Genomic DNA, 57,671 nt, shown 5'->3' with positions numbered 1-57,671 from the left:
TCATTGGCAGTAAGTATTCCTTTGCGGCCTTCCTGCCAGTTTAATTGTACCTGGAAATAATATTGGTGTTTATCTGTTTTTGCTATCATGATAATTTATTTATGAAATATAAAAATGGGCATCTTGATATCACGAATGATATCTTTTGCAAAACTCTTTTTAAATAACTGAGAGAACAGGCTCCTGGAAAAAGCCCCCATAACAATGTAACTGTTGGGCTGACAAGCCAGCCATTCCACAAATGATTTTTTATCTTCTGTTTTTACATTTTGTAATTGCAGGTTGGGATAATGACGAGCCAGTAATTCGGTTACCATACCATATTCGGGCAATGTAACCGGGTTGTCATCACTCACAGAAAGCAAAATTGTTTCGGTATCTGTTAATTCAGTAAAAAGATAAGCGAACTGTTTAATGGCAAACATGGAAGATTCGCTGCCATCGTAACTAAGCAAAATTTGTGAAGGTGCTGTAAAGTTTTCCGGCACCAGCAATACAGGGCACTCTGTTCTTTTCAATAATTCCTCCAGGTAATAATTGGGTTGTGCCTGTTCTATATTTTTATAAAACAATTCACTGCTAACCAAAAGCAGATCTGCAAAACGGGTTTCGTCCACTAATGAAGCAAGAGCAGTAATGTCGCTGTCTTTATGCACCCTGTAATGCATACCATCCGTTACACAGGCGTTTTCAAATAATTGTATATTACGATTCACAATTTCATCGTCATCATTTTTCATCAACCACTCCGGCATAATAGCCACACCTTCAACAGCACTGGTATAGGACATCAATTTTGAATAATCAACCGGCGTTAAAAAAACTCCGGCCAGTAAAATCTCTTTTTGTTCGTTGATATATTTGGCGAATTCGAATGCACCTTTGGGAAAATGATCACCATCCAGTGCAATGATTATCTTTTTCATGATTGACAGGTTTTATACTTAAACAAAGTAATCTGCATTACCAACCATTACATATGACTAGCAGCAGTATATAAAATGATTGATATCACCTTATTAAAAATTGTCAAAAAATAATGCCACTAAGAAATTACTTAGTGGCATAAAAAAGAAGGCTACTGATATCTGAACAACCAGTTATCAGTAAGTTATTGTTTTGCTTTTTCGTAAGCTGCCTGCACCGCTTCTAATTTTGCAATAAAAATGCTGCGGCCATGTGTACCAACCACCAGTTCGTTATCTCTTTGCTGAACTGTAATATCATGAACGGGCACACGGGGTAAATTTCCTATCGTCATAAATGATTTACCCATATCAAAAGAAACATACAGACCATTATCGCTGCCTACATAAATTATATTTTCTTTTTTAGGATCTTCCTTAATTACATTCAAAGGCTCAGCTGGTAAGTCGTTGCCTAATTGTATCCAGGTGGTTCCGTAATCTTCACTCACAAATAAATAGGCAATAAAATTATCATTGCGGTAACCATTTAATGTAGCATACACTCTCGACTCCTTATAAGCAGAAGGAGTAACACGGCTTACATACAAACCCTGCGGAACATTTTTTACCTGTACATTTATTTTTGACCAGTTATAACCACCATCTTTAGTTACCTGTATATTACCATCATCACTGCCAACATAGATCAATCCAAATTTTAAGGGAGATTCTACAATGGTGGTTAAGGTACCAAAAGGAACTTTACCTTCATGTTTGCCATTAGTTAAATCGCCACTTAATGTTTCTAATTTTTCTCCTTTATTTAAACTGCGGTGAAATTTATTACTGCCATAATAAAAAACATCCTGACTATGCTTACTCAACCATATGGGTGTTTGCCAGTTGTAACGCAATTTTGCTTCGCCCAATTCATGCATAGGATGAATGCCTGCACCTCTTCCTCCATCTGTATTTCTTCTGCTATAAAAACCAAATTGCGAACCTGCATAAACAGTTTTGTTATCTCTTGTATCTACCTGCACCTGCATACCATCGCCACCGCCAATCGCCTTCCAGCTGTAAGCATCAGGTCCATCTTCTTTTTCAGTTTCATCATCGTCATCATCACTTGAAAACCCGTTGTTTAATTTGCTGCTGCCAAACCAGGTACCATTATCCTGCAAGCCACCATACACGTTATAAGGTTTAGCATCATCTGTAGCAATACCATAAAACTGCCCTACAGGAATAGTGGCTACTTTAAACCAATGCTTACCATAATCGTAAGTGATATTGCAACCTCCATCATTGCCTGCTATCCAATGGCCGTCACGTACAGGATTCATCCAGCAGGCATGCCAATCGGCATGGGTATTATTTTTATCGGTAGATTTAAAAGTTTTGCCGGCATCGTTGCTGTAGATACAGTCAAAACCTAATACCACTACTTTATTTTCATCGGTAGCAGATACACTTAGTTTGGCAAAATAATAACCATAAGTACTGAATGTTGTCAGTGCTTTTGTATTTGTTTTTTTCCAGGTAATACCGGCATCATCACTGCGGTATACTTCACAACCAATAATACCTGCATTTTGAAAACCATCATCGGCCACCAGCCATTCGTACACTGCTGTTGGTTTTACTTTATCATTCTTCACCAGTTCTTTTACTGATGCAGAACGGTATTTTGCATCAAAACCACTGCGTATTAAAAAGCTGTCTAACTTTTTATCATTTAATGTGGCAAAATTTTCTTTGGTGATATTTTTAAAATCATCAAGATTATACTTTGTACTATCAATTTTTTTCTTTGCAGTATCAGGCTTTAAGTTATTATTATCGATGACTGCATACACAATGTTTGGATTTTTTTGAAATACCGCTACGCCTATTCTTCCTAATTTATCTCCGGTAGCAAATCCACTGCCGGGTAATGTAATGGGTTTCCAGGTATCACCACCATCAGTACTTTTATAAATGGCAGATGTTTTACCACTTTCTTTCCAGTCGTAAGCCCTTCTTTCACGGTACCAGGTAGTGGCATATAATTCCATCGGGTTTTGATTATTGATATCCATTTCCACTGCGCCGGTATTATCATCTACATACAAAGTTTGTTTCCATGTTTTACCGCCATCGGTAGTTTTATACACACCACGTTCTTTATTGGCAGAATATAAATGCCCCAATGCCGCCACCCATGCAATATTATCATTGGTGGGATGCAACACTATTTTACCAATATGCTGACTTTCGGGCAAGCCAAGATACTGCCAGGTTTTTCCATTGTCGTTGCTTTTATACACTCCGATACCGCTGTAAGAGGAGCGGCTGCTGTTTACCTCACCGGTGCCTACCCAAATAGTCCCTGTTTTCCAGTTTACTGCTACATCACCAATAGTAAAAGCATCTTCTTTATCAAAAATGGGCGTAAAGCTTAAACCATTGGTATGGGTGTACCACAATCCGCCGCTGGCATAAGCCACGTAAAATTCCGTAGGGTCGTTTGGATTAGCTTCTATGTCTACCACACGGCCATTCATTTGCACAGGACCAATATTACGAAAAGCAATATTTTTCAACACCGACTTATCTTCCAGCAATTTTCTTTTTTGCAGGCCGTTTATTCTTTCAGCAGCGGGAGTTGGCTTAATTTGTGCATATACAGAATTAACACTTACAAGAAAAAGTAAAATTGTAAATTTGTTTAGCAGCAATCTGATACTAAGTGCCTGTTTGCCGGAAAGGTTTTGTAACATAAATAAAAATTAAATTGTATAAAAAATGAGAGTATTAAAAATACGGGAATTGTATTTATTGATCATCATTCAGTTTTTGTTTTTGATGAATGGCGTTGCACAATATAAAACTTATAAGATAAGTGAGAAAGGCGACACCATTAATGCGATTGATAAAAATGGTTTAAAACAGGGCAAATGGGTAGTGCATGTGGATGAAATACGCGGCGAGCCTGGCTATGAAGAAGAAGGCCTTTTTAAAAATGATAAGAAAGAAGGGGTTTGGCGCCTGTACAATTTAACCAGCGACTTAATTGGTGTAGAAAATTATAAACTGGGTGGTAAACATGGCATACAACAATACTACACTTACCTGGGTGATCTGTACCGTGAAGAAAGCTGGAAAGGATATGACCCTAATTCACCTTATGACACCATTCCAATTTATGGCACCGGCAGTGATGAAATTGTAGATTACAAAATTGTAAAAGCCGAACAATACAGCGTAAAACACGGCGAATGGAAATATTATGAACCCGGCAGTGGCCGATTGATAAAACTTGAAAAATACGACCGTGGGCTATTAGAAAAGCCTAATGCTGTTGCTACCACTGCTGCACCTGCCGCCGCTAAACCAAAGAAGGTAGAAAAGACCCCCGAAATGCTGGAATGGGAAAAGAAAAATAAAGGGAAGAAGAATGTGATACGGGATGGAAAAACGGGAATGTAGGACCAGGTTACATACATGATGATTTATGATAAAGAGTTTTAAAATTATTTTACCCTTCCTTTTAGTTATACCTTTTGCTGTATCAGGACAAAAAGGGTATACCTATTTGATTGATACTTCAAAGATATTATCTAACGAAAATTTAGATCCCTTTATCCAAAAATTAAGCACCGACTCCTTTACAAATTTTACCGATAAAAAAGCTATTCCAAAGTTTATAAAAAAACAACTCGATGCAATTGCTCATGACTTTTCAATTGCTAATCCCAATGAAAATTACAGATGCTGTTGTATGTCATCTCAAAAGCTTCCGGCAAGAAAACTACAATTCCTTTCCGTTAGTAATAATGTTTTGGCAATGACTTATTTAACAGGAGGATGGGGTGTATCTTCCCATCTTTTATTAATCCGGTTTGAGCAAAATAAAATCGTTGACTTATGGACAGGGTATTACTCGAATGAAGTAAATGGTGTAGCTGATATTGTTAAGTACTTAAATGAAAGAAGAAATAAAAAGGAGGCGTTTAATACCAATATAATAATCCTGTAATTATTCTTATTTCTCAAAAAATTCCTTAAAAAAGTACAACTGAAACCTTATCGCATTTTCCCAATACGCCCAATTGTGTTCGCCAGGCCTTTCAATATAATCGTGTTGGATTTTTAATGCCGTCATTTTTTTATGCAGCAGGCGGTTGCCGTTGATAAAAAAATCATCCACACCACAGTCAACAATAATTTTTAAAGGCGTGTTAGCATAGTTTTCAACCAGGTTAACTACTGAATAGTCGTGCCAGTTTTTTGCATTAATGGTAGTATCGCCAATGCGTTTTATTATTTCAAAACGATTCCTGCTTTCACTCAGGTCTACTCCCCCACTCATAGATCCTGCAGCACCAAAAATATCCGCATGGCGCAAGCCTAAAAATAATCCGCCATGTCCGCCCATGCTTAAGCCTGTGATAGCACGATGATTTTTATCGGGTATAGTGCGGTAATTTTTATCAATAAAATGCACCACTTCTGTCGCCACATAAGTCTCATATTTATAAGTACTGTCTACCGGGCTATCAAAATACCAGCTGCTGTAACCGCCATCCGGGCAAACAATAATTATTGCATTTTTATCTGCCAGTTCTTTTAAGCCCGGTACTTTAATGATCCAATCGCTGTACCTGCCACTGTAGCCATGCAATAAATACACTACAGGAAAATGATTTTTCTTCTTCTTATAACTATCCGGCTTTATTACCACACAGTTGATTGCTTGGTGCATGGCATCGCTATAAATGGCAACCGTATCAACAGTTGCAGCAATGCCTGCTACGGAAATAAATATAACAACAAGCAAAAGCGTAATTTTTTTCATCACAACAATTTATATAGCAAGATACAATTATCGTAAAACAAAAAAGCTGACCGTTGTTAATGGTCAGCTTTTTTGTTAATTACAATACTATTATTTAATTTCTTTTTGCATCGGGTTGCCGGCGCCACCTGCTGCGCCTCTTGGTCCGCCGCCACGGCCAGCACCTTTAAACAACTGGAACTTGCTTGGTGTTTCCACAGCAGGCCATGTGTTGTTAGCTTCATTAATATCGGCAGTTTCTCTCAATGGATCTAATTTAATAGACGCCACTTCTTTATCTTTCATAAATGCTTTCACTACTTTATTTTCATTCTTGCGCCATATCTGTACCGGTATCCTTTCAATTTCTTTAGTACCATCTTTATAGGTCCATTCAATAATGATCGGCATTACCAAACCTCCTTTATTGCTGAATGTTAATTCATAGATATTCTTCTTACCTGCAATTGCAAAACGTTCTGCTTCAGTAAAAGTATCTATCACTGCCGGTGGCGTGGTAATAGTAAATGGTGTGGTATCTACTTTAGCCAGCCCCCTGTCGTATCTCCAGTAAAAATCTCTTAAAGATTCGTCAGCGTCAGTTGCAAAAACAATGTTCTTATCTTCCCTGTTTCTTTTTTTAGAAATATCATCAAAGGTATTTAAGAGAGGTTTTGCAACAGGTTGTGTATTGTTATTGTTACCGCCTCCAAAACGTGGCGCTGCAGATTCTGTGCTTAAGGTTGCCCATTTTACAGTATCCAGGGAAATATCACATGGTTCAGTACCATAAAACCAGCCTCTCCAGTACCAATCTAAGTCTTCACCGCTGGCATCCTCCATTGTTCTGAACAAATCAGCTGGTGTAGGATGTTTAAATGCCCAACGCCTTGCATACTCTTTAAAAGCATAGTCAAACAGGTCTCTGCCCATAATGGTTTCTCTTAAAATATTTAAACCAGTAGCTGGTTTGCTATACGCATTAGGCCCAAACTGTACGATGTTTTCGCTATTGGTCATAATTGGTTCCAGCTGATCTTTTGGCAACCTCATATAATCAGTGATCTTGTATGCAGGTCCTTTACTCACAGGATATTTATTATCCCATAATTCCTCACTTAAATATTCCACAAAAGAATTCAATCCTTCATCCATCCATGTCCATTGTCTTTCATCACTGTTGATGATCATCGGGAAAAAGTTATGGCCTACTTCATGTATCACTACACCCAGCATACCATTTTTTGTGCCTTCGCTGTAAGTACCATCTTTTTCGCAACGGCCAAAGTTGAAACAAATCATCGGGTATTCCATTCCGTTAGCGGCCTCTAAACTTTGCGCTACAGGGTATGGATAAGGAATAGTAAATTTTGAGTAGGTTTTAATAGTATGTGCTACCGCTTTGGTGCTATACTTTCTGTATAAGTTATAGGCTTCTTTTCCATAAGCACTCATACACATTACTTTTTTGCCTTCTACTACAGCAGGCATTGCATCCCATACAAATTTGCGTGAAGAGCCCCATGCAAAATCACGAACCATATCTGCTTTGAATATCCATGTTTTTTTAGCTGTAGATTTTGTTTTTTCTTTTGCAGTAGCTTCTGCAAGATTTACAATTTCTGTTACATCAGTGGCAGTTTGTGCAGCAGTCCATCTTTTTAATTCTGCAGCAGAAAGTACAGCAGGATAATTCTGGCATTGCCCTGTTCCCATGATCACATGATCAGCAGGTACCGTCATCGCTACTTTAAAATTACCAAAGGTTAAAGCAAATTCGCCACTGCCTGTAAACTGGTGGTTCTGCCATCCCTGGAAATCGCTGTATACACAAAGACGTGGGTACCACTGTGTCATGGTATACAGGTCATTGCCATCTTCAGCAAAATATTCAAAACCACCACGGCCACCGTATTTGGTACGCTCAATAATATTGTAATTCCAATCTATTTTAAAAATAAATTGCTGACCGGGTTTTAATGGTTGTGGCAATTCCACCCTCATCATGGTTTTATTAACGGTGTATTTTAATAATTTGCCGGTAGCATCAGCCACACGGGTAATATTATCGCCATACTCCCTGTCTTTGTCCACTTTACCTGTAAATGCCTGGATACTGGCTTCATTAATTCTTGTAGGCATAATACTGCTGTTATCGTAACCGGAATTATTTACAGAACTATGAGAATTCTCATCTAACTGCAACCATAAATAAGTTAATACATCAGGAGAATTGTTGAAATACGTCAACGTTTCTTTACCTGTTAAACGGCGGTTGGGTTCATCCAGTTCGCAGGTAATATCGTAATCGCAACGTTGCTGCCAGTACTTTGGCCCTGGTGCACCGCTTGCAGTGCGGTATTCGTTGGGTGTGGGAAGAATGGTTCCCAATTGTTCAAAGCGGTTACCGTGGTTACTGCCAGGATTATTTTTGATATCCTGTGCACTAACAGAAAACGCAACTGAAAATAAAATCACTAGGAAGGTTACTTGTTTCATGCTTTAGTTTATTGTTTGTGTTTAATACCCCTATCCCAAAAAGGAGAACTGCGGGGAGATTATGTTTTACTGTATTTAGTTTAGTTTCAATTTATTTAATCTGATGCTTGCATCCACTTCAAAATATCCATCTTTCCACAACCATATTTAAAGCTATACAAAAAGCGATGGCCGATAATCCCCAAACCCACCAGCTTCTTCTTAGTTTCAATGTATTCACTACCAGAAAGCTCAACATCAGAATACATAACACTACTACTACCTGTCCCAGTTCTAGGCCAAAGTTAAAAGCAAACAAACTCCAGCCCATGCTTTGGTCTTTTGCCATCATGTAACGAATGTAGTTGGCAAACCCAAGGCCATGTATCAATCCAAAGAACAAGGCAAGAAAATAATTCAACCGCAAAGATTTGGGTGTAAAATCCTTTTGCAAAAAATTAAACACGGCCGTGGCAACAATGGTACAGGGAATTAGAAATTCCACCCAATTATCATTTACAGTAACAATTTTATAAACGCTTAAAGCCAATGTAAGCGAATGCCCGATGGTAAAAGCCGTTACCAGCACCAGCACCTGTTTCCAGTTACTCAGCAAATAAATAGCACTTAATGCCAGCACAAACAGTATATGATCCAATGCATCCCAACTGATAATATGCTCCCAGCCTAATTTTAAATAAAATGTAAAATCCTGCATTAACGGCCTGTGGCTTGAATGTTTGTGTTAGTTTTGCTGTTCAAATATCTTTAAACTAGTTTTTAATACCTAATATCTTTGCTAAATGGTATCAATTTTATTTAAATGGTCTCTTTTTTTAAGCCTTGTAAATATACCCGTATTTTCAAATATAATGCCCGGTAAAGCTGCAAGCCACCCCATTTTTATGAGTGTTACCGAAATTGAACACAATGCAAAAGATAAAACACTGGAAATAAGCTGTAAGATCTTTACAGACGATTTTGAAAAAACATTACGACAGGTATATAAAACTACAGTTGACCTGATTAATCCTAAAGATAAAGCTGCCATGAGTAAACTGGTGAGTGATTATGTGCAAAAGCATTTAACGCTTACTGTAGATGGCAAAAAAGTGGCCTTACAATTTATTGGCTACGAACAACAGGAAGAAGGCATACTAAGCTATTACCAGGTTAATAATATCACTGCCGTAAAAAAAATTGATATCACCAACAGCATCCTGTACGAATACAAAAAAGAGCAGATTGAAATTATGCATGTAACGGTTGGCGGCAACAGGAAGAGTACAAAACTTATTAATCCCGATGATAAAGCTAGTTTTGAGTTTTGAGTTTATTCATCCATTTCTTCTTTGATCTCTTCAGATATTTTTACCAGTAACTTATCAATTCTTTGTCCATCCATATCAATAATTTCAAAATCAAAACCACGCCAGTCAAATTTTTCACCGGTACCGGGAATATGCTCTAACTCATGTAACACAAAACCAGCCAGCGTATCAAAATCATGCTCAGCTTCATTCATCCATTCTGTTTTTTCAAAACGGCTTAAAAAATCATAAAACGGAATCTGTGCATCTACTAAAAAAGTACCATCAGCCCTTTCAATAATTTCATATTCATCCTGCCCCGTTTGCGGCACATCTCCCACTATCGCTTCCAAAATATCATTCAGCGTTATCATACCTTCCAAAGTGCCGTATTCATTTACAATAAAGCAACCATGAATTTTTGTTTCTTTAAATTTTTCCAGCAACTGGTAAGCCGTATTATTCTCGGGTACAAATAAGGCAGGTTTGGCAATGTCTTTCAGCAATACATCCGGCGAGGCTTTCAGCAGATCTTTTACGCTGATGATACCTTTGATATTATCCACCGTTTCTTCGCAAACGGGATAACTGGAATAAATAACCGTATACATTTTATCTTTTACCTGTTGCACCGTTTCGCTGCCATCAAACCAGGCAATATCTGTACGGTGCGTCATCAGCGATGTAATATTCCTGTCGCCCAAATGAAATACTCTTTCAATAATTTCTTTCTCTTCTTCTTCAATAGTACCATGCTCACTACCTTCTGTGATCATCGCTTTTATCTCTTCTTCTGTTACTGCATTATCATTAGATGTTTTTACATTGATCACCTTAAAGAATAAATACGATATTTTTGAAAGCAACCACACAATCGGAAGAGTGATGGTAGACAAAAAATTCATTGGCGCTGCAACAAGGCGTGCAATTTTTTCTGCCTGCAGCATGCCTAATCTTTTAGGTATCAGTTCTCCAAAAATGATAGATAAAAAAGTTACAACTACAACTATAAGTACTGTTGAAATGGTTTCGGCATAAGGCTTAAAAAAATCTACTCCTGCAATATAAGGCTCCACATAAGGCCCTAATTTTCTTTCGGCGTAAACACCCGATAAAATGGCAATCAGTGTTATAAAAATTTGTGCTGTAGCTAAAAATTTCTCCGGGTTCTCAGAAAGTGCCAGTGCCACTTTTGCTTTCGTATCTCCTTTATTAGCAAGCCCTTCCAGCCTTGCCTTTCTTGCACTTACCAAAGCTATCTCACTCATCACCAAAAGACCATTGAGGATAATCAATAAAATTAAAATAATTAATGGACCCATAATTTTATAGTAAACCGTAGTTTCTGTTAAACGATTTTCCGGACAAATATCCGATAAGTATTCCAATAAGTGCTCCGCAGGTTACATCCAGTGGGTAATGCACCCCCACATATACCTGTGCAAAGGAGATAAAAAATGCCCATAAAAGAAACAACATAGGCCATTTGCCGAACTGGTTTTTCAGTGTCACATATAAAAACATACCCATAGCAAAATGGTTGGTGGCATGGGAAGAGGTAAAGCTGCTGCTCTGGGGGCGGTATCCCACCAAAACCCTTACCCAGCCTGCAATAGATGGTTCATTACAAGGCCTTAACCTGGCAATATGCTCTTTAATAATTGAGCTGCTTACAAAATTTGCTGTTGCAACAGTAACAGCAAAAAACAATACCCACCACCAGCCGTTTTTTTTGTAATTTATCGTTACCAGCAGCAGTAAAAAAAGATAGAGAGGATACCACATTTCGGCATTTCTAAGCCACGGCATCAGCCAGTCGAAAAAACCATTTTGCCAGTTATAGTTGATATGTTTAAACAAATCCAGGTCGTATGATAACAATTGCTTCATTAAATCTAAGGTGAGTGTTAAATTATAATCACCCAAAAATAATTAAACTAATTTAGCAGCCTGATAAAATAACCCGAATGCTTTTTTTGCAAAGAATACCTAAATTATTACGATGGATATTTTCCGTCGTGATCATCTTGCTGGTTACTATGACCATTTTCCGCTTTATTTTCTACTGGAGATACAATCCTCCCGGTAAAGCGTTTTCCGGCTCTGCATTTTTAATGGGCCTGCGTTTTGATGCAAGAATTGCCTGCATTGTTGGATTGGCTATGATGTTGCTCACTTTCATTCCGGTTTTAAATCCATTTAAAAATAATGGGGCAACAAAATTCTGGAACTTTTTATTGCCATTGGCATTTGCCATTGTAGTGTTATTTTATTTTATAGATTTTTATCATTTTGATTATTTACACCAAAGGTTAAATGCAAGCGTACTTAATTATTTACAGGATGCCGGCATTTCTTTTAGCATGATGTGGCAAACTTATCCGCTGGTGAAAGCTGCTATAGTGCTCATTATTCTTTTAGTTGCGGCAAGATTTCTTTTTGGCAGGTTATTAGCAAGCTATTTGCACCAGGATAGTTTTTATAAGCGGAGAGGTGTATTATTACACGTTATCAGTTTTATTGTGTTAGCACAAATTATCGTGGGTAAAATTGTAGTAAGGCCCGGGCAATTTCCTTTACGGTGGAGTGATGCCTTTAATCTATCGGATGATTTTAAATCCAACCTTGCGCTAAATCCCTTTCAGAGTTTTTTCAGCACTTTAAGTTTCAGGAATTCATCTTTTGATATAAAAAAAGTAAAAGCAGATTATGATTTAATGGCAACTTACCTGGAAGTGCAAAAACCGGATAGTTCACAATTAAATTTTGAAAGAAACTATAGTACAGCTGATTCAGCCGCTAATAGGCCGAATGTAGTTTTAGTGATCTGCGAAAGTTTCAGTGCTTATAAAAGCAGCATGTATGGCAATCCTTTAAACACCACGCAGTTCTTTAATGAGATAAGTAAGAATGGTGTTTTCTTCGATCGTTGCTTTACTCCTGCATACGGTACTGCACGTGGCGTGTGGGCTACCATTACGGGTATACCCGATGTGGAAAGTCCCAGTACGGCCAGCCGCAACCCTAATGCAGTAAACCAGCATACCATCATCAATGATTTTAAAGGTTATAACAATTATTATTTTTTAGGCGGCAGTGCTACCTGGGCTAATATCCGTGGATTGCTTACCAACAATATCAGCGGCGTTCATCTGTATGAACAAGGCGATTATAAAGCCAGCGATATTGATGTATGGGGCATCAGCGATAAAAATCTTTTTTTAGAAGCCAACAAAGTATTGAAAGAACAAACCAAACCTTTCTTTGCAGTTATTCAAACGGCAGATAACCACCGGCCTTACACCATACCTAAAGAAGATGAAGGTGCTTTTAAAAAATTGTCTTTTTCAACTGACTCGTTAAAACGTTTTGGGTTTGAAAGCAATGAAGAGATGAATGCCTTTCGCTATACCGATTTTGGCTACCAGCAATTTATTGAAGCAGCTAAAAAAGAAAAATATTTTGATAATACCATTTTTGTTTTTGTGGGAGATCATGGTATAAGAGGGAGTGCCGGAGATATGTTTCCAAAAAGCTGGACCGAACAAGGCCTTACCTGTGAACATGTGCCCTTACTTTTTTATGCGCCTAAATTATTACAGCCAAAAAGAGTGCATGATGTATGCAGCCAGGTAGATATTTTACCTACGGTGGCTTCATTGGCAAAAACGCCTTACCGCAATAATACTTTTGGAAGAGACCTGTTTGATTCTATTCCTGCATTTCAAGGCTGGAAAGTAGTTCCAAAACAAAAATTTGCGTTCATTATCGATCATGATGTAAAAACGATCGGGCTTATTTCTAACCAATATTACTTTCTTAAAAATATTAAAACCGGCAAGGAAGACTTTGTTTCGATGCTGAATAATAACCCTGTTGAAAAAAATCCGCAGACAGACAGCACCAGGAATTATTTATCCAGGTTAACAGATGCATATTACGAAACAGCTAAATACTTAATGTTGAATAATAAAAAAAAGTAAGAGTTACGGGTTAGAAGAGTTACGTGTTAATTATTGTTAGCGAAATAGACTTCGCAAACAATAATTAACAAAAACAACCCGTAACCCGTAAATTTAACAAGTCTGCAATATAAACCGCCTACCCTTTGTAATTATAAGTCCGTATTTCTCCCTATTGATTATTATATTCGCACTCGTTTAAATCCTTAGGTTAATACACAAGATGAGAAAATGGAAAGTTTCTAAAACCATTCAATGGATAATAAAGTTGTTTATTATCTACCTGTGTATGTTTACCGCATTCCGTATTGCTACAGCCGTTCTTTTTAAACCCAAAACCATTGGCATTGTAGAATTGATACCGTCTTTCTGGCTGGGCCTTAAATACGATCTGCGTTGGATCGCTATTGTATTATCTCCTATTATTGTGTTGTCGATATTTAAAAGGTTTTCGCCTTTTCATTCGGCCCGTACAAAAAAATTGTGGACGATCTACCTTGCCATCATCACCCTGGTGATCATGTTTTTTTATGGTGCCGATTTTGGCAACTTCAGTTACAACCATACCCGGATTGGCGCCAGCGCTTTAAATTTTAAAGATGATCCCTACGAAATGTTCCGCATGGTTTGGCAATCTTATCCTATTGTATGGATACTGATCGGGCTGGGCATTGCGGTATTCTTTACTGCAAAACTATTCCGTAGTACACACGGAGCAGTGGATGCCAATAATTACTGGCACAAATTTGAATACAAACGCCGCTGGTATTTATTAGCGCTGCTGATGATGTTTTGGTTTGTATATGGCTTTCTGCAATTAAAACCACTAACACGGCAGGACGCTTATAAACTGAATGATAATTTTAAAAGCTACCTGGCATTAAACCCGTTCCAGAATTTTATTACTTCCTTAAAACAGCGCAAGCCCGATTTTAATACCAGCGGTGCTGCAAAATATTATAAAGATATTGCTGCGTATCTGCAATTAGATTCATTGACAGAGTCAAAATTCAACTACGAAAGAACAATGCTGCCCAATAGCCATGGGCTGGAAAGCAAGCCCAACGTGGTATTGGTGCTTTGCGAAAGTTTCAGCATGTACAAGAGCAGTATGAGTGGTAACAAACTTAACAGCACGCCTTACTTTAACGAGTTGTGTAAGAATGGTATTTTTTTCGACCGTTGCTTTACGCCTACTTTTGGTACTGCAAGAGGAATTTTTGCTACCATCACCGGCATTCCCGATGTACAGCTGGCTAAATTCTCCACACAAAATCCTGAAGCTGTAAATCAACAAACCATCATCAACAATTTTGAAGGCTACAATAAATTTTATTTTATCGGGGGCAGAAGCCAGTTCAATAATTTCAGGGGATTAATGAATAATGTAGATGGCATTGATATTTATGAAAAGGGAAAATATAAATCGCCGGAAATAAATGTTTGGGGCATCAGTGATAAAGATCTGTTTGCCGAAGCAGGTGATGTGTTGAAACAACAGAACAAACCTTTCTTTGCAGTTATTCAGACAGCGCATAACCACCGGCCTTTTATGCTGCCACCTGATGAAAAAGAATTCACCTGCGAAAAAGTAGACAAAGAAACTTTAGCAAAAAATGGCTTTGAGTCGCAGGAAGAATACCAGGCCTTTTGTTATACCGATTTTTGTTTTAAGAAATTTATTGAGTCTGCCAGGCAACAGCCATATTTTAGTAATACCATTTTTGTTTTTGTTGGCGACCATGGTGTGGAAGGAGAATCCGGTGCGGTATACCCAAAAGCATGGAATTCTCATCGCCTCAGTGATGAACATGTACCATTGTTGTATTACGCACCTTCATTGTTGCAACCGCAAACTTATCATTACACCGTTTCGCAAATCGATTTGTTGCCTACTCTTGCCGGCATGATACATCAGCCTTATACCAACACTACTTTAGGAAGAGATGTGATCAATCAACCGGATATTTTTCACGCTGCATTTATCATTCATCATGATGAAGGCAATATTGGCATCATCACTGATGATTATTATTTTGTAAAGAACATCAATATCACCCAGCAGGAATTAGTGCCCGTTAAAGATGGCCTTCCGCCGCTAACCGCACATCAATCCGATTCAATTAAAAATAAATTATCGCAGCTAACCTCTGCAATTTTTGAAACCAGTAAATGGATGTTGGTGAATAACCGAAAGAAGTGATGGCGTGAGTGGTGAGGCGTGAGTGGCATTATAATTTTACCTTTCTGCTTTTCATTGTAAAGACATGTAAGCAATAAAATACTTTTGAAATAATCAGCACTTTGCCAACTGAATGCGGCTTAAAAAGTCAGAGTCTGCCTCACGACTGACGACTCACCATTCACGTTCTCACGCTTTCTTCGCAATCATGATCAATCTCGGTGTTTTTCTAACATCATAATTAGCAAAATTATAATCCCCAAAAACTTCCTGAATCTGCAATCCCTGGTAAGCAAACATTTCTGTAAAATCTCCCAAAGAAAATTTAGCCACTTTTTCTGTGTAGATCATCGGCTCATGATGCATGGCTTCATCTTCAATAATAATTTTTTTATAAAAATGGGTTTCATCATACCATTTTGTGATCAGGAAATTCACGCCGTCAATTTCTTTTTCTGACTGGTGTACCAGGTGATCTTCGGCATAATGCACATTTAAATAATCCATTACAAAAGTACCGCCCGGTTTTATGGCCTGTGCAATAGTTCGTATGGCATTATCATGCTCCCGGCGGGTTTTAAAATAGCCAAAACTGGTAAAAAAATTAAATGCATAATTAAAATAATTGATCCAGAAAGGCAGGCGCATATCGTGGCGGTAAAAATGCAGGTTATCAGCTTCGTGTTGCAGCGCCTCATTAATACTATCTTCACTCAGGTCGATACCTGTAACATCAAAACCCTTGCCCGCCAGCTGAATGGAATGGCGGCCTTTGCCACAAGCCACATCCAGCATAGTATTTCCACATTCCGGCTTAAGGTAATCAATCAGTTTATCAACAAATGCAGCCGCCTCATTTTCATCTCTTTTAAAATAAAGCTGATGATAATAAGGCGAATTGAACCAGTCTTTAAACCAGGGCTGTTGCATAGCTGCAAAGTTACGGGTTAAAAGGGTTACGGGTTAATAAGTTACAGGTTAAAAAAGTTACGGGTTAATTATCGTTAGCGAAAGTTACCTGGCAAAACAATCAATAACAAAAATAACCCGTAACCTGTAACTTTAAACCCCGTAATCCGTAACTTTTCAACGCATAACTTTTCTTATCTTTGCCCTCCCTAAAACACGAAGCGTATGGCACTGATAAAAAGCATATCCGGAATAAGAGGCACTATTGGCGGAAAAACGAATGATAACCTTACTCCGCTTGACATAGTTAAATTTTCTGCAGCCTATGGCACCTGGCTGATGCAGCAAAGCAGCAATAATAAAATAGTTATCGGAAGAGATGGAAGGATAAGCGGCGAAATGGTAAGCAGCTTAGTTGTAAACACTTTATTGGGATTAGGATTACATGTGATTGATCTTGGATTAAGCACCACCCCTACTGTTGAAATGGCGGTAAAATTTGAAGAAGCCGCCGGAGGTATTATACTAACGGCCAGCCATAACCCAAAAGAATGGAATGCTTTAAAATTATTAAATAACAAAGGCGAATTCATCAGCGGTGATGAAGGAAAACTAATTTTAGATTTAGCTGCCAGCGAAGATTTTAATTTTGCTGCAGTGGATAAATTAGGCACTTATACAAAAGATGAAAGCTTATTACAAAAACATATTGATGCTGTGGTGAATTATGAATTGGTGGATGTTGCAGCTATTAAAAAAAGTAAATTTAAAATTGTTATAGATGCAGTAAATAGTACGGGCGCTATTGCAGTACCTGCATTATTAAAAGCCTTGGGTGTAAAAGACATTGTGGTAATTAACGAAGAAGTGAATGGTAAATTTGCACATAACCCTGAGCCTTTACCAGAACATCTTACACAATTGAGCAATGAAGTAGTTAAAGAAAATGCGTCTTTAGGTATTGCTGTTGATCCAGATGTGGACCGCCTTTGTTTTGTGTGTGAAGATGGCAGCATGTTTGGCGAAGAGTATACTTTAGTAGCCGTTGCTGATTATGTGTTGAGTAAAAGAAAAGGCAATACGGTTAGCAATATGTCTTCTACAAGAGCATTGAAAGATGTGACCATAAAACATGGCGGCGAATATTTCCCCAGTGCAGTAGGCGAAGTGAATGTGGTAAATAAAATGAAAGCTGTAAATGCAGTGATTGGTGGTGAAGGTAATGGTGGTATCATTGTTCCTGATCTGCATTACGGAAGGGATGCATTGATTGGCATAGCATTATTTCTTACGCATTTAGCCAACAGCAAAAAAAGCATCAAACAATTACGCAATACCTATCCTGATTATTTTATGAGCAAGAATAAAATTGCCTTAGAAAATGGTACTGATGTAAAAGAAATTTTTGAAAAGATAAAAGCAAAATATAAAAACCAGCCGATCAATACTGAAGATGGTTTAAAGATCGAGTTTGATACTGACTGGGTACATTTGCGTACCAGCAATACCGAACCCATTGTTCGTATTTATGCTGAAAGTAATTTTGAAACTACTGCCGATAATATTGCAAAAAGATTAATGCAGGATATAGGGCAGATGATGTAATCAGGAGTTGCAAGTGGCAAGCTACAAGCCATAAGGTTAAATCACTTGCAGCTATTCCCCTTGTAGCTTGGAGCCTTATTATGAACAGAATCTACTTCGACAACGCAGCCACCACCGCACTGGATCCACAAGTACTGGAAACCATGATGCCTTATTTAACTGAAAAATTTGGTAACCCCTCTTCTATTTATTCTTATGGAAGAGAAACAAGGATGGCCATTGAAGCCGCCAGGAAATCGGTGGCTAAAATTCTAAATGCACACCCCGCAGAAATATTTTTTACCAGCGGCGGTACCGAAAGCAGCAACACGGCTATTACCGCTGCCGTCAGAGATTTAGGTTGCAAACATATCATCACTTCTCCTATCGAACATCATGCAGTATCGCATTCTGTTGAACATGCAGATAATTTAGACATTGCCAAGGTAAGCTATGTAAAACTATTACCCAACGGACATGTAGACATTGAAGACCTGGAAAAATTGTTAGCCGGCAGCAACGAAAAAACATTGGTTACATTAATGCACGCCAACAATGAAATTGGTAATATTTTAGATATTCATGCAGTAGGTAATCTCTGTAAATTATACAACGCCATTTTTCATAGTGACACGGTACAAACTGTTGGCCACTTTCCTTTCGATCTTAGAAATACCCCGGTGCATTTTATTACCGGCGCAGCACATAAATTTCACGGGCCAAAAGGTGTGGGCATTTTATATATCAACGAAAATGTAAAAATAAAACCCTTTGTACATGGCGGCTCACAAGAGCGTAACATGCGTGCAGGCACAGAAAATTTGTATGGCATTGTTGGCTTTGCCAAAGCTTTGGAAATGGCTACCGCAGGTTATGAAGAAGACAGCGCCTTCATTGGTACGTTGAAGTATTATATGATGGATGAATTGAAAAAGAATATTCCCGGTGTTTCCTTCAACGGCGATACTTTGGGCCGCAGTTTATACACCGTCCTCAGTGTAAGTTTTCCTAAAACAGAAAAATCAGAAATGATTTTGTTCAACATGGATATTAATAATATTTGTGCCAGTGGCGGCAGCGCCTGCACCAGTGGTGCCGACCAGGGCAGCCATGTTATACGTGCCATCAACAATAATCCCAACCAGGTAACCGTGCGTTTTAGTTTTAGTAAGCACAATACTAAGGCAGAAGTGGATGCCGTAGTGGAGAAGTTGAAATCTCTGGTGTAGGAATTTGCCTTTGGCAAATTCATTTTCGCCGACGGCGAAAATAGAACATACCGAAGCCTTTGTCCTACCGCCAATTCAACACATTGTTTCGAATGTAGAGAGCAATATTTTCATATTCTACTTCATTACGAATTACCCGGTCATGAAATCTGCTTTGCCAGTTAAAAGCAGGAAAATTATTTTCGTTACACCACTTTTTTACATGTCCCTTAAAATGATTAATAAATGAGCTTACTGAGCCTTTTACCAAAGGAGATAAACCTGTAATACTGCTGTATGCTTTATTTTCTAAATTAATTATTTCAACAATAAGGTGGATATGATCGGGAAGCACCGACCACTCAGTTATGGAAGTAATAGTTGTATTAGCATTGATATAGGATGGATTATTTTGATAAGGATTGTCCAGATCTTCGTCTACATAAAATTTAAGAATATTACTTTTTACATACTCGCCAATTACAGTTAATGTAATTTCCTGATTAGCAATTTTTCCAAAAAAATGTTCTCTGTCTTTAGTGACAATTGTTATAAAATAATATCCGTTCTGAGAATAATCGTAATTGTATAAACGATACTGTTTATTTTTTTTGTACATAGAAAAGTTCCCTTTTTGATTCTTTTCTATGATAATTATGCAGGGAAAATGGTTGCATGTAGGAACATGCCTTTGGCGTGTTCTATTTTCGCCGATGGCGAAAATCAAAAAATTTGCCTTCGGCAAATTGAATTCGCCACAGGCGAATTCCTACGAGTATCCTAAACTCCCCACCAACTCCTTCGGCAACACCGGTAACTGCCTTCTGTCAATTAAAAAACTATTCAGTTGCGCCAGCTCTTTAAAAATATAATGTTTATCCATGGCGCCTTTTAAATAACCGGCGCCGGTACTGCCGCCGGTACCAATACGTGTACCGATCATACGGCGTACCATATTAATGTGGCGGTTGCGCCAGTTGCCTAACTGGTTATCAATTTCCAGTAAGGTATCTAATAATTGAAAAGGTAATTCCAGCATGGGATAACCACGATACAGCATAATAAATAATGCAGCACGGCAGGCTTTGGGTGTAAGGTTTCTTTCTGCATTAGCTGATGTATCAGTAAAGACTGTAGTAAAAAATTCCGCATTATTTTTTTCTGCTTCGGCTAAACTGTTTACATACACCTGCTGATAATTATTCCAGAATTCAGTGGTGATAAAAGGCATTCTTTCTAACCAGGCATTGATCAATTCTAAAACTGATCTGCCATTCTCTGCGTCTTTAATAACAGCAATATCTTTTTCTTTTAACTGAGAGGTATAATAATTCTGTCCATGGCGCTGATCAAATTTTAATCCCAGTTTTGCTTCCAGTATTTTAAACTGGTAACTCTGAAACCCGGATGCAGGCCGCAGCATATCACGAAAATCTAAAAAATCCATTGGCGTCATCGTTTCCATAATATCAATCTGCTGCACCAATACTTTTAATATAGTAGTTACTCTTTTTAAACGATGTACTACAGTTTGCATTTCAGGTGAGTTATCATTTAAAGTTGGTTTATCCATTATGGCAATAACCGAATTCACTTCAAACAAAATTTGTTTGAACCACAATTCATAAGCCTGGTGAATGATGATAAAAAGCATTTCATCATGCGCAGGAATTTTTCCTTCCTTAAAACTTTCAGGATCTTGTGCGCCGGTAATTTTTTCTAATTGCAAGTAGTCGCCGTAATACACTGCTTTATTTTCCATAACCATTGTTTTTGGTGCAGCAAACTTACATAAATGTATTGCTGCAAAAAATGTTTTTTAAGAATTACGTTTTGTTAATGACTGGTGAACAGAAAATTCCTTTAACGTTTTCTTATCTAAAGAAAAATTTTCTGGCATGCTATTCTAATAACAATGTACAAGCAGCCACTTAAAACACTGCCCCCAACAACATGAAAAAATTTTTTACTCTTGCTGTACTTAGTTTAATAATTATTACCAGCTCCAAAGCACAAATCAGTTACGGCGTGCAAGCCGGTGTAAACATTGCCAACTGGCAAGGTGATGCACTCAACAGTTTAAACAGTGTGGTTGATCTTAGCAACGGTTTTATTGGTACCAAAAGCAGAACGGGCTTTCACATTGGTGGTTATCTCAGCATTCCTATAAGCGAACAAGTATCATTTGAACCAGGTTTACAATATTCTCAAAAAGGTTACGCCATGAAAGGTGATTTAAAAATTGATGCACTGAAATTTTTAGGTGTAAACGCCAGTGCAAAAGTAGAAGCGAATTATATTGATATCCCTTTAATTGTAAAAGCGGAAGTTGCCAAAGGCCTGAGTATTTATGCCGGCCCACAAATATCTTACTTAGCCAAAAGCAGCCTGCATGTTAACACCAGTGTGTTAGGCATATCCTTACTCAATAAAAGATTAGATCTTACTGACAATTTCAATCGTATGGATATAGGCATTGCAGGCGGTGTGGGGTATCAGTTTGACAATGGCTTCAATGTAAAAGCCGGTTACGATTACGGTTTATCAAAATTAGACAAGAACGATAATTTTAAAGCTTATAACAGAGTGGTAAAACTTTCGGTTGGATTTAGTTTTTAGTGGCTATACTTTCGGTTAGGGCGGCACCTGTAAAAAGGGGCCGCTTTTTTGTAAGCTGTCTTTTAACTTTTGAGGAATGCTGAAGATTGGGCTATTTCTGAAGGCAATCCAACTGAGAAGAAAAATGTTCAATGCTCAAATTTCAATGCTCAATATTCAATATAAAATACCAATGCATTTTCATTGAAAATTGAAAGTTGTCCCGCCATTGCGGGAGAATATTGAACATTATTTCAAGCTCCTTCTTACATTCAGATACTATCTTCAGGTTAAAGCCTTTAGCACCTCATTTCCGGCAGCATTCATTTTCCGGCCCCTTAAACCGTTTCTCAGTGCATAGTTTCTGTTTAAGCCATGATTTTCCTTAAATTTGCATCCCGATTAACCAATCAACCAAATTCATGGGAAGAATATTTGAAGTAAGAAAAGGAGCCATGTTTGCCCGCTGGGATAAAATGGCAAAAGACTTTACCCGTATTGGGAAAGAAATTAATATTGCTGTGAAAGCTGGCGGTCCGGATCCGGATAGTAATCCTGCATTGCGCAGGTGCTACCTGAATGCCAAAGCCTGTAATATGCCAAAAGACAGAGTAGAGGCTGCTATAAAAAGGGCAATGGGTAAAGATACCAGTAGTTATGATGAAGTTGTTTATGAAGGATATGCGCCGCATGGTGTGGCTTTATTAGTAGAAACGGCTACAGATAACCCTACAAGAACGGTGGCAAATGTTAGAATGCATTTTACTAAAAGCGGTGGTGCATTAGGAACAAGTGGCAGTGTGGCTTTTACTTTTAACCGGATGGGAGAATTTAAAGTAAAAAATGCGGGGCTGAATGTTGAAGATCTGGAATTGGAATTGATCGATTATGGTTTAGAAGAAATAGGAGAAGATAGCGCCGGGAATATTATTATCCGCACCGCTTTTGCAGAGTTTGGACATATGGCAAAGGCATTGGAAGAAAAAAAGATAGAAGTTATTACAGCCGAACTTACACGTATACCAATGAATTTAACAGAACTTGACGAAGAAGCGGCTAATGATGTGTTGAAATTGGTAGATAAATTAGAGCAGGATGAGGATGTACAGAAAGTGTATCATAATCTGAAATAAGAACCAAGCACCTATATTTTATTAAAAGCTGTCTGTATAAGATGGCTTTTTTATTTTAATCAGTAATAAATATTTTTTTGAAGACTGACTTAAAACAAAAAAGCCCTGATAATTAAAACTATCAGGGCTTTTGTTGTACTCGGGATGGGAGTTGAACCCACACTCACATTACTGTGAACAGGATTTTAAGTCCTGCGTGTCTACCAGTTCCACCACCCGAGTGTAGTAGTGAAAAAAAATCCCGACTAGTCGGGATGATTTAGAGCGGAAGACCGGGCTCGAACCGGCCACCCCGACCTTGGCAAGGTCGTGCTCTACCAAATGAGCTACTTCCGCAATTGTATTATAAGAACTTATTTGAAAAATTTAAGCTGAGAACTCAGCTACCGTTTTTCGGACGGCAAAAATAAGGTTTGTATTCTCTACAAACAAAAAAATTTACTTGTATTTTGGATTGTACAGAGTATTTTCTGGTACATTCACCTCTGGTTTACCCTTATAACGGTGAGTATATAAATTATAGCACATCCCAATAACAAAAGCTAAAGCCAGAAAAACCTGGCAAAACCAGATAAAACGGGATGATGATACCCAGTTATGAGTAAAATCTTTATGTGCAGTTTCTATAACTTCCTGTTCCATGTTTTTTAAAATTTGCAGTGCAAAAATAAGGTGTATGCTTCAAAAAAACTTATTTGTTATCAACAATTTCTGAAAAGGTTTTTTTCTTTTGTACAAAATACCGCCATACGATCAGGCCTTTGTACAACCCGTAAGGCTTTCCGTGTTTTTGTTTCGGAAAAACAGATTGCTTTTTTTGAAACAACAACCATTTAAAAAAATGCAGATGCGCTTTTAAAACCGCCATAAAGTAGCCGCTATCACCTTTCAATAAATTCTGCCATGCAGAAACAGCATCTAAACCTAAGCGGAAAGGTATCTTCCATAAAGCATTACCAGGGGATAAATTTTTAAACAGCATGATCAGGTTATTCCTGAAGTTGAGCAATGTTTTTCTGCTATTGCCCTTGGGCAAAGTACCACCACCTACATGATACACTACAGATGCAGGTTGCACATACACTTTGTAACCGGCCAGTTGCATGCGCCAGCAAAGGTCTATTTCTTCCTGGTGGGCAAAAAAGTATTCATCCAATCCTCCCATAGCATGGTATACCGAAGCCCTTACAAATAATGCTGCACCACTGGCCCAAAAACAAGGTTGGGCATCGTTGTATTGTCCCTTATCCTCTTCACAAATATCAAATATCCTTCCTCTCATAAAAGGATAACCTAATGTATCCAGCCAGCCGCCACTTGCGCCGGCATATTCAAATTGCGTTTTATTATGGTATGCTAGTAGTTTAGGCTGGCAGGCAGCAATGGCAGTATTGCTCTCCATCAATTCAATAACAGGCTTTATCCAGTTGGGTGTTACTTCCACATCGCTGTTCAATAAAACATAGTAATCGCTTTGTACCTGTTTTAAAGCAGTATTGTACCCTTTTGCAAAACCTTCATTGCTGTTGTTGATGATAATTTCTATTTGAGGATATTGCAATTTTACAAAAGCCACAGAGTCGTCGGTAGAAGCATTGTCTGCAACTATCACTCTTTTATTATCGTATACCGATGCCATTACCGATGGAAGAAATTGTTCTAAGAACTTTCTTCCATTCCAGTTTAAAATAACAATTGCAACAGATGGCACAGGCTTCATTTATATGCAAACATAAAAGATTTTAGTTTTCAGATTTAAGATTTTAGTTTTACAGTAATGGTACGTCAATTTTTAAACTGGAGAACAGCGCTGGCATTTGTAGCTATTGCTATTGTAACCGGCACCGTTTTTTATTCCAATTACCTGGCAAAAAAAATTGCTGCAGATGAGAGAAAGAAGGTAAATGTGTGGGTGCAATCTTTAAAAACCAGGAGCAGTACCACCGAACCTTCGGCTATTGAACTTACCAATATCATTACATCAGAAAATAAAGAGATCCCCATCATTGCCACCGATGAAAATGATAAAGTACTTGGGCCAAATGACTATTCCAACCTGGATTCTAACAAAGTAAAAGCCGATAGCAATTATTTAAAAAATAAGATCGCAGAGTTTAAAAACCAGCATGAGCCGATTATGGTGGAAATAAGTAAAGACCCATTGTACTACAATAAGTATTATTATGGCGATTCTGAATTATTGCAGCAGGTGCGCTACTACCCTATCATTCAATTGATCATTGTGGCTTTATTTATCATCATTACGTTGATCACCGTATCAACAAGAAATAAATCCACCCAAAACCAGGTATGGGCGGGTATGGCAAAAGAAACGGCCCACCAGTTAGGCACACCACTTTCTTCCTTGCAGGGTTGGGTAGAAATGTTGAAGGATGATCCGCATAATGAAAAGATAGCTGTGGAGATGGCAAAGGATGTGGACCGCTTAAAATTAGTAAGTGACCGTTTTGGTAAGATCGGCAGCACACCGCAACTGGAAGAAAAAAATATTATTGAACTGGTAGAAAATATGGTGGCTTATATCAAACGCAGGGCACCGGAAAAAGTAAATTTCACTATCAATAGTTTTAATGAAACTGAAATTACAGGTATGGTTAATGCGCCTTTATTTGACTGGGTGATTGAGAACCTGTTGAAAAATGCATTAGATGCAATGGAAGGCAAAGGCAGTATCAGCGTTACTATAAAAAATGAAGTGGCCAATATTATCATTGATGTAAGCGATAGCGGTAAAGGCATTAGCAAACAAAATATTGCCAATGTATTTAAACCGGGTTTTACTACAAAAAAAAGAGGTTGGGGGCTGGGGCTAAGCCTGAGTAAAAGAATTATTGAACAATACCACAAGGGTGAATTATTTGTAAAACATTCTGAGCCTGGAAAAGGAACAACTTTTAGAATTGTGCTGAAAAAATAAGGTGCTTAATTGCTGTATAAAATTTTTATAGCTGTATATTATATTAAGAAAGTATGAATATTTTGAACCCAATTATTTTAGTAGTTTCAATCATTACTCTACTAAGCTGTGGAGGAAGCAATGAATCAAATGCTACAAGCCGTGAGTTAGTCCCTGTTCCTGAAGAAAATAAAAAAGATTCATTTGTCGCAAATCAGATGGACAGCTCCGAATATACAGAAACATCACAATCGTTAAATAAATATTTTCCATTTGAGTTGCTGGACATTAAAGGAACATATCAAATTGTAGCTCAAATTGAGGCTCCTGCTCTTTATCCTAAATATTACGACCTTTTTAAGAAATATAAATACGAAGGCAATGGTGTTTGCTGGGAGGGGCATATAACACAAATTCTGGAAAAACTTGATAACGAACTTTTAAAACATATTACTTTTGATCCGGAAGCAGGTGGTTTCTTTGCTAAAGCTGATACAAAATCCAATCAGATAAAATTTGTTCAACTATTAAGTCCTATCTTTTCAAATCAAAAAAATTTAGAAGAGTGGATAAAAAAAGCTGACCGCTCAAGAATTGACGACTAGCAGATGCCATTCATGCATTTTATACTCCATAAAAGATTTTATAAACGTTTTGACAGTATACAACTTATCAGCTAAATTTACACTCCCAAATCATGGCCGGGTGGCGAAATTGGTAGACGCACCACCTTGAGGTGGTGGCGCTGGAAACGGCGTGCTGGTTCGAATCCAGTCTCGGTCACAAAATCAGAATTCAGGTAATCTTCATTGAGATTACCTTTCTTTTTTTCTGGCATTTGTGTTGCTAAGCAATGCACGGAAATTATCCCTGAAACATACTATTTCCGCAAAAGAAGTTGCCCCAGGCAGCTGGAACAACTTCTTATTGTTAGTGCTCAGGAAATTACCGCTTTACAAACTTTGCATCATATAGTGCCTTACCATTTTCAATTATTCTGATATAATAAATACCGGTAGCAAATGAATGTACCTGCAATGGTATAGTTTGCACATTACCGGTAGCTTTGGCGTAAACCAGTTTACCTTCGTTGCTATAGATATTTAACGTTGTACCGGCTGTGCCAGGTTTTGGCAGTAATATAGTCAACACATTTTGAACCGGGTTAGGATAAACCATAATTATAGGTTCGCCAGCATTGCTTATTTTTATAAGATTGGTATTGCTGTACATATACTTGCCATCAACATCTACCATTTTAAGCTTGTAATAGTTGTTACCTGCAACAGCATTATTATGCAGCCATGAATAACTAACAGGCATACTATTGCTATTCTTTGCCGTTACTTCTGCAATTGCTGTAAACGTAGCACCATTAGTGGAGTATTCAAGAACGAACTTGCTTACGTTTTGTTCAGTCAATGTTTTCCATAATAACCTTACTTTATTATTTTCTTTGGTAGCGGTAAAACTTTCCAATGTTATAGGTAATGGTTGCAACCAGTTTAAAGTATAATCTGCCGGTGTAGGATCTTGCTTACCTGCTGCATCTAAAAAAGCATACTTCAAAGTAACTGAGGTTGACCCCAATGTAATACCGGTGTAGGAAAGTAATGCTGGATTAAAACCCGTTATTTGCTGATTAGCTGTTACTGCAATGCCATTATAATACACGGTAGCATTAGTGGGCAAATTGGTGATTACAATTGTATTACTGTTGCCCAATATTCCATCTTCAAAATCGGTACCACTGACAGCAGTAGTTACTGTTCCTGCCGGAATAGTACCACCGGTTGGATAAGGAACAGTTTGTGTTTTAGGGTCTGTATCAGGTAATTGTTCTAAACCAAAATTTTGGTTGGCAATAGTAATGGTAGTAAGGTTTACACTTAACATTGTTGAGTTACCGTTACTTACGGATGCGGCAGAAGATCCGGTATAAGCCCAGCCTGCAGGAGGGTTTGTTGCCATATTATTAATGCCGGATGCTGCTGAACCCGGACTTACATTATTGGTACCTATTACGATTGTTGCAGCGCCAGCGTTTTGCGGAGCGTTTGGAAAATTATAAGTTCCTGTTGCAGTTACATGTGCAGAATCAACAATGATACCTCCGATAATCAGGTATGCATATAATGGTACTCCGGCTGTAGTGCCATTTTCGCCGGAGCCTGCAACACCGGTTGTTCCAAAAATAGAATTGTAATTAACATCACTAAAAACCGTTCCACTAACAGCAACGGGTACAGGAAATTTATGATCCTCTACTTCTCCATCAAAAGCCGCAGATGAAGGTGTATTTACCGTAAGGCCGGGATCCGAAGAAATGCGAAGCCGCAAAAAAACCGGCCCCGTTGATACGTTGACAGGAATGGTCCAGCTAAGATTTACAGACGTAGTACCATTGGGAACAGGTACTGAAACACCTTCAGTTGATTGAAAAACACCATCATGATTAAAATCAATCCATCCCACAAGATTAGCCGAAACGGCAGGTAAAGTTGAATTTTGCACCACTATTCCATTGATAGCAAAAGTTCCGGTCATACCATAATATAAACCGGGAACAGATGCTGCTATAGCGGGTGTAATACCATCTTCGTCATCAGCTCTGGGTGTTGCTCTTAAATCATCTCCATCAAAATTAGAAGAAAATACGATTGCACTGTCGCCATCAACAGTAGTGCCTATACGCAATCTATCTTGTAAAAAATCATCGTTCGCCAAAAAGTGAGATGCAGCACCATAACTTGCCGGAGCATCTCCAAAATCCTGAAGGGTAAATGCATAACTATGCGGATCGAGATAACCGAAGGTTGCATCGGCATTTCCAATTTTATTTTTTACGATAGTATTCGTTACCAACGTTATAGGGTCCAAATCATATATTTTGGCTGTATTGCCTGCCCCATTACTTTCGAGAACACCGTATAATTTTGATCCATCGGGGAGCAGATTTACACCCATTACATTGCCCGAAGTGCTGCCACTATAGTTGAGTACAGCAGATTTTGCAGTTTGGTTTATAGTAACAGCTGTAACTAAAGTTTTATCTGCTTGCGTGGTAAACATATACGCCCTGTTTCCTCCGGCATCAAACATTGAACCTCCGTACAATAAAGTGCCCGCCTTATTTAGCATTAACGTGTGAATACCTGTTGGTTCAGTACCATCTCCATCAAGTATTTTATACATGTTATATGTAGGCGTGCCAGTTAAAGTGAATGAGAGAATAAAATTATTACCAGAGCTGCCGCTAACATACAGCCTGCTATTTATTGCATCAGCCACCACACCATGCGGACTAAATATTGTATTACCCAGTCCGTCTCTTGTAAGAAAAACCGAAATAGCAGGTACTGCATTTAAAGGATCTATAATTGTAATAAGACCGCCGCCGAACCCTCCTATACGTAAATTATCTACCACAATATATAAAGCTACACCCGCAGACGTGTAGGCAGATTGAATCATATCCATTCCTGTAGCTCTGCTGCCGGTTGCAAGAGCTGACGGTATTACTATGTTTTTTTCAAATACCATTGCGGCAGGATTCGTTACATCCAGGATAGTAACAATACCATCTGTATTAATGGTGCCAGGACTACCAACTACCGGAGATGCCCCAACATTTGATATAACTAAATAATGCTTATTGGTAGCCGCCACATAAAAGGATTTAAACGAATGCGGACTTGCTATTTTGGCCCCGCCAGAAGTATAACCAAATGTGCTTACAACTGTTTCGGTAGCCGGATCTACGCAAGAAATTAAACTTGTTGTGTTATTCCCATAATACACATAGCCACGCTTATCATTGCCAATACCGTAGGATTCACAGGTATTATTAATAGTTGCTGTTAATTTTCCGTTGGTTGAAGTATACGCAAATGCAGCTTTAGGGGTTTCCGTTCCACTGCTCAATTCCGGTACCCAACTTTGCCATGGATTGCCGGTAAGGTTTTGCGCCCCGGCTTTGATTACAATATTCAAAAGCAAAAGTATGAGTACTTTTTTTTTAAATAAGCCATCATTCAGGAGATTGGAAATTAAATGTATAAACACTTTCATATTACAGGATTTAAATGTTAGTGACAATTTTTGGATAAATTATTTTTCAACAGAAATTTGTTAGTAATAGAAATAATAAATTTTAAATCTAAAAAACGCAATAGTTTTAGTGCTAAATCACTACTGTCTTATCAACTAAAAAATGCAGTATTGAAATTTATTCTTATTTTCTTTCATACTGTCGCAAATATATATGTCCTTATTACCATTACAACTACACCTTTGTGTAAGTACCGGGAAATTTAAGGTAAATAAAGTAGGGTTTTATGTACGGCTTTTACAGATGGTTTATAAATTCTGCCAAAAGATTATTTTATTTAAAAAAAAAGTAGTTGCCCAAAACAAGTTTGAACAACTACTTATAATTAGTGCTTAAATAATACTACTGCTTTATAAATTTTGCCTCGTATTGAGTTTTCTCATTTACTGTTATTCTGATATAGTAAACACCATTGGCTAATGTATTCACCTGCACAGGTATAGTTTGCGCATTACCGGTAGCCCTGCTATAAACCAGCTTTCCGTCGTTACTATAGATATGTAGCATTGTATTTACTGTACCTGGTTTGGGTAATGATATAGTCAGCGTATTATTAACCGGGTTAGGATAAACAGTGATCGCCACTTCGCCAGCCCTGTTTATTTTAACAAGATTGGTACCAATGTATATATACTTCCCGTCAAGATCAATCATTTTAAGCCTGTAATAATTATTGCCTGCAATCGGATTAGTATGCAGCCAGGTATAATTAACCGCTACACTGCTGTTGCCTGCTGCTGCAACATCGGCAATTGCAGTAAATGTATTGCCGTCTTTAGAATATTCAATAGTAAACTTACTTACGTTTTGTTCTGTTAATGTTCTCCACGATAACCTGACTTTATCATTTTCTTTGGTTGCAGTAAAACTTTCAAGTATTACGGGCAGGGCACCTAACCAGTTTAATGTATAACTGGCAGGCGTAGGGTCTTGTTTACCTGCTGCGTCTATAAAGGCATAGTTAAAAACAACGGATGTAGAGCCGTTAGTTATGCCACCAAATGAAACCAGCGCAGGGTTAAAACCGGTTATCTGCTGACCGGCTGTTACTGCAATACCATTATAATACATAGTGGCATTAGCAGGCAAGCTCGTAATAACAATAGTATTACTGTTGCCCAATGTTCCGTCTTCAAAATCTGTACCGCTAACTGCTGTAGTTACTGTTCCTGCCGGAATGATACCTCCGTTTGGATAAGGAACAGTTTGTGTTTTAGGGTCTGTATCGGGTAATTTTTCTATCCCGAAATTTTGTTGTGTTATGCCGCCGGCGCCGGTATTTACTGTTATCACGCCCGTTTTATTACTTGTATTGGCAACGCCACTTAAATTAGTACCCGTTGCTACATATCCGGTTGGAATTGTAGCGGTAGTTAAATTGAGATTACCGGTTTGATTTGTAGTAGTAAGTATAACCTGATAGCTGGTATTTTGTGGTAAACCTGTAAAGCTGTAGTTACCCGAAGCATCCACCTGTACCGATTGCAGCACCGCATGCGTTACAGGGTCAACTAAATTCACCCATACGCCACTGGTAATCGGGTTTTCGCTGCTGTTAGCAGCATTGCCATTTGCATCATCCCAAATATTACCGCAAATAGTAGCTGCTATAACATCAACTTTACTGGTAATGCAATTAAGCGTTCCAACAAATCTTGCAGAGATGGTATAAGTGCCAGGTGCAAGATTGCTAAAAACAGGGCTTGATTGAGCAGCTGTGGCAAAACCATCCTTGCTGTATTCATAAGAAGCTCCTACAGGACTAGTTACAGTTATACTTCCTGATGTGCCGCAACCTGTATTTGCAACTGTAGTAACCGGCGTTGATACCGGAATTAATGCTAAGGAAATATCATCTATGACCAAGTCGTTACCAGTACCGCCTTGCCCATTATTTCTGATTACCAAATCAAAAGTTGTTATACCTGATGGTACAGTAATCGTCAGTCCGTATTTTGTCCAAATAGCGTTGGATGTAATATTGCCGGTGTTTACACTTTGTAAAACTGTATAGGTTGTTGGATCAATAACTTCAAAGGTTACATTTGGTTTGATTGTAGCACCTGCATTAATGTTAGCGATCCATGCAGAGAAAGTATAATTAGCTCCAGGTATGATTCCTGTAAAACGGCGACGAAAAAAAGCATCTTGCTCATTATTGGCATCCACCGCCATCATTCTGCCTTGCCCATCGCCAGCTGTATGGTCAGTAAGATTGGCTGCACCACCGAATAACATATTGGCATTGCCAACAATTTTATAATTGTTCGCTAATGTATTACCTGTTGTTTGATAGTGGTAAGAAGTTTGTCCTACCAAAGCCGGACCATAAGTGCCAGCCGCTCCAGTTCCAAAATCCTCAAGATAAGCAGTAGCACAACTATTAGTCATAGCAAAAGGATTTACCATACCATTTTCAAATACCGCTGTTACTGTTTCACCTGCAGCTACTGCAATGGTAGCCATATTACCAGTTACAGATGTTGATGAATTATTTGTAGGATCATATACATATAAATGTTGTAAATCCCAACCCGCCGGTACCAATTCGGTAATCGTATAAGTACCGGGGTTTACTGCAATCATAACACTATTACCCGTTACTGTTGTACGAACCCTTTCATCATTCAACCAAAGTGTGGTAGTTCCGTCAAATGTTCGGGTAAATATATTATTTGTAACAGAACTTGCTAAACCTGCTGTATATAATCCCCAAACCTGGCCACCAAGACCAGCTGTCATTATTGTATTTACATAATTTCTACTTGTGATTTCTTCTGTAGACCATGTAGTACCGCTAATCCATTTAAAGGCATAAGCATTGAGTAATGTTGAAGAAGCATATGAAGCAAAAACACTACCGTCTGATGCTACTGCAATATCTATAGTTGCTCCGGTACTGTTAGCCGGTTTGCCTAAACTGGTTGAAACACCGGCGCTTGTGATACTGTAAACATTATTATCTGTTTTAGAAACGACTGCATTACCATTTGCAGGATTTCCATCAATACGTTGATTATCTGTTGAAACTCCAATTTGTGTCCAAGTAGTACCACCACCGCTGTATTGCCATATTTGACCACTATTGTTAACTATATATGGTTTATTATCCCATGCATTGCCTATATCTCTCGCAGGTACACCACCAAATGCAACCAAATTTCCTAATAAAGTACTGGTAACGCCGTCAAAATAATAAGGTTCAAATGTAGTTCTAAGATAATAACAAGAATTACCCGTACCTCCATCTACCCTATAGGCATCGGTTACGCTGGTAGCCACCCAAGACGAAGAACCTAAATCACGGTAATAAAGAATATTATTGGTACCAACAGCCCAAAGCCGGCCACCTTGTGATGCACCAATATCCTGAAGTGGTATTTGATCATCCTTGTCGTTTAAATTAAAATTGGGTACTACTGTAGATCCTCCAGATACTGTAAAGGGGAAATCAATACTTGATGTTTCATCCAATGCTTTTTTATGTACATAGATGTAACCTACCGGTGCTGCATCAACACCAAACTCTGATGTGTTGCCATTAGCGTCTATAGTTATACCTGTTATCTTATCTCCCAATGCAAAACTTGCACCTGGTACCAAAGTGAAAGTGGTATTGGTAAATACTCCATTCGTTACCGTTATGCTGCCTAAATATTGTACGCCTTCACCATGCGCTACACTCCTGCTGCATCCGTTGTTAGAGATAGCCCCATTCTGGTCACCATCATTAGCTACTTTATATACCTGAACTGTTGTAGTACCACTTATTACAGTCCCAGGAACTGTTTCCGTACCATTGCACTGTCCTACATAACCACTTACAGTCATTGTTGTACCGGAAATATTGTACGCTGTAAACACCGGATAATCTAATAAAATATTAGGCTGTGCGGCAGTAGTAACGCCATCATTTACTGAAACCCCATCATTTGCTAAATCAATCGGTGTTGTTTTATTATTATAAAAAATATTCCTAGAGATGCGGTTTTGTGTAGCATTACCGGTAATTCTTACACCATCACTGGTTGGGTTAGAGGCATTGGTTGATTTTGCATTATTAGCAATAATATTTGCCTCCGCAGCATCATTTGTTCCATCATCATTTGATCCGATACGGTTATTACCGGATACATCAATGTGCACACCGGCAAAATCATTTCCGATAGCTGTGGTGCCGTCTGCCCCTACACCAATATAGTTGCCTGCAACCACATTTAATGAAGAGCCATTTCTTATGTACACACCTCTTGCATCAATATTTCCTGAGATTATATTCGTTTCATAGGAATCATTGATGCCGTTGGCATTGGTGCCAATCAGCAGGTTGGTAGTTGCATAAACATCTATTCCGTTTGAAAATACAACCGAAGCCGGATGAGCAATATTATACTGACCATTCCCCAATCCCGTATTTCCGTTTGCATCCACACCAATGTAATTACCGGCAATTTTATTTGAAGTGCCGGTTATACCACTGAATTGTATTCCAATACTATAATTTCCTGAAACAATATTCCTTATCGCTGCGGCAGTTGCAGCGGTATGTTTAGTATCATCAAATCCGATTACTACACCAGATGCATTACCACCACCGGCATTACTTACAAGTATGCCGCAAAAGGGAACCGCACTGGTACTTTTAATTCCATTAGGTACTGCTGCTGTTCCGGCTTTATCAGTGCCTATATAATTACCGGCTATACTAATGCTGCTACTGGCAGAACTTCCGTAAATATCAATACCATTACCGGCATTCCCCGATATGATATTTCTCTCCAAAACATCCGACATTCCATTCCCGTCGCTTCCTATCAATACATTGGAAACACCTAAAAGATTAATACCATCTTGCCCGTTAGCCTGAAGCGTACCAGATGTTGATAATCCATTTGGTGCCGCTGTAACGCCATCAGCAGCGACACCTATGTAGTTACCCGAAACTTTGATATTAGACCAGGTGTAAATCCCTGAAGTTGATCCTATTTGTATTCCATCTCCGCCATCAGTTGGTTCTACTGAATTTGCAATAACATTCCCTTCATTGGCATCATTTGTACCATCACCATTGGTACCAATAGTTATATTGTTGAAAGTGCCGCTGTTAATTGTATTACTCCCTATAAAAATTCCATCATCACCATTAAAATTTGAAGCAGCCGGGCTTACTCCACTCGGCAGCACACCTATATAGTTGCCCCATACCTGGATATTGGAATTACCCGGTTCTATCATAACGGCTTCAACAGAAGAACCGGTATGGTAAATTGCCAAACCACTCAGGGACGAATTGCTGGCTGTTGATGTAAACCGAAACAGACCATCAACACCTCTTCCACCAGATGCTGTGATTGTGGCATTTCCATTAATACCTATTAAAATAGTACGGGAACCAATGCTTCCTTGCAAAGCACCAGTCTGGGAATATCCATTGATAGTTGTTGGTCCGGTTATTAAAGGTAATAATGCTGAAAGTGTAATTGTTTGTACCCCGGCACCAGCAATATTAAAATTAATATTATCTGCACCAGGATTGGCGTTTGCATCAATAATAGCCTGGCGTAAAGTGCCAGTGCCTGCATTTGCTGCAGGGTTTGTTCCTCCATTATCGCCGGTATTGGTAACAGTGTAGGTTGTAGCATTTGCAGCCGTGAAGGCTCCTCCAATAAGTAGCAATACTACCGCAAAAATTCGCTTCACTTTAAAGTGGATTTGTTTCATTTATTTATTGCTTTTTGATATTTTTAAATTGTTCTTTATAAAAAATCGAATTTTTACTATTCCCATAAGACTTTAATACTTTATAACCAGTTGCATAGCTAACCATTAAGTAATTAAAAAAATAAGCACACGAATAATCCTGGCAAAGCAATTTCAGTAACCATGGTAATTAGATTTTAATACTATAAGTGTAGCCTCGGGGATAATTGGAATATAGGTTTTTAAAGCAGGATACGGGATCGATTTTCAACTAATCGTAATAGTTTGTTTCTGATGAATCAATGCAATGGCCTGTTATTAAAACGTTGCAAATATTGATACTACCCGGGTAGCATCGCATCGCTATGTTATACAATACTCCCCGCTAAAAATTGGGGGGCACTGTGGGTTGTCCAATCAAATTATCACGATTAAATCAGGATAGTATAATACCGAAATGGTTTTTTGAAGAATCAGGTTTGAGGAAGTAATTGATTATTGATATTTATCAATGCTAAACAAACTTAAATAATAAATTTAACAGCTTTTGCCATTTTATATGAACGCAGTTCTTTATTTTATAAGATGGCTATTTGATTTTATAAGCTAAAAAAAAACAGTAAAAACACCGGGCTGTCTTCTTGTATTTCTACCCATGATATTTAAAAATCACAGTGGGTAAACCCATAAAACAATCCGGCATGTTACAGCTTAAGATAAAATCGCTTACCGTGTTCACAAAAAAGCAAAGCGGATTCCTTATTAGCTAAAAGAAGCCGCTGTTTTGTGCCTGGCCATCTCATGCCTGGAGATCAGAGGTTGATTTTACCGGGGATATTCTGATTTTTATTTAATACATAAAACCAGATTTTATTTTTACTGCAATTTTATAAGTGCTTCAATTACTGGTTTAATATTTCCTTTTGCAATAGGAATCTCTACACCTCCGGTTAATACAACATCCCCACTCCTTATAATTTCTGCAATGTGGTTAAGATTAACCAAAAAGGATTTATGCACCCTGTAAAATCCTGCACTTTGGAGTGATTTGCTGTATAAAGCCAGTGGTTGAGATGACAATACTTCTTCTTTGTTTGTTAGCACAAATACTGAATACGATGCTTTTGCCTTTATATAAATAATATCTCCGGCATTTAACACATGTACCTTGTCGCTGGTATTTATAATTATTTTTTTACTGTTGTGCTGCAAACGTATTATTCAAATTGTAAGAGTAATAATTTTCTCTGTCCCTCAACTATTGTAAAAGAAATTTTCTTCAAAATTCAATTTCCCTTGTAGTAGTTCCTGTAAAATATTTACTGGTTTACTGTAACTATATAAAATTAAAATGTATACCTTATGACTTGCAAAACAATAGGCGACTTTAAGGCCGGTTTTAGTTACCTCGCCAGGTTTACTAAAACAACTTACGTTAAAGGAAATTTTATAGGTATCAGATCATTTTCTGCTTACGGTGAAGCAAAAAAAATATAGCAGTGGTTATTTTTAAGATAACGGCAAGACTGTTTTATTTGTATTTCTTTAAGACGGTTAACTATCATAAACGGTTGCACGTAAAAACTGTCTATACTTTTACCAGGTATCAGTTTCATTTCGATTAATATGACTATGATTTTACAGCCTTTCTCTTTTTAGCCATTTAATACCAACCCATGCAACTGTTTCCGGTTATTTACGTCTTAAAATTCAGGAGTTAAATATTTTCACAACACATTTCTCAGTGTTTTCAGAGGTAAGCACAGCTGGAGATTTTTATCTCCGGCTTTTTAAAACCTCCCCCTAAAATTGAGGTATAAATACTATTAATGTAGGGTAAATAATTACCAAGATTGGATTCTATTTTGCAAAGGATCAGCAGCGGAGGAACAGGGTAATAGTTAATCAGGTTCTAAGTGCAGTTGTAGAATAATTTGTTAACCTTATAAGTTCAGAAAAGCAGGTACTACTTAAAATAAAGCAGTATAAATTAAATCCACAAATCAAAATGAAACCGCAATTTAATGTTACAGAAGCCTCATTTCAGCTTTTTACAGATGTTGTAGTAAGAAAAAACTGCGATTATTTAAAAGAAGAAGAAGCCGGGGTACGCAAAGCATTAGATGTAATAATCCCACTGGTTTTGTATGGTTTAGCTGAAAAGTCTGCCACGTGGTTCGGCATCACTGAGGTTTCGCAAAGAGCTACTGATACTTATAACCAGCAAGTATTAAACAAGCTGGACACATTTCTTACTGAAGGAAGTGGTTCCTACCTGTTTTTATTAAGCAGTATGTATGGCAATAAACCGGGGTTTATTATTGATCGTGTTTCAAAGTATGCAAATATTAAATACACTTCCGCCTCTTCCCTGATTTCTCTCAGCTTATACGCAGTATTAGGATTAATCGGTAAACATAAAGCAAGTACTGGTATATCAGCAACAGGATTAGCTGCATTACTAATCTCTGAAAAAAATAATTTATTAAGCAAACTCCCTCCGGGCCTTTGCTTAATTGAAGAGGAAGACGAGGCTGAGGACCGCATTAGCTTAGCCGGCAATAACAAGCAATATTCAAGAGGATGGTTTTTTGGAGTAGTTACAATAATCGGGGCAATAATTTTTTGGGGATGGCTTTTTGTGCATCGAAAAGAGCATTTGTATAAACAGCCTGTGGTTACAGACAAAAACAGTTTGCAACCGGGCGGTAAAACAAACTTTTCTGTTACAAATACTATTTATACAAATAAAAAATAGCATACCCCCTAATTTTAGGGGTGTTTATAATACAATATCGGGGATTACACTTTTACCGGCATGAAGTATTTTACACTTCTAAAATAATGAATTAAAGATCATACAAAACAGCCCGGCTTATTATATTAAATTCTAAATATCCGGGCTTATAAAAGAAGGTTTATTAGGATAGGTTAAAACTTGGGCTTTGCCCATAATCCGGTATTTCTATACCGGATTTTATTTTTTTTGCTGGTCTATATCCGGTATGTATAATCCATGTTGCATAGCAAAAACAATCAGATCGGTAGTACGTTTAACTTTTAGTTTGGTAAGTACACTCCTGTGATAATACTGAACGGTATGTGCACTTAAATCTAGATCATATGCAATCTCTTTAATGGTTAGTCCGCTACAAACCTTATGCAATACCTCTTTTTCCCTGGGAGACAGATGGTATACAACCTGCTCTTCTGTAAACATTGTATTCAACATACTTTCCCGCAGGCTTTTTGCTATATACTGCCGCCCTTCATTTATTTCAAAAATGGCTTCAATCAGTTCTTCTAAAGGTGAAGCTTTGGACAAATACCCATTTGCCCCCGCCCTTATTACCTGCTTTATAGTTTGCACATCATTGATACTGCTGAGTACCAGTATTTTTATTTTATCATTATTAAGTTTACGTATAGCCTCTATCAATTTCAGTCCGTTAGTACCTGGCATCATTAAATCTGTAATAACAATATCCGGAACAGGCACCAGTTTTTCTGAAAGAAAAATATCTGCACTATTGTAGGTTTTAACCTGGCCAACACCAGGCTGAAGTAACAATGTATTTTTTATTGATTCTGTCAAAAGCGGATGGTCATCAACCAGTGCAACTAACATTGTATTTATGTTGAAGAGTGATATAATAAATAATAGTAAATATAAAATAAAATATACTATTGTTTAAAATTTCTTAAGGAAAAATAAGCCGTGGCCGTCTCCCATCAGCCCGCTAAAACCGGCATGAATATCAGTGCGAAAGTTACTCCATATATAAGATTTCAGAAATTATTTTAGCGGTAAGAATACACATTAGGTTATCGCAGTCGCCTGATTTTCCACCTATTGCTTGCTGCTATCTTTTTGAATCAGGAACAAAAAAACCGTTCTTCATTGCCACTACAATAAGATCGGCTGTTCTTTTTACTTTAAATTTACTCATTACCCGCCTATGGTAATATTGGGCTGTATGAATACTTAGTTTAAGTTCAACAGCAATTTGTTTTATCGTATTGCCCCTGCAAACCATGTTCAGCACCTCTTTTTCTCTTGGCGACAGGTTGAAATTGACTTTTTCTGTAATAAAAATGCTATTCAGAAGGCTTTCTTTCAGGTCTGTTGCAATAAACTGTTTTCCGTTAAAAACGGCATTTATAGCCTCCAGGAATTCGTCAAAAGAAATACTTTTAGTAAGGTATGAGGATGCTCCGTATCTCATTGCCCTCTTCACCAATTGCATATCTGAAAGCGTAGAAAGAACGATAACTTTAGGTTTGTTGTCGCCAAACTTATTCCGGCACATTTCAATAAAATCGATGCCATTTATTCCTTCCATCATTAATTCTACTATAACAATATCAGGTATTTCCAGAAACTCTTCTTCTAAAAAAATTTTCATCTCCGTATAAATACTCACATCATTATATCCATTTTTTGCTAATAATATTTTTAAAGACTGGATAAAAAGCGAATGATCGTCAATTAAAGCAATTGTCATTTATACAGGTACATTTATTAAATTATTTCAAACTTACTAATACGGATTGACAAACATTCGATACCCCCCAATAAATAGGGGGGTATTTCAACCAATTTAACGGGTACAAGTAAGCGCTAAAGTATAGAATTTTACAACCAGAAAAAAATTGATAAAACAGCATCTACCTAAATATAGGTTAACAATAATAACCCTTTCAGGGTTTGTTTCAGAAAAACGAGACTGGTTTCTACCAGTCTTTCTTTTTTTAAACAACCGTGGCAATTAATACTGCGTAGCCGTAATTCTCACTCCACTCTTAAGTTTTAATTACATATACCAGCAAGCAGAATGAATCATTAAATACTGGTAATCTTTCCTCAATTTCATTTGTTTATACCACTCTTAAACCTCCTGCTATTTACACCCGATTGCCGAAGCCTTAAAAAGGTTATTCCTGTTTTATTTGTCTATCTAAAGTCACCCATTTTATTGCCCTCAAAAAAACTCACCCGGCATTTGAAAATTTAATACCACCAGTATCTGAATTAAAAAGTACCTGATTTTCCTTTTGCACCAGGTTTTATTTTTCATACTTCCAGGTAAAAAAATTCCGACATAGAAATGCCGGAACTGTGGTGTTGTGCTTGGTTGTACCAGGGTTGGAATATTGTACCTTAAATTTATTTTCACTGCTTAGCTTTTAAGATCGTACAACAAAAATATCTTTTAAGAAACAGATTACTGCTACACCTATGGGTATTACAGAAAATACTTTTGTGTACCCTACAATAAAAATATAAATTTGAAAAGCCTTTCCTTTAAAAACAGATCTATTCATATTTCATTATTAAAGGAAACAGGTATATGCGTAACAGCCTATTAACACTCCGTAAAAAAAGAAATCCTGCAACTGCTTTTTTTTTATCAAAACTATCCGGAAAGCTTAAACGCCTTACTTTATCCATTTCCCTGACGGGAGTAATAAGGGAAAAAGATGAATCAAAGCAGATGTATATTATCCAAATGAACCTGATTGCGATAGTAACTTTTTTAATAAACTCTCTCACAGGGTTCCTGTTCTTTTTTATTGATGATATCTTACCGGGTCTGATGTTTATATTCAGCGGAATAGTCTGGCTGCTACCCATTTTTTTAAATCGCAATGGGCTCACCATCTCCTCCCGGCTACTATTAATCATTTTTTCTGTAGCCATGCTCTTTTTAGCTTCCTGCTGGTTTTCGCACAATACCATGCTGGATAATTTTTTTCTTATCCTGGCAATCGACTGCAACTTTGTTTATTCTTACCACGAAAGAAAATGGTTACTGATCAGTATTATTTTATGCCTGGCTTTTTTTATCATAGAAACCACATCCTTACAAAATTATTTACCTGCTTTAAACGCTTTAAAAGATATACCAGCAACAAATATTGTTCTATTGATCAGCCAGATACTAACGGTCTTCATTGATGTAATGGTGTATATTTATATTACCCGTTTAAGAGAAAAAAATTTATTGCTTAAACAGCAAAAGATAGCAGAAGCACAGGCAAAAGTGCAGCTACAAAATGACGACCTAAAAACATTTAGTATTGCAGCTTCTCATACAATGCAGACGCCCCTGCATGTATCCGCTTTTTTTCTGGAAAAAATTGAATCAGAATTACGTGATAAAATAAACGGGGAAACAAAAAAGAACCTGGAATTAGTAAAAAACGGGTTACAGCAAATCGATCTGCTGGTAACCGGCCTGTTTTCCTATAACCGCATTATCAATATTGAAAATGAATTAACGCAATTTGATGTGATGAAGGAAATTGATATCATAAGAAAAAGTATTGTCCTCCGGTACCCCAAAGCAAGAATCCTGTTAACTGAATCCGCTTTTTTTATAAAAGCTAACCAACTTCTTTTTTCCACAATTATTTATAATCTGATTGATAATGGAATAAAGTACAACCTTTCGCCAATACCGGAAGTAGCGATAACTTATGAAAAAATAAAGAGCTCCGTTTTTTTAATTGTAAGAGATAATGGAATAGGTATCCCGGAAAAATATTTTACATCAATATTTTTACCCTTTAAAAGAATTCAGAATGATTCCAGGTTTAAAACAGGGAACGGCCTCGGGCTTGCCTGTGCAAAAAGAGCAGCTGAAAGAATGCAAGGAAATTTAACCTGCTCCGGGAGCAGCAAATCAGGATCGGTATTTAAATTAGAAATTCCATTAGTTTAAAATCGTTACTACACAAAAGTGCTGCTGTAACCCAATTTAATTAATCTAATTTAGACTCAGCAAATAAAAAATATTGCATGAAAAGTGTTTGCATAGTTGATGATCAGCAAATTTCACTGGATGCTGTTGAACAGATTTTAAATGAATCAGGAAACATGCAAATTATCGGCGCATTCTCCTCAGCCGAGAAACTGCTAAAGGAGTTTGATAGCTTACAACCGGATATTACCATTGTTGATCTTGATTTACCTGGTGTAGGCGGAATTGAAGTAATAACCCTGTTAAAATCCAGTTACCCTAATACAAAATTCCTGGTACTTACCAACTACAGTGATGATGATAAATTATTTAATGCACTAAGGGCAGGAGCCGATGGATATTTACTAAAAAAAGATGCCTATAAAAACCTGGAATCAGCATTGATCTCTGTTTCGGAAGGAGGAGCGCCAATGACTGCCGAAGTAGCAAGAAAAGTAATCTTACATTTTCAGAAACAGGTAAGCATTAACGATTTTACAAACCTGACCGAAAAAGAAAAAATTGTTTTACAGCTTCTGGTGGATGGTTTTTTATATAAGGAAATTGCAGCACAAATGTCTGTTACTATCGATGCCATAAAAAAACATACCCAGAGTATTTACGATAAATTACACGTAAGGACGAGAAGTGAGGCAATCAAAAAATTTTTGACAAACTCCTAGTATTTTTTTCCAGTGCGTAAAATAGCTAAATCTAAGAATTCGGTAGTTAAAAAAAATGAATAACCATATCGCAATACATCAAAAATGATTAAACCTTAAACTCATGTCTCAATTTTAGTGTACATCATACTATGTCTGTTATTAAAAGTATCTGTTGAAATACCAATGAGGAATAAAATGTTTTTTATAAATTTATACTACTGCTTTTTTGCAATTTCATTTCGAATACGGCTAAGCGTTTCGGGTTTCATTCCTAAAAAAGATGCCTGGTATTTTAACTGAAACCGATTAGTAATTTGAGGCATTTTAGAAAGAAGAAATTCATACCGTTGTTTAGATTCAAATTTTGACATTACCGCCATTTCCTGAAGAAATCTCATAAAAATATATTTTGCATTGTCTATTGCTATTTGTAATTGAGGATAAAGCAATAGCAATTCTAAAAAATCCTTATAGGAAATTTCCAAAAGAACAGAATCCTCTGTCGTGATAATATTCGATTTAGAAATTGATTGATTCATAAAACTATCAAAACCTGTCACAAAATTACCTTCCGATAATAATAAAAAGACTTGCTCTTTTCCCATTACTGTAATTGTATTTTTAATAGCCCCTTTTGCTATGTATAATAACTTATCAGCCATATGATTTTCAGCTAATAGTATCGTATCCTTTTCTATTTTAGTAAACTTAAAAAATGATTTAAGCGACATCGGGTCTTCAATGTCATTTACGCCTAAAAAAACCAACAGATCTACTAAACAACAATATGCGTAATTCTTCTCCTTATATAAATTTGATATAGTCTTTTTAGACAAAGGATATTCTTCAAAAAAGAAATTCATTTTTTAATACATTTTTTAACAATAAATAAGGTTACCGCTTTATAGCAAACATTCTATTCTTTATTTTAAAAATATAGAAAAAAATGTTTGTTGAATAAAAACGATTGGGCATTTTACTTTAGTCCTTATTTACAGAAACCTAAAATACAATACACAAAACATATACTATATCAATAAACAAGCAAGTGATTCTAAATATTTAATTTTCCGTACCTGCCGGCTAATAATTAATAGCAATACTATCGCAAAAAGCCGGGCAAAGCATTCTCTTGCCCGGCTATAATTTAAAAAAGCTATACTACTATTCTTTAATCAGTTTTATATTTTTTATTATAGCATTATTTTGCACTACCTGCAGCATATAAGTTGCGGCAGGGTATTTACTTAAATCAATTTGCTGTGTACTATTAAAGGTGAATACCGATGTTAGTACCTGGCCCAATACATTAACCAATCGTAATTCTGTTTGCCCACTTAAACCTGTAAGTGTTACTGTATTTTTTACAGGGTTAGGATAAACGCTTACATTCAAATTTGTTGTACAGTTTGTTTTAACAACAACAAGATTGCTAAAAGTAGTTGCACCGTTTTTATCAACCATCTTAAGGCGGTAGTAAGTTACTTTTGCAGGCTGATTATATACCCCTGCATAAGTACTTCCATTACTGAAACCTCTACCATTAACAGTTGCAATTTTTACAAAATTAACAGCATCTGTACTTTGTTCTACTTCAAAATAATTAAAATTGGTTTCTTCGATAGTTATCCACGCAAGGTTAGCATTGCAATTATCTGGAGTACCTGTAAAGGCCGTTAATTTAACCGGTAATACCTGTGCAGATAAAGAACCGGCAGGGCTGTTACATAAACATACCTTTACGCCTGCTGCAGTGGTATCCTGTATTTGCAAAAACAGTGGACTACCTTTAGCACAATCTGTGTAGGCCGCATAAATAAAAGAACCGGTTTGTGTAATGGCTGATCCAATACCCACTGCATTTGTAGTAAATGTTGCCAGTACTTTGCCGGTGTTATCAGCACCACAGTATATTTTAACCAGGTAGGCTCCGGCACTTGCCGCCTGTGTGCCACTATTGGCAATATTAAAGGAGTAGTTTATAACCCTGGGCGACGTAGCCAGGTTTTCTGTAAAGGTAAAGTTACTTGTACTGAGTGATGGCCTGGTAAGTGTAATGGTACCGGATGTAGCCGTGCCGATAATAACTGTACTGCTGGTACAAGCTACTCCGCCGCACATCAGCGGCGCTATATCTCTTTTTGCAGCGGCAAGTATATTTACATTACCACAGCCCCCTGTACCCCCGCCAACCACATCAAAACTGTAATTAATAACTGTGCCTGCAGCTACACCTGCTGGTAATGGTATTTTAACCAGTGTAGTACCACCTGGCCCAAACGCTGTAGTTATTGTGCCAAAACCTGTTCCCATAAAATTACCATTGTATAAAAGCCCGGCAGGAATAGTATAGATAACCGTATCTCCTGTTTGCGTAGGTGTTATTACAGGAGTGGTGGAAAGATTAAGTGTGGTAGCCGTACCGCAACTTATTGATGATGCACCCACGCCCATGGTAATGCCTGCGCCACCAGAGGTTGAGGCTCCGGTGATAGTAATGCCCCCTGTTTGTACAGTTATGCCATTACCAATAGCCGGGGCACCACAAGGTTGTGTACCATATGGTTCAAAAGACAATGGACTTCCCGAAGTGATACCACAGGTAGTATTAAACATTACTTTTAGTTTTGCCTGGCGCCCGGCAGTGCCAGGGTTGGTTATTGTGCCCGGTAAGCCATTTACACCTATGCCTGTATGTGAGGTAATATCTAATTTATAACCGCCGCTTATTGCAGTGGCAATTGTATTTTGATAATTACCGCTACCCAGCGGATACTCTACCTGTACGGGCAGCTGTATACTTACGCCTGCCGGCGGATATACATTTACGTAAGGAGATATGAGGTTACCCGCCTGCGCACTGTTTATTACCACCAGCACACTGTCTGTATTGCACAATGATATTGATGAGCCATTTCCTGGTTGCCTGGTTACACTCAATTGCACCTGACTGGGTTGCGGTATTACTTTTAAATATGTTTGTGCCGCAGTACATGAATAACCTGTAAGTGGATCGGGGCCAGGGTAACCTGTACAGTTCCAACCGGATTTTAGCAGTATGCTATCTGCCGAACAACTGCTGTATTTAAAATACACCCTTGCCTGCTGGAAGCTGCCGCTTGTTAAACCTGCAGTGCTTACCTTGTACCATTTATCGGTGGTATTATAAGTTAATGCTGTTAATACCACATTACTTGGTTTAAGTACAACACTATCTATACTAATACCGCCACTGCCTGTGCTTTTTTCCAATGCAAACCAAACATAAGGTGCCGTTGTAGTTCCGCTACTATTTACCTGCACATCCCAGTATTGCTGAGGCAATACACCTTGTATTACACCCGTGTTATTTTGCACCGTAATATTGGGTTTGGTAGTAGCATCGTAATTAGCAGTTAAACTGGCACCTGTTCCGCTATAAGTGGAAACAAAAGGGATATTAGCACCGGCATATACAAAGCTTTTTCCGTAAGTAGTCACCACAAAATTATTATTAGTGGCAGCAGCTGCACAAGACGCTACTACTTCAAAATAAGTGTTGTGGTTGTGTGTGTAGTTTTGCGGCAATAAATCGCTGAAATAACCATTGCCAAAATTTTTCAACACCAACCTGTTACCGGTCATCGTGGCGGTAGTACCCATTGCAGTTGACCTTGGATTATATGCGGTTATGAAAGTATCTACAAGCATTGTTGGCATAGCTCCTGTCCAGGTAATTCCGGGAGGAAAAAGGATTACAATTGAATCTATGGATACAGCTGGTCTGTACTCAGCCGGAAATATATCACCTGCCTCGCCTGTAGTAAACCCATAGTTAACAAAACTGGTAGTGGCAGGAGTACAACCGGTTAAATTAAAAGGCGTAGCTGCATAATTGGTAGTAGAGCTGTTTTTTAAACCCACCAGATAAAAGTCTGGTGCCCACACATCGCAGTACTGCTCTGCTGATGCGGCATCAAGGTTATACATATAACTCAATTGATTTGGTGGTGCGGTAAGAGTTATAGCAAACAAGTTATTAGAATTGGCATTTGTTACCGAAAGCTTCATATCTATCCAAACACTATCCCCGCTTACCAAAGCAGCAGGAAAGCCACATGCACCTCCCATTAAAGGCGTAAAGTTCCATACCCATTTAGTTAAGGTTGCTGTACTCATATTGGTATAAGCTGGCATCAGGCAGCTAATTGTTGGCCCCGTACCTCCTGCTTTATAATTGATGGTACCGCCTTCAAATTTTACCACATCAGCCGAGCCAGCTTTATTCATTTGGTAAGAGTAATATAAATTGCTGTAAGACCCGGATTGTTTACCTGGTTGAATGATCTCAATTGTATCGTATACCGTGGCCGTTTTACGGGCAAGTGATGTGAGTGTGGCAGGATCTACCTTTGCCGTCATGGTAGTATTGGTCCAACCATAGTTTGTTCTAGTTGCGGCAGGACTAAGATTTGCGATACCTGTCGGGCAAGGTGCCGGGCACTTGGTAGTTATGGTAAGGGTACCACACTTGAATGACTCAATAGCATTACAGGACCTGGCCAGTACATGATATATCTCGTAGGGGATTACAATATTTCCGCTTGCACCACAGGTGTATATAAAATCGGCATTAAAACAAAAAAGAGTCGCTCCATTTCTTTTTGCCGAAATAATCAGCGTAGTGCCGGAACTGGAAATAGTTGCTGCTGCCCCACCGTTAAACTGCCCCGTTCCAGGTACATAGGCAATTCCTGCAGGCAAATCCATTTTAAGGTATAAACTATCGGTAGGCAAAGAAAATCCCTGGCTTCCAAAACCTGAATGACAAAACCTTATCGTAAACGGCGTACCTCCCGAAACTAAAGTTGGTGCCGTTGGAATAACCACATGACTGGTTGACTGTGCTGTGGTGCCACCTAACGTAGCCAAGGGAGCAGTAAGCGTGCCGCACATTGTATTGAAGGTTGCTTTAGCACCTATTTTCCGGTAATAATCTGGTATCACACATGGTGCAAAAGGTTGGTATTCCCGTTTCATGGTAATCACAAGAGCAGCTCCCGGTGCCAGGTCGTCAAACTGACCGTCGCCATCAAGGTCGGTTAAACCACCAGCCCCGTCAGGGTCAGTTGTAAACTGGCTCATGTCTGCTATCCATGCACCTGTACCGGTTTGTGTTACCGTTACTGGTACACTATTTATCATAAAATTATTAAAAGTAACCCCGGTTGTTGTGTTACTTCCTGTTGTATTTGTTGGCCCAAAAACCACATTGGGTAAATTGGGATTTAAGTTGCCGAGCTGTGTAACAATATTATACATTGCACCGGCACTGCCACCGCTACCTGTATTAGAAAAAGTAACCGTAACATTACCGGGTGTGCAAGGACTCATCACGGTATTTTCTACAATTGTAGTGGTTAAAACAGGCACACCATTAGCCATTGTAACAGCACTTGTGCCGGTAGCAGTTTGACACTTATTGCCCCACGTTGCACTGTAAGCACTGGTGGTAGCACATTTTACTATTTTAACAGGTTCTGTAATAGTTACTGTTTCGCCATTGCACAACAAGTTGTCGCCACCAAAAAGGGTAGCGCCAAATATTTTGTAAAATAAAGTATCGCCATTATTACTACTTGGGCTAAACGAAGTTCCATTTGCAGTAATAGCATTAGCCGCTGTATTTATAATGCCTCCAGCAGGATATACCACATAAAAACGAACCGTATCTGTACAACCATTACCGCCATTGGTAATTGTAATAGTTCGTGTAGCCGTTGTACCTATCACAGCGTTGGTAATTGCTGCAGGGGGTATAAGGCTCAGCACAGGAGCAAGAATATTATAGGTATTGGTACTTGCATTATTTTCTATGGCAGTACCACAATCGGTGCTGTTAACTTTTACAGTATCTTTACCATTTGCCAAAGCTCCGCAATCAGCCTGCCTGCTAATGGTAAAAGTAATATCGCCTGCTGAAGTAACACCATTAACAGAAAATACAGGCGCATTAAGATTAGCTATATTATTTTCTGTAATAGTGCTGCCTGTTAATGAACCCGCTGTTTTAGTAACAGAACCTGCCACATAGTTTATTGATGGAGGCAGGGCAATGGTAACCGTTGTGCCGGTACAAACCGCAGTAAAACCCAATTGTACCGTAAGATTGCTTTTACCTGTACCACGTGTAAGCCCTTGCGCCGGACCAGGGTAGTTGATACTTACCTGGGCCCAAGCAGACAGTTGTTGCACGAGCAAAAAGGCCAGTACCACAAACATTTTTAAATGTAGTCTTTGTTTCATTGTAGTTCAATTTTTCTTATAGCATTGTTTCAATTGCACCTAACGCTATTTATTTAAATAGTTGTTTTAGTGGTAACTTCACAAGTCAATACCGCCAGGTGTTATAACTGTAGTAATAGTTACAACACCTGTGCATGGTATTATTTTTCGGATTGTCGGAATTTCGGGCGTAACAGGGAAATTAATTTTGTCCCCTTGCTTTTATAAAATATTGGCCAAGGGTTTTTACGATAGAAAGAGGTTAGTAATTTTACGGTACGTTTTTTACATTGCAAATATATATGCAGCCTCCTGCAACGAATATATTTCTTGACATACGTCAATTCCTGGTAAATAAGTAAAGCTGTTAAAAACAAACTTGGCTGGTAAAATACCAGTTGGGAACTATATCAAAAGTTTTGATTTATAGTGGTCGCTTATTTTTTTCATAATCGCAAGAATCTACCTTACCTGTAATCAGCTGTAACGCCGGGTGGCATTGCATATATTTGATAAAAAATTACAAAAAAATATTTAACCGTTTGATTCCTTGTTATAACGGAACCATACCCGATTTTATAAAATGATTAATAAACTGTTCCATTTAAATTGTGCAACCTTAAAACCTCTTTCGGGGAAAATAATTTGCCATTGTTTACTCCTGGATACGGATAAAGGGTTAATACTTATTGATACAGGATTAGGGAGGAAAGATATTAATTCGCCAGGATCGAGGCTTACTTTACTGTTTAGAAAAATGGTAAATCCAATATTAAATATTAATGAAACTGCATACAATCAAATACAGCAATTAGGTTACAATGCCGGAGATGTGAAATTTATAATTTTAACACATTTACACGAAGATCATATCGGTGGGATAGACGACTTTCCAAATGCAATTTTAATAACTTCTGCTGTTGAATATGAAAATACATTTAATTCAAAAAAAGTAAGATTTCGTCCGAATTTAAAGCAAATTTCCGGAACATATATTTGGTTAAAAATTGAACTTAATAATACAAAATGGAACAATTTTGCGACCGGTGAAATATTTAAAGATAACAGAGATATTTTGCTGGTGGATTTAAAAGGACATACTAATGGACATTGTGGCGTATTACTAAATTTTAATGGACAAACTTTGCTTCACTGCGGGGATGCCTATTATGATAAGAAAACTATTAAATATGGTGCAGCCAAAACACCTTTTCAATACAAGTTGCTACAAGCCGTTGTTACAGATAATAAAAAAGACAGAGCAGATACCGAAAAAAAATTAAGAGATCTCTATTTAAAAAACAACGATAAAATAGAATTCTTCTCTTCCCACGACAAGACCGAATTTTTAAGAATGAAAAGTAAAGAACAGGTTTGTATGTAATAGTTAATAATTTTCAGCATCAATACCAACGGTCAAATTCTGCTTAACAATATAACTTCATAGCATCTCTTATTATTAGTTTCCGGAAAGATATTTTCTTATGGCTTCACTCCTGGTACGCACATGCAGCTTTTCATAAATATTGTGCGCATGTTTTTTTATAGCATCAATCGTTACTCCCAGGTTGCCGGCTATTTCCTTATACAAATAACCTTCTACTATTAATTCCAGCACTTTTTTCTCTTTATCAGTAAGGTTATTAAGTTGCATCCTGCCATTATCCCTTTGGAAGTACCCGATTAATTTTTTTGCTATTTCAGGCGACATTGGTGCCCCGCCAAAATAGAGCTCTTTTATATTCTCCAGCAACAGGTCAAAGGAATGCTTCTTTAATAAATAGCCGCCTGCTCCCGCTTTTAAAGCGTTAAAAACTTTCTCATCATCATTGAAGATAGTAAGCACTAAAAACTTAGCTCTCGGGTATCCTGATTTTATATTGAATATTGCCTCGATCCCCGACATTCCAGGCAAGTCAATATCCATCAGTGTCACATCGGGCCGCAGTTCTTCATATTGCTCGATAAATGATTCGGCATTTGAAAATATGCCAACGCACCCGATATCTTCTGATTCGTTAATAATAAGTTCCAATGTCTGTGACATTATTTTTTGATCATCTACAATACATACGGTTATCATATAGTTTTCTCTTTGGGTATTTCAATAGTTATTACAGCTCCATTATCATTCTCAAATTTTACGCTTCCGTTAATAGCCGCTATCCGCTTCCTTATATTATTAAGACCATTGCCATTAGGATTACTTACCGGCGGTAATCCAATACCATTATCTTTAAAAACCAATAATATTCTTTCTTCGTTACAGGAGCAATTGACACTAAACAATGTTCCATTGGAGTATTTAATAGCATTGTTGAATATCTCCTTCGATACAAGTAAAATATTCCGTCGCTGGATGCTGCTGATGTTATTTTCAATTTTGCAATTATTAATAAATTCCAGTTTAACATCCGATTCAGTCCTTTGTAAATATTCAGCTATGAACATTCGTAAATGTGCCATTAACCCGTTCAATGTATCATCCATATGATTGAGCAGCCATATGATTTCGCTCATTTGATCGATGAGGCCGGCTGAAATTTTTCCGATACTATCAAGCATATTATTACCCGGCGCCTGCCCTTGCCGGGCCAATAATGTTTTAGTCAATAATCTTATAGAGGTAAGCCCGGTGCCAAGATCGTCATGAAGATCCTGTGAAATTCTTTCCCTTTCATTTTTTAAGGCTATTTGCCGGTATGCTTTTATCCGTTGCTGTTCTAATTTTTTTCTAAAAATAAATACGATGATCAGCGTTACTAAACTTGCTGAAACCAGTACTGATAAAATGCCGAAAGTTATCGTTTTCCAAAAAGGTTTTTTTATTGTAAAAGAATAAGATATCTGGGCACCAGGCTGATTATTAGGATAAATTTCTTTGATAAATAATTTGTACTTTCCTGCAGAAAGGCTTAAAAAATTAAGTTGTTTACCCTTATCTACAAAATGCCATAAGGTGTCCACCCCTTCTAATTTGTATTTATAATAAATACCTTCTGATTGCTGATACGATATTGATTTAAAAGAAAAACTAAAAGAATTATCGTCGTAATTAAAAGGTAATTCTTCCGCTATGGAACCCGGTACCATACCCGAATGCAATACCTTATTGCCATTTTTTATTTCATCAAAGTACAGTTTTGTTTTTAGTGGGTCTGCTACCTGTTCTTTTGTATTCACTTGTGTAATTCCTTCGCCGCCGCCAAAGAAAATATGATCATTATCGAACGCCATTGCTTTGGTAATAAATCCTACATTTCTTGTAAGCCCGGAGGAGGGATAATTAGCCAATTCATCGGTAACTGAATTATAGGCCATAATTCCTCCAAAAGTAGTCATCCATAACACCCCCTGGTTATCCATTTTACCGGAATAAATTTTATTATCCATCATACCGTACACTGGTTTCAACAAACTCTTTGAAAGTAAAAAGTTATTGTTATAAATGTACAGTCCATTCGATGTCATGGAGTATACATTTCCATACTTATCATTATCCAGGCCTTTTACCGGTAAGAAAATATCGTTCAAAGCATCGGCTTTTTTTATTAACCGGTTATTCTCTAAAACAAAAAGCTCCCCTTTTGTACTTCCAAGAATAAAAATATTACCCGAAGAAATACAGGAAACAGCACCACTTGAAACAATGGTATCCACTAAATTAAATTTAAAACCCTGCTTTATTGTTCCGGTTATGCTGAACAATGCCCTGCCTACGGTAATGTATGATAGCCCTTCTGCAATATTTTTAATCACCGGACGAAAATCCCTTGAAAGCAAGCGGAAATTGTTAATAGAATCGAAGTAAGGGCGGGTGATGTTGTTTATAGAAAGTTGCTGACCCGTTAAAGACATCGACCTGGTATCAATAATACCCATCTTAAAATATTCATCGAAAAGTACCCAGAGATGGTCCTTATCTATTCTTTCAATTTGTAAGATAGCACTGTTGCTGTTTGCCACAGGATAAAATGCAGGGCGGGCATTTTTATTTAATGAAAAACCGTAGATCCCTTTTAAATCATTTGCCCCAAGGATAACTCCTTTATCAATTACCATGGAAAAAGTAGCGGCATTTAAAGTATCTGCCAGGTGATAATCGCTAAATTTATTTAACCGTTTCTTATTTTCAAATAATCCTCCACGGTAACAGGCTGCAAAAAGCGATTCTTTATCTATCCATATATCATAGACACTAAATTTATTCAGCTTCTTCACAGAAAAGTTACTGATGGAAGCATCTACGATGGTAATTTTATTGCTGTCAGTATTATACACAAAAAGATTAGTTTCCCCTCCTATCCAAAATGCTCCCTGTTCATCCATTTTTGTAGTACGGGGGAAAAAAAAATAGCCATATTTTTCTGGTGGCACGTCCGCTGTTTTTATTATCATCAAATCAGATACATTGATCTGTATTATTTTTGTAGATGAAACAACAAGAAATAGATTTTCTTTTTGCCCGTTTACAACCAGGCCTTTTTCACCGGGCATTAATAATAAAGAATCCGTGAGCCCGGTTTCAATATTAAGCGACACTAAATGTTTGTTATTAGAATAATAAAAACAATAAGGATACGTGTATTCGTTCCTTACATATACATCCCTGCTTTCATTCACACACTTTAATAACCCGGTTTGCTTCAGATTTGTATCAAATAAATAAACACTGCCCGCCGTCTTAATTATTATCCTTTGCTGTGTTCTGTCAAAACCTATTATCTCTATCCGCTCCTCCGGCGATTTCTGCAGGTTGACGTTAACCTGGATTATATGTTTGTCTTTATAGTAAAAAATAAACAATCCATTTGTGCAGGTTATCAGTAACCGGTCTTTATCAAGTTGAAGAAAATTCTGCGGGGCATCACCCAGGTAAAAACCCTTATTGTCGGAGTACATTGATATATTGCTGAATTCTTTCCCATTAAATACACTTATTCCATAACCAGTACCAATCCATAAAAAGCCATAATTATCCTTGTATATGTTAGAACAACTGCCGCTGGGTAGCTCCCCGGGAGAGGCATAACGTTTAAAGAAGAGGTTAGTATAATTCTGGCTATAGCAGTTGGTATAAATTAAACTGACTGCCATTAAAACTAATAAAAATTGATATTTACAAATTACTTTGAACGGCATAATTATAAAGCATCTTATAGCTGCAATTTTTACAGCAAAAGAACTCACTACAAATGTACTTGGAATACAAAGCCTGTATAGTACACAAAAGTGCCAAATACAGTCTCAAAATATTTTCTTATTACACAAAATATTTTCGAACAAAATATATTTTTCGTATACCCAAAAGGGTAGTAAAATTTATACTATTTATTTTTAATTTTGTTACCTGTCACCGACACTTATTGCTCTTAACAGCAAACCTCATCCTTGTAAAAATTTTTTATTTGCCAGATCCAAGCCTGGAGTTTACAGACATTGGTTTTTCTTATGTCGTTGGTTATTAAATAACATGCAAACAGATTACCGTAAAGTTTTTAACCCGGCATGTACTACCTCTATTCCATTGAGTGTAATAAAAATGAATTACCCGGTTTTATTTTCTACTAGTTAATATACTGTTATGAAAAATATATTTACACAGGTGTTGCTACTTATTTATTTTTTTTCTTTTACTATATCAGGATTTGGCCAAAATAAAAATATAACGGGAAAGGTGGCGGATATTAATGGTAATGCAATACTTGCCACCATAGCAGTAAAACATGGTAATCTTGTAGTATTAACAGATGTTAATGGAAAATTTTCCTTGTCCGCCCCCGCCCTTGCAATACTTGAAGTAAGTGCACCTGGTTATATAACTCAAACCATCAGCACTACTGATGCTGCAGCTTTACAAATAGTTATGCCTGAAGATATTGCCAAACTGGACGAGGTGATTGTTACCGGGTTAACTACTACCATTAAACGCCGTAACAGTCCTAACGCAGTGACTACTATTTCTGCTGCCTTATTAAATGAAATTGCGCCTGCGCAAACATTTGATGCCGCAATCAATGGAAAAATCCCCGGCGCTTTTATAAATGCAAACACCGGCGCTCCCGGTGGTGGTGTTTCAGTTAAATTGAGAGGGGTTACCTCTATATATGGAAATACACAACCCCTGTACATAATTGATGGCATGTTTGCTGATAATACTGCCACATCCGGCGGATTGAATTTTATAACGAAGGCTTCGCTGTCAACCGCCTCCATAACTTCTAACCAGGATAACCAGGTTAACAGGATTGCGGATATAAAACCAGAAGATATTGATAAGATTGAAATATTGAAAGGTGCCTCTGCTGCTGCTATCTATGGTTCCAAAGCCGCAGCAGGCGTAATCATTATTACAACCAAAAAAGGAAATGCCGGTAAAACCAAGATCAGTTTTTCGCAGGATGCTGGTATAATAAAGGCAAGTAAATTATTAGGTGTTCGTGTATTTGATGCCAATAAAGCCGCAGGTTTATCAAGCGATAGTGCAACAAGCGCATTATACAGGCAGCAATTTTTAACCGCACAAGCAGCAGGAGAAATTTATGATTACGAAAAAGAAATTTTTGGTAATACCGGTTTTGGCCGCAACACAGCTGTAAGCATACGGGGTGGAAACGAAAAAACACGGTTCTATTTTTCTGCAATGCAAAAAGATGAAAGTGGAATTGTAAAATATACAGGATACAAAAACAGCAGCTTCCGTTTAAATGCCGATCACCAAATTAGTAAAAGCATTAAAGTTGCAATAAATACCAGCTTTATCAGCACCTCAGCAGACAGAGGTTTAACCGGTAATGATAATACGGGTGTAACACTTGGCATTGCACTTTCGTCTACACCATCTTTTGCACAACTACACGCCGATGCACAGGGAAAATACCCTAACAATCCATTTGCCGGTTCCAACCCGTTACAAACTGTGGCATTGGTGAAAAATAATGAATCGAACAATCGTTTTCTTTCAGGAATGAGCCTTGATGCGATACTCCAAAAAAATAAGTACAGCAATACTAAACTGATCTTTTCCGGCGGATTGGATTTCTATAATTTAATTACCAATGCACAATTCCCTTCTCCATTACAATTCCAGGCAATTAATAAAGGTACTTTAATACAAGGCTTTACTAAAAACCTGGCCTCTAACATAATGCTTTCACTCGTAAATAATTACACTCCTTTTTCTAAAATAGCATTTACAACTTCTGCCGGTATTACAAAAGAAAACGGAAACTATAATAACCTGCTGGATGTAGCCACCAAACTTATTACCGGGCAATCAAATATCACACAGGGCGGATCATTAACAGCTTCCCAATTCATATCAAAGTTTGAAAATACCGGGATATTTATCCAGGAAGAAGCAAATATTATGGACGCAATAACACTTAATATCGGCAGCCGTTTCGACAGGTCAACAAACAATGGTAATGCCGGCAAGTTTTACTTTTATCCAAAAGCAGGGCTCTCGTTGAATGTGACTAAAATGAATTTACTGAAAACAAATTTCTTTGATAATATTAAATTCCGTGCTGCATACGGCCAGGCGAATAACGTACCCGCCTATGGCAGTAAGTTCACATCATTCGTTGTATCCAATACTTCAGGACTTGCCGGTTCTTTAATAGATATTGTTCAGGGCAATCCCGGTATAAGGCCAGAAAGACAAAGTGAATTTGAAACCGGGTTTGACCTGGCAATTTTAAAAGGAAAATTATCAGTGGAGTTTACTTACTATACTAAAAATATTTATGATTTTTTAATGTTGACAAACCCTCCTTCCTCATCCGGCTTTTTACAAAAGTGGTTAAATGCAGGCGACCTTCGTAACCGTGGTGTGGAAATAGGCATAAATGCACAGCCGGTTTCAACCACTGCATTACAATGGACAACGTCAGTTAATTACTGGTTCAACAGATCTTTGGTTACCAGGTTAATTACGCCACCGGTTCCGCAAGGATCCTTTGGATACTCGTTAGGCGGCTCATTCAGAATTGAACAAGGTAAACCGGCTACTCAAATTGTTGGTGTTAATGGTAATGGTGTTGGTGTATTGGGTGATGCCGAACCGGATTTTCAAATGACCAGCTATAATCAATTCACTTTCTGTAAAAAATTAACTTTCTCTTTTTTATTACATTGGAAAAAAGGCGGAGACAACATTAATATTACTTCATTAACCA

At 37.6% G+C, this 57,671-nt stretch carries 37 protein-coding genes and 3 tRNA genes (2 of these 40 running past the window's edge); 17 read left to right on the top strand and 23 right to left on the bottom strand.

What is annotated here, in order from left to right:
- From ACQ334_RS17545 to ACQ334_RS17535, 3 genes are all read right to left on the bottom strand, one after another.
- On the bottom strand, positions 1-89 hold the 5' end (the start) of the coding sequence (locus ACQ334_RS17545; RefSeq protein WP_430989554.1) for an OsmC family protein. 403 nt of this gene lie to the left of the window's left edge; only the first 89 of its 492 coding nucleotides appear in the window; its start codon is at positions 87-89; its stop codon lies beyond the left edge, outside the window.
- Between the two features lie 6 nt (positions 90-95).
- Complete coding sequence (locus ACQ334_RS17540; RefSeq protein WP_430989553.1) at positions 96-926, bottom strand: hypothetical protein; 831 nt, start codon at positions 924-926, stop codon at positions 96-98.
- 185 nt (positions 927-1,111) lie between these two features.
- Complete coding sequence (locus tag ACQ334_RS17535; protein ID WP_430989552.1) at positions 1,112-3,670, bottom strand: VPS10 domain-containing protein; 2,559 nt, start codon at positions 3,668-3,670, stop codon at positions 1,112-1,114.
- 25 nt (positions 3,671-3,695) lie between these two features.
- On the opposite strand from ACQ334_RS17535, the gene ACQ334_RS17530 reads away from it, so the two are divergent.
- Positions 3,696-4,379, top strand: a complete 684-nt coding sequence (locus ACQ334_RS17530) for a hypothetical protein (RefSeq protein ID WP_430989551.1) — start codon at positions 3,696-3,698, stop codon at positions 4,377-4,379.
- Positions 4,380-4,404: 25 nt separating this feature from the next.
- Positions 4,405-4,929 carry a hypothetical protein gene (locus tag ACQ334_RS17525; RefSeq protein WP_430989550.1) on the top strand — a complete coding sequence of 175 codons (525 nt, stop codon included), beginning with the start codon at positions 4,405-4,407 and terminating at the stop codon, positions 4,927-4,929.
- A gap of 6 nt (positions 4,930-4,935) precedes the next feature.
- Here the strand turns inward: ACQ334_RS17525 and ACQ334_RS17520 are convergent, their stop codons facing one another.
- The 3 genes from ACQ334_RS17520 to ACQ334_RS17510 all read right to left on the bottom strand — a co-directional run bounded on the left by ACQ334_RS17520 (position 4,936) and on the right by ACQ334_RS17510 (position 8,923).
- The gene (locus tag ACQ334_RS17520) at positions 4,936-5,748 is read right to left on the bottom strand and encodes an alpha/beta hydrolase (protein WP_430989549.1); all 813 of its coding nucleotides are present in this window, start codon (positions 5,746-5,748) and stop codon (positions 4,936-4,938) included.
- Positions 5,749-5,838: 90 nt separating this feature from the next.
- Positions 5,839-8,226, bottom strand: coding sequence for a M1 family metallopeptidase (locus ACQ334_RS17515; protein WP_430989548.1), 2,388 nt, complete (start codon positions 8,224-8,226; stop codon positions 5,839-5,841).
- 118 nt (positions 8,227-8,344) lie between these two features.
- Positions 8,345-8,923, bottom strand: a complete 579-nt coding sequence (locus ACQ334_RS17510) for a HupE/UreJ family protein (protein WP_430989547.1) — start codon at positions 8,921-8,923, stop codon at positions 8,345-8,347.
- Between the two features lie 85 nt (positions 8,924-9,008).
- Between ACQ334_RS17510 and ACQ334_RS17505 the strand changes: the two genes are divergently transcribed.
- Positions 9,009-9,536 carry a DUF6702 family protein gene (locus tag ACQ334_RS17505; RefSeq protein WP_430989546.1) on the top strand — a complete coding sequence of 176 codons (528 nt, stop codon included), beginning with the start codon at positions 9,009-9,011 and terminating at the stop codon, positions 9,534-9,536.
- A 2-nt stretch (positions 9,537-9,538) separates the two neighbouring features.
- Here ACQ334_RS17505 and ACQ334_RS17500 read toward each other — a convergent pair whose 3' ends face one another.
- Positions 9,539-10,837: a hemolysin family protein gene (locus ACQ334_RS17500; RefSeq protein WP_430989545.1), complete on the bottom strand. Its 1,299-nt coding sequence runs from the start codon at positions 10,835-10,837 to the stop codon at positions 9,539-9,541.
- Positions 10,838-10,841: 4 nt separating this feature from the next.
- Complete coding sequence (locus ACQ334_RS17495) at positions 10,842-11,405, bottom strand: phosphatase PAP2 family protein (RefSeq protein ID WP_430989544.1); 564 nt, start codon at positions 11,403-11,405, stop codon at positions 10,842-10,844.
- A 77-nt stretch (positions 11,406-11,482) separates the two neighbouring features.
- On the opposite strand from ACQ334_RS17495, the gene ACQ334_RS17490 reads away from it, so the two are divergent.
- Complete coding sequence (locus ACQ334_RS17490; protein WP_430989543.1) at positions 11,483-13,498, top strand: LTA synthase family protein; 2,016 nt, start codon at positions 11,483-11,485, stop codon at positions 13,496-13,498.
- A 202-nt stretch (positions 13,499-13,700) separates the two neighbouring features.
- Positions 13,701-15,680, top strand: coding sequence for an LTA synthase family protein (locus ACQ334_RS17485; protein WP_430989542.1), 1,980 nt, complete (start codon positions 13,701-13,703; stop codon positions 15,678-15,680).
- 168 nt (positions 15,681-15,848) lie between these two features.
- On the opposite strand, the gene ACQ334_RS17480 is transcribed toward ACQ334_RS17485, so the two are convergent.
- Complete coding sequence (locus tag ACQ334_RS17480; protein ID WP_430989541.1) at positions 15,849-16,589, bottom strand: class I SAM-dependent methyltransferase; 741 nt, start codon at positions 16,587-16,589, stop codon at positions 15,849-15,851.
- 204 nt (positions 16,590-16,793) lie between these two features.
- On the opposite strand from ACQ334_RS17480, the gene glmM reads away from it, so the two are divergent.
- Together glmM and ACQ334_RS17470 are read left to right on the top strand one after the other, a co-directional pair.
- The gene (gene glmM / locus ACQ334_RS17475) at positions 16,794-18,173 is read left to right on the top strand and encodes a phosphoglucosamine mutase (RefSeq protein ID WP_430989540.1); all 1,380 of its coding nucleotides are present in this window, start codon (positions 16,794-16,796) and stop codon (positions 18,171-18,173) included.
- A gap of 80 nt (positions 18,174-18,253) precedes the next feature.
- The gene (locus tag ACQ334_RS17470) at positions 18,254-19,381 is read left to right on the top strand and encodes a cysteine desulfurase family protein (RefSeq protein WP_430989539.1); all 1,128 of its coding nucleotides are present in this window, start codon (positions 18,254-18,256) and stop codon (positions 19,379-19,381) included.
- Positions 19,382-19,445: 64 nt separating this feature from the next.
- On the opposite strand, the gene ACQ334_RS17465 is transcribed toward ACQ334_RS17470, so the two are convergent.
- A complete protein-coding gene (locus tag ACQ334_RS17465) occupies positions 19,446-19,979 on the bottom strand; it encodes a transposase (protein ID WP_430989538.1) in 534 nt (177 codons plus the stop codon).
- Between the two features lie 150 nt (positions 19,980-20,129).
- Positions 20,130-21,122 carry a tryptophan 2,3-dioxygenase gene (locus ACQ334_RS17460; protein ID WP_430989537.1) on the bottom strand — a complete coding sequence of 331 codons (993 nt, stop codon included), beginning with the start codon at positions 21,120-21,122 and terminating at the stop codon, positions 20,130-20,132.
- A 191-nt stretch (positions 21,123-21,313) separates the two neighbouring features.
- Here ACQ334_RS17460 and ACQ334_RS17455 point away from each other — a divergent pair, with 191 nt between their 5' ends.
- Both ACQ334_RS17455 and ACQ334_RS17450 read left to right on the top strand, forming a co-directional pair.
- The gene (locus tag ACQ334_RS17455) at positions 21,314-21,979 is read left to right on the top strand and encodes a porin family protein (protein ID WP_430989536.1); all 666 of its coding nucleotides are present in this window, start codon (positions 21,314-21,316) and stop codon (positions 21,977-21,979) included.
- A 401-nt stretch (positions 21,980-22,380) separates the two neighbouring features.
- Positions 22,381-23,091 carry a YebC/PmpR family DNA-binding transcriptional regulator gene (locus ACQ334_RS17450; RefSeq protein WP_430989535.1) on the top strand — a complete coding sequence of 237 codons (711 nt, stop codon included), beginning with the start codon at positions 22,381-22,383 and terminating at the stop codon, positions 23,089-23,091.
- A 136-nt stretch (positions 23,092-23,227) separates the two neighbouring features.
- On the opposite strand, the gene ACQ334_RS17445 is transcribed toward ACQ334_RS17450, so the two are convergent.
- The 3 genes from ACQ334_RS17445 to ACQ334_RS17435 form a co-directional block, all read right to left on the bottom strand.
- Positions 23,228-23,313 (bottom strand) — tRNA-Leu (locus ACQ334_RS17445).
- A gap of 41 nt (positions 23,314-23,354) precedes the next feature.
- Positions 23,355-23,427, bottom strand: a tRNA-Gly gene (locus ACQ334_RS17440).
- Between the two features lie 355 nt (positions 23,428-23,782).
- The gene (locus ACQ334_RS17435; RefSeq protein WP_430989534.1) at positions 23,783-24,811 is read right to left on the bottom strand and encodes a glycosyltransferase family 2 protein; all 1,029 of its coding nucleotides are present in this window, start codon (positions 24,809-24,811) and stop codon (positions 23,783-23,785) included.
- 57 nt (positions 24,812-24,868) lie between these two features.
- Here ACQ334_RS17435 and ACQ334_RS17430 point away from each other — a divergent pair, with 57 nt between their 5' ends.
- The 3 genes from ACQ334_RS17430 to ACQ334_RS17420 all read left to right on the top strand — a co-directional run bounded on the left by ACQ334_RS17430 (position 24,869) and on the right by ACQ334_RS17420 (position 26,791).
- Positions 24,869-26,029, top strand: coding sequence for a sensor histidine kinase (locus tag ACQ334_RS17430; protein WP_430989533.1), 1,161 nt, complete (start codon positions 24,869-24,871; stop codon positions 26,027-26,029).
- A 53-nt stretch (positions 26,030-26,082) separates the two neighbouring features.
- A complete protein-coding gene (locus ACQ334_RS17425; protein ID WP_430989532.1) occupies positions 26,083-26,613 on the top strand; it encodes an Imm51 family immunity protein in 531 nt (176 codons plus the stop codon).
- Positions 26,614-26,707: 94 nt separating this feature from the next.
- Positions 26,708-26,791 (top strand) — tRNA-Leu (locus tag ACQ334_RS17420).
- A 162-nt stretch (positions 26,792-26,953) separates the two neighbouring features.
- Here the strand turns inward: ACQ334_RS17420 and ACQ334_RS17415 are convergent.
- The 3 genes from ACQ334_RS17415 to ACQ334_RS17405 all read right to left on the bottom strand — a co-directional run bounded on the left by ACQ334_RS17415 (position 26,954) and on the right by ACQ334_RS17405 (position 37,031).
- On the bottom strand, positions 26,954-30,079 hold the full coding sequence (locus ACQ334_RS17415) for a GEVED domain-containing protein (RefSeq protein WP_430989531.1): 3,126 nt from the start codon (positions 30,077-30,079) through the stop codon (positions 26,954-26,956).
- Positions 30,080-30,461: 382 nt separating this feature from the next.
- The gene (locus tag ACQ334_RS17410) at positions 30,462-35,840 is read right to left on the bottom strand and encodes a T9SS type A sorting domain-containing protein (protein WP_430989530.1); all 5,379 of its coding nucleotides are present in this window, start codon (positions 35,838-35,840) and stop codon (positions 30,462-30,464) included.
- Positions 35,841-36,695: 855 nt separating this feature from the next.
- Positions 36,696-37,031 carry a LytR/AlgR family response regulator transcription factor gene (locus ACQ334_RS17405; RefSeq protein ID WP_430989529.1) on the bottom strand — a complete coding sequence of 112 codons (336 nt, stop codon included), beginning with the start codon at positions 37,029-37,031 and terminating at the stop codon, positions 36,696-36,698.
- Between the two features lie 796 nt (positions 37,032-37,827).
- On the opposite strand from ACQ334_RS17405, the gene ACQ334_RS17400 reads away from it, so the two are divergent.
- Complete coding sequence (locus ACQ334_RS17400) at positions 37,828-38,577, top strand: DUF937 domain-containing protein (RefSeq protein WP_430989528.1); 750 nt, start codon at positions 37,828-37,830, stop codon at positions 38,575-38,577.
- A gap of 219 nt (positions 38,578-38,796) precedes the next feature.
- On the opposite strand, the gene ACQ334_RS17395 is transcribed toward ACQ334_RS17400, so the two are convergent.
- Both ACQ334_RS17395 and ACQ334_RS17390 read right to left on the bottom strand, forming a co-directional pair.
- Positions 38,797-39,447, bottom strand: coding sequence for a response regulator transcription factor (locus ACQ334_RS17395; protein ID WP_430989527.1), 651 nt, complete (start codon positions 39,445-39,447; stop codon positions 38,797-38,799).
- A gap of 235 nt (positions 39,448-39,682) precedes the next feature.
- Positions 39,683-40,324 (bottom strand): response regulator transcription factor, encoded by a 642-nt coding sequence (locus ACQ334_RS17390; protein WP_430989526.1) that lies wholly within the window; start codon positions 40,322-40,324, stop codon positions 39,683-39,685.
- An 846-nt stretch (positions 40,325-41,170) separates the two neighbouring features.
- Between ACQ334_RS17390 and ACQ334_RS17385 the strand changes: the two genes are divergently transcribed.
- The gene (locus tag ACQ334_RS17385) at positions 41,171-42,544 is read left to right on the top strand and encodes a sensor histidine kinase (protein ID WP_430989525.1); all 1,374 of its coding nucleotides are present in this window, start codon (positions 41,171-41,173) and stop codon (positions 42,542-42,544) included.
- A gap of 77 nt (positions 42,545-42,621) precedes the next feature.
- Positions 42,622-43,245, top strand: a complete 624-nt coding sequence (locus ACQ334_RS17380; RefSeq protein WP_430989524.1) for a response regulator — start codon at positions 42,622-42,624, stop codon at positions 43,243-43,245.
- A 197-nt stretch (positions 43,246-43,442) separates the two neighbouring features.
- On the opposite strand, the gene ACQ334_RS17375 is transcribed toward ACQ334_RS17380, so the two are convergent.
- Positions 43,443-44,090 (bottom strand): Crp/Fnr family transcriptional regulator, encoded by a 648-nt coding sequence (locus tag ACQ334_RS17375; RefSeq protein WP_430989523.1) that lies wholly within the window; start codon positions 44,088-44,090, stop codon positions 43,443-43,445.
- A 301-nt stretch (positions 44,091-44,391) separates the two neighbouring features.
- Positions 44,392-49,512, bottom strand: coding sequence for a T9SS type A sorting domain-containing protein (locus ACQ334_RS17370; RefSeq protein ID WP_430989522.1), 5,121 nt, complete (start codon positions 49,510-49,512; stop codon positions 44,392-44,394).
- Between the two features lie 562 nt (positions 49,513-50,074).
- Between ACQ334_RS17370 and ACQ334_RS17365 the strand changes: the two genes are divergently transcribed.
- Positions 50,075-50,875 (top strand): MBL fold metallo-hydrolase, encoded by an 801-nt coding sequence (locus ACQ334_RS17365; protein ID WP_430989521.1) that lies wholly within the window; start codon positions 50,075-50,077, stop codon positions 50,873-50,875.
- 75 nt (positions 50,876-50,950) lie between these two features.
- On the opposite strand, the gene ACQ334_RS17360 is transcribed toward ACQ334_RS17365, so the two are convergent.
- Together ACQ334_RS17360 and ACQ334_RS17355 are read right to left on the bottom strand one after the other, a co-directional pair.
- On the bottom strand, positions 50,951-51,574 hold the full coding sequence (locus tag ACQ334_RS17360) for a response regulator transcription factor (RefSeq protein ID WP_430989520.1): 624 nt from the start codon (positions 51,572-51,574) through the stop codon (positions 50,951-50,953).
- On the bottom strand, positions 51,571-54,588 hold the full coding sequence (locus ACQ334_RS17355; protein WP_430989519.1) for a histidine kinase: 3,018 nt from the start codon (positions 54,586-54,588) through the stop codon (positions 51,571-51,573). The genes ACQ334_RS17360 and ACQ334_RS17355 overlap by 4 nt, the downstream gene beginning before the upstream one ends.
- Positions 54,589-55,075: 487 nt before the next feature.
- Between ACQ334_RS17355 and ACQ334_RS17350 the strand changes: the two genes are divergently transcribed.
- On the top strand, positions 55,076-57,671 hold the 5' portion of the coding sequence (locus ACQ334_RS17350; protein ID WP_430989518.1) for a SusC/RagA family TonB-linked outer membrane protein. 353 nt of this gene lie beyond the right edge of the window; 2,596 of the gene's 2,949 nt are visible here — the first part of the coding sequence; its start codon is at positions 55,076-55,078; the stop codon falls past the right edge of the window.

The sequence above is a fragment of the Ferruginibacter sp. SUN106 genome (assembly GCF_050611765.1).
In the GTDB taxonomy this organism is placed as follows: Bacteria; Bacteroidota; Bacteroidia; order Chitinophagales; family Chitinophagaceae; genus Ferruginibacter.
Note: the sequence above shows the minus strand (reverse complement) of the source record. Positions and strands in the feature narration are given on the sequence as shown.

Excerpts from the sequence above, each read along its gene's own strand:
- ACQ334_RS17400 (WP_430989528.1), top strand. The coding sequence starts at position 37,828 with ATGAAACCGCAATTTAATGTTACAGAAGCCTCATTTCAGCTTTTTACA.
- ACQ334_RS17460 (WP_430989537.1), bottom strand. The coding sequence starts at position 21,122 with ATGGAAAATAAAGCAGTGTATTACGGCGACTACTTGCAATTAGAAAAA.
- ACQ334_RS17390 (WP_430989526.1), bottom strand. The coding sequence starts at position 40,324 with ATGACAATTGCTTTAATTGACGATCATTCGCTTTTTATCCAGTCTTTA.
- ACQ334_RS17525 (WP_430989550.1), top strand. The coding sequence starts at position 4,405 with ATGATAAAGAGTTTTAAAATTATTTTACCCTTCCTTTTAGTTATACCT.
- ACQ334_RS17425 (WP_430989532.1), top strand. The coding sequence starts at position 26,083 with ATGAATATTTTGAACCCAATTATTTTAGTAGTTTCAATCATTACTCTA.
- ACQ334_RS17375 (WP_430989523.1), bottom strand. The coding sequence starts at position 44,090 with ATGAATTTCTTTTTTGAAGAATATCCTTTGTCTAAAAAGACTATATCA.
- ACQ334_RS17480 (WP_430989541.1), bottom strand. The coding sequence starts at position 16,589 with ATGCAACAGCCCTGGTTTAAAGACTGGTTCAATTCGCCTTATTATCAT.
- ACQ334_RS17415 (WP_430989531.1), bottom strand. The coding sequence starts at position 30,079 with ATGAAAGTGTTTATACATTTAATTTCCAATCTCCTGAATGATGGCTTA.
- ACQ334_RS17520 (WP_430989549.1), bottom strand. The coding sequence starts at position 5,748 with ATGAAAAAAATTACGCTTTTGCTTGTTGTTATATTTATTTCCGTAGCA.
- ACQ334_RS17470 (WP_430989539.1), top strand. The coding sequence starts at position 18,254 with ATGAACAGAATCTACTTCGACAACGCAGCCACCACCGCACTGGATCCA.
- ACQ334_RS17465 (WP_430989538.1), bottom strand. The coding sequence starts at position 19,979 with ATGTACAAAAAAAATAAACAGTATCGTTTATACAATTACGATTATTCT.
- ACQ334_RS17450 (WP_430989535.1), top strand. The coding sequence starts at position 22,381 with ATGGGAAGAATATTTGAAGTAAGAAAAGGAGCCATGTTTGCCCGCTGG.
- ACQ334_RS17395 (WP_430989527.1), bottom strand. The coding sequence starts at position 39,447 with ATGTTAGTTGCACTGGTTGATGACCATCCGCTTTTGACAGAATCAATA.
- ACQ334_RS17485 (WP_430989542.1), top strand. The coding sequence starts at position 13,701 with ATGAGAAAATGGAAAGTTTCTAAAACCATTCAATGGATAATAAAGTTG.
- glmM (WP_430989540.1), top strand. The coding sequence starts at position 16,794 with ATGGCACTGATAAAAAGCATATCCGGAATAAGAGGCACTATTGGCGGA.
- ACQ334_RS17500 (WP_430989545.1), bottom strand. The coding sequence starts at position 10,837 with ATGGGTCCATTAATTATTTTAATTTTATTGATTATCCTCAATGGTCTT.
- ACQ334_RS17385 (WP_430989525.1), top strand. The coding sequence starts at position 41,171 with ATGCGTAACAGCCTATTAACACTCCGTAAAAAAAGAAATCCTGCAACT.
- ACQ334_RS17370 (WP_430989522.1), bottom strand. The coding sequence starts at position 49,512 with ATGAAACAAAGACTACATTTAAAAATGTTTGTGGTACTGGCCTTTTTG.
- ACQ334_RS17505 (WP_430989546.1), top strand. The coding sequence starts at position 9,009 with ATGGTATCAATTTTATTTAAATGGTCTCTTTTTTTAAGCCTTGTAAAT.
- ACQ334_RS17410 (WP_430989530.1), bottom strand. The coding sequence starts at position 35,840 with ATGAAACAAATCCACTTTAAAGTGAAGCGAATTTTTGCGGTAGTATTG.
- ACQ334_RS17490 (WP_430989543.1), top strand. The coding sequence starts at position 11,483 with ATGCTTTTTTTGCAAAGAATACCTAAATTATTACGATGGATATTTTCC.
- ACQ334_RS17530 (WP_430989551.1), top strand. The coding sequence starts at position 3,696 with ATGAGAGTATTAAAAATACGGGAATTGTATTTATTGATCATCATTCAG.
- ACQ334_RS17430 (WP_430989533.1), top strand. The coding sequence starts at position 24,869 with ATGGTACGTCAATTTTTAAACTGGAGAACAGCGCTGGCATTTGTAGCT.
- ACQ334_RS17455 (WP_430989536.1), top strand. The coding sequence starts at position 21,314 with ATGAAAAAATTTTTTACTCTTGCTGTACTTAGTTTAATAATTATTACC.
- ACQ334_RS17355 (WP_430989519.1), bottom strand. The coding sequence starts at position 54,588 with ATGGCAGTCAGTTTAATTTATACCAACTGCTATAGCCAGAATTATACT.
- ACQ334_RS17515 (WP_430989548.1), bottom strand. The coding sequence starts at position 8,226 with ATGAAACAAGTAACCTTCCTAGTGATTTTATTTTCAGTTGCGTTTTCT.
- ACQ334_RS17510 (WP_430989547.1), bottom strand. The coding sequence starts at position 8,923 with ATGCAGGATTTTACATTTTATTTAAAATTAGGCTGGGAGCATATTATC.
- ACQ334_RS17495 (WP_430989544.1), bottom strand. The coding sequence starts at position 11,405 with ATGAAGCAATTGTTATCATACGACCTGGATTTGTTTAAACATATCAAC.
- ACQ334_RS17380 (WP_430989524.1), top strand. The coding sequence starts at position 42,622 with ATGAAAAGTGTTTGCATAGTTGATGATCAGCAAATTTCACTGGATGCT.
- ACQ334_RS17435 (WP_430989534.1), bottom strand. The coding sequence starts at position 24,811 with ATGAAGCCTGTGCCATCTGTTGCAATTGTTATTTTAAACTGGAATGGA.
- ACQ334_RS17540 (WP_430989553.1), bottom strand. The coding sequence starts at position 926 with ATGAAAAAGATAATCATTGCACTGGATGGTGATCATTTTCCCAAAGGT.
- ACQ334_RS17535 (WP_430989552.1), bottom strand. The coding sequence starts at position 3,670 with ATGTTACAAAACCTTTCCGGCAAACAGGCACTTAGTATCAGATTGCTG.
- ACQ334_RS17360 (WP_430989520.1), bottom strand. The coding sequence starts at position 51,574 with ATGATAACCGTATGTATTGTAGATGATCAAAAAATAATGTCACAGACA.
- ACQ334_RS17365 (WP_430989521.1), top strand. The coding sequence starts at position 50,075 with ATGATTAATAAACTGTTCCATTTAAATTGTGCAACCTTAAAACCTCTT.